The sequence below is a fragment of the Brucella tritici genome (genome assembly GCF_008932285.1).
Taxonomy (GTDB): domain Bacteria; phylum Pseudomonadota; class Alphaproteobacteria; order Rhizobiales; family Rhizobiaceae; genus Brucella; species Brucella tritici.
Genome location: NZ_WBVY01000001.1, coordinates 455,954 through 512,214, shown reverse-complemented (window position 1 = coordinate 512,214; position 56,261 = coordinate 455,954). Strand labels below are relative to the sequence as shown.

The window sequence follows — 56,261 nt, the reverse complement described above, 5'->3', positions numbered from 1 at the left end:
GTGACAAAGATTGCGCCAACGCTGTTCACGCCCTCGTTCAACGAGGCGGTAGTCGTTGATTTCAAGCAGATGCGTGAAATCGTGGACGAACGACGCTCGCAGATCGCCGATGCACGCGCAGCCGGTCGCTTCACCGGACGTGATGCCGAGCCACGTGCGGGCATGCGCTCCGGCCATATGCCCGGAGCGCGCAACGTTCCCGTCGGCACCTTGTCTGAAAACGGTGAGTTGAAGGATCTGGCGAGCCTGCGCAAGATTTTCGATGAAGCCGGGGTCGATCTTTCCAAGCCGGTAGTTACAAGCTGTGGCTCCGGCGTGACCGCAGCGGTCATCATGCTGGCGCTGGCCTCGGTCGGTCACACGGATAATCGTCTTTACGACGGCTCCTGGAGTGAATGGGGCAGCAGGCAGGATACGCCCGTTGTCACCGGTGAAGCCGAATAAGCATGACCGAAAAACTGACTGCCCGCATCACTCATCTGGAAATGTCTGCTCGTCAGGCCACTCAGGTGCCAGTGCCGTCTGGCATCCGACTCGCGATCATGCGTGCGGGTGCCATGCCGGTTCATTACTATCGCTATCTCTATGAACAGATCGGTCGCAAGCATCACTGGATGATGCGGCGTGTTCAGACTGACGCGGAAGTTGCAGCCGTAATTCATGCCGATACGACTGAAATCCACGTTCTCTACGCGGATGGCTGTCCGGCAGGTTTTGTCGAACTAGATCTGTCGGCTTTGCCGGAAGCTGCCGAAATTGTCTATTTCGGTCTCATCGATGATTTTCAGGGACGGGGCCTCGGCAAGTTCTTCCTGAATGAAGGGATTTCAGCCGCCTGGGCGCACGGGCCTGAAAAGGTGACGATCCATACCAACACGCTCGATAGCCCGCGCGCATTGCAGCTCTACCAGAAAATGGGCTTCGTGCCGGTTGGGTGGTCCGAAGAAGTCGTCGAACCCTGGAAATGAAGCTGGCGCTATCCGCGCGCCACTTCCCGGGCACTGGCGATAGAGACGACCGACGCGCTGGCCAGGCGCCCACTTTCCTCATCGAAGACCACAAAGTTGCGCCCGCGCTGCTTGGCCATATAGAGGCAACGGTCTGCGCGGCTGAGCACTTGCGAGTTCGTTTCGTTCTTGGGTGCAGAAGCAACACCGATACTGATCGTCAACGGATAAACCTGATATTCAGTCGTATGAAAAGGCGTGTTTTCTACTTCCGCGCGTATGCGCTGTGCAACGCGCATACCTGTTTCGCCACTGGCGCCCGGCAGAAAAACGCAGAATTCCTCTCCACCGATACGTCCGACAAGGTCGCCTTTTCGCGTCACATTCTGAAGCGCGAAGGCGATCAGTTTCAACGCACGGTCGCCAACGCCATGGCCGAACGTGTCGTTGATCGCCTTGAAGTGGTCGGCATCGATAACAAGCAAGGTGCCGGTTTCGATACGTGACCGGCTGATCTTCATGGCTTCAAACAGTGCCTCACGATTAAGAAGGCCGGTCATATGGTCAATCCGTGACCGTGCCTGCAGTTCAACATGGGCTTTTTCAAGCTGGAGATATGCATCTCTCAGCTTGCTATGCTGATGAAAAATATAGGCAAGGGAAGGGAAGGCCGTCGCTGCGGGAATGCCCGCGCTGAGGCTGAGTGCAATGATGCCTGGCGTAACGCCAGCTGAATAAGCCACTATCGCCGTTGCTCCCAGAGAGAACACAACGACGGACAGCGTTATCAGTGCTGCTTTCACAAGAGCAGTCTTCTTCATTCCCTCGCACTCCCAACCCTGAGTGAGGATGATCAACGACCCCGCCTGAACCCTGAATGAACGGGTTATATTTTGCGGGCCTTATAAAAGGAACGCCTGAGAGGGGAAAGACACTACCACGCACTTCCTACAATTTTTTGTTTATGAGTGCCATTAATGACACAATCATAGGTAGCATGATGGTTATATATTACGAGGAAATGTAATTAAGCACAACTATGTTTAAAAGAACCGCCTCGATAAGACATAAATCGTAACTAGCTAATATAAATCAGGAAATAGCTATCAGAGGATAGTGTACAAAATCCCGAAGCGTCGAAGGGCATGACGCTCCGGGATTTTGGCTATTGATAGCTTGAATCAGAAGACCGCCAAGTATTTCAGAAGCGAAATGATGCCGATGATGATCACGATAACTTGAGCGATCTGTTTGACCTTGGCATCCAGAGGCAGCATATTGATGAGATAAAGTACGAGGAAGATAACAAGAATTGTTATCAGAAGGCTGATGAGGATGGACATAGGCGGTCTGATCCTTCCCGGAACTTGGGGTTGCGTTGCTTAACCGACGACCGTTCCTCCGCGCCGTCCGATTGAGCCCGTTCAAACCGGGAGAAAGAGCAGGGGCTCTTGCAACCGGCACATCGTCTCCAATCCAAAAACAATGTGCCGGTTAACGTCCCAAAGAACAGAAGGTTCCGCTTTATAAGCAAGAACTTAAACCAAACTGGCGCCGAATAGCGCCAGACTTTCCTGATAATCAGCCGCGCATACTACCCGTCTCGCGGCGGCGCTGATGCCAGCCAAAAGCCTCTTCGATCAGGTGAGGCGTGTGCCCGCCGCGCGCACATGCACGGTCGAAATAATCGTTGAGTTGCGGGCGATAATCCGGGTGTGCGCAATTGTCGATGATGACACGTGCGCGTTCACGCGGGGCGAGGCCGCGTAGATCGGCAAGGCCCTGTTCCGTCACGAGAATATCCACGTCATGTTCCGTATGGTCGACATGCGTGACCATGGGAACGACCGAGGATATGGCACCGTTCTTGGCTTCAGATTTGGTGACGAAGATTGAGATGAAGGCGTTACGGGCAAAGTCGCCTGAACCGCCGATCCCGTTCATCATATGTGTGCCGTCGACATGCGTGGAATTCACATTGCCGTAAATGTCGAATTCCAGCGCGGTATTGATGCCGATAATGCCGAGACGGCGGATAACTTCCGGGTGGTTGCTGATTTCCTGCGGGCGCAGAATAAGCTTGTCCCGGTAACGGTCGATATTGTTGAAGACACGCTCTCCGCAGGCGGGGCTGAGCGTGATCGACGATCCGGAGGCAAAATCGAGCTTTCCGGCATCGAAGAGATCGAATGTGCTGTCCTGCAGCACTTCGCTATACATGCGTAGATTATGGAACGGGCTGTCGGCAAAACCGTTCAATACGGCATTTGCAATGGTGCCAATACCAGCCTGAAGCGGGTTGAGCGTCAGGTCGAGGCGTCCGGCGGCCACTTCCTGCATCAGAAATTCGATCAGATGGCCCGCAATGGCTATTGTTTCGCCGTCGGCCGGTTCCACGGTCGATGCGCTGTCATTTTCCTGCGTGATGACAATGCCCGCGATCTTTTCCGGCGGAATGGGAATATAGGGCAGGCCGACGCGGCTGTCGCATGCCGTGACCGGTATCGGGTCGCGGGAAGGGCGCTTCGTTGGAATATAGATGTCGTGCAGACCTTCAAGCGCCATCGGCTGATTGAGGTTCAGTTCTACGATCACCTTGTCGGCAAGAATAGCAAAGCTTGCGGAATTACCGATCGACGTCGTGGGAATGATCCCTCCGCTTTCGGTAATGGCAAGAGCCTCGACCACAGCGTAGTCGATAGGACCGATCTGGTTCGAGCGCAATTGCTCGACGGTTTCGGAAAGATGCTGGTCGATGAACATTACTTCGCCGCGATTGATGGCGGCGCGCAGGGTTCTGTCGACCTGAAATGGCATGCGTCGTGAGAGCACATGGGCTTCGGTGAGAAGCTTGTCGACGTCGTGACCGAGCGACGCGCCGGTAATCAGCGTGATCTTGAAGGGATCAGTTGCGGCACGAGCGGCCATGGCAACCGGCACAGCCTTGGCGTCGCCAGCACGGGTAAATCCACTCATGCCGACGATCATGCCATCCTGGATAAGGCTCGCGGCTTGTTCTGCGGTAATGATCTTGTCTCGAAGCGAAGTGTTTCGAATACGTGCTTCCAACATCTTTAAATCTACCTTCCTTCCCATCGGGCCGTCCCATCCGGGTTGTCCCATTCGGGCTTGAGCCGGAAATGGCGCTCGCCGTCTCGAAAGCAAGATACTGCTACCGATCATTTGCGAACTACGATGCCGCCCGGGTAATAACCTATATGGACCGACAGTACACGCATGCTTTGGTCTTAGATGCCAAGACAGATCGCCGTGATACAGGGTGTGTTTCCCACGTCATGCGATTCTTCGAAATGATTGAAATCAACGATGCAAAGCAGGCAGCTTGCTCGTCCCATCGATATTAGGGCAGGATACAAACGGCCGATTTTCAACGATACACGTCGATCACATAAGATAGATTATGGAACTATCCGATATTGATCCGGTCTGGAATTTGGGGAGCCGCGAGACTGGCTAGGATCCTTCAAGGCTCGATGTGAGCCCTGAATGTCAGTCCAGAATGTCAGTCCAGAATATTAGAGCATTTCCTGCTTTCGGGAGACATGCTCTAACGACGCCGAGCGATATAGAGATGGCCTGGAACTGGCGCTCCTTGCTCGCTGCGTACGACAATATCGTCGCAACGCACACAATCCATTCCGTGATTGTCGAGCATGGCACGCACATAGGATTGTGCATGCGCAAAGCGCTGATAATCTCCGACCATGAATGCGCGCCCGGCCAGTCGCGTATCGTCGAGTGTCTCGCTGGAGAAGCCGAAATGTCCGCCGGATGACAGATGCGCGGCTACACCTGCGAAGAATTTGTCGAGTTCACCCATGTAAGGCAAAACGTCGGTGGCAACGATCAGGCCCCATTGCGGTTCGCCGGTCGTTTCGAGAAAACGAACAGCTTCGCCAACGAACAGCGCCTGATAGTCGCCTTTTTCGTAAGCGACTTCGATCATGTTCTCAGAAATATCGACGCCGGTCTTATGTCCGGCCATGTCGTCGAGCGCATCAGCGGATAAGCCAGTGCCACAGCCCAGATCGAGCATGCGTTCTGCGAAAAGTTCGTCGTCCATGTCGAGAAGCATTTCCCGCAGTTGAAGCGGAACGTCGTAACCGAGCTGGTCAACAAGGATCGTATCGAACATTTCGGCATGCTGATCGAAAAGCGTCGAAACATAGGCATCCGGCGCCTTCAGCGGCACCGCACCGCGCCCCATGCTCGCAAGCCGTACGGCAGCGCCGCCATGGTCCTCGGGGTCGATGCGCAGCACATCTTCATAAGCCTTGGCAGCAGCATCGAAATCGCCGGCTTTTTCCAGCGCGAGCGCCCGGTTATAGGCTTCTGCAAGCGCTTCCTGATCGAAAGCCGATTTGTCGTCTTCAGCCATTGATATCTGCCTTTCCGGTCTTGCACAGGCACATGTGCAAAGACAGCGCAACAACCGCGCAAATCTCGTTAGAACATATTCGATATGAGGGCCAGAAACCCGCAATACGAGAGTAGTCCCCTGCTCGCTCTCCTACGCCGATCCCGTTGTTCCCGCAAGCGCCGCGTGGGATGGTTATTTCTTTTATATCTTAAGTAGATATCTCTAATATTATTATTAGAACTGTGAATATATCAAGTATTTAAAGGAAAAATCTATCCTGGCGATTGATTAATATTATTCTTATGGCGAATTTTATTCGGGTGTTGTTTTTCACAATGAGGCTCAGATGTGCAGTTCAAATTTGAAACCATTTGTCTTTTTAGGTGCTATGGCGGCTGGCATTACCCACGCATATGCCGATGCAGACCAGGAACTGGCCAGGAAGCTGGCCAATCCCATTTCCAGCCTTATAAGCGTACCATTCCAGAGTAATTACGATTGCTGTTTTGGCCCTAAGGACTCTTACCGATACACACTCAACATTCAGCCGGTTGTTCCATTTTCACTGAATGAGGACTGGAACCTCATTGTCCGCACGATAGTTCCGATCGTTTACCAGCAGGCTCCAGCGGCCGGTTTCGACAATCGTTTCGGACTGAGCGATACAGAACAGAGCTTCTTCTTTTCGCCTGCCCAGTCTGTAGACGGCATAACCTGGGGTGTCGGTCCGGTATTCTTGTGGCCAACCGCTACCAATAGCGAGCTTGGAACTGGAAAATGGGGCGCAGGCCCTACCGGCGTCATTCTTAAACAACAAGGCGGCTGGACCTATGGCGCGTTGGCCAACCATATATGGTCATATGCCGGGCACAGCGACCGCGATGCCGTCAGCCAGAGCTTTATCCAGCCATTTCTTACCTATACATTTCCCGATACGACAGCACTGAACTTATCATCGGAAACATCCTATGACTGGACTTCAGAACAGTGGACCGTGCCAATAAACGCTGGCATATCGAAGGTCTTCAAGTTTGGAGAACAACGGGTCAGCATTGGCGTGTCCGCGCGATATTATGCCGAAGCACCATCGGACGGTCCCAAATGGGGAGCCCGCTTTGTAACTACCTTCCTGTTCCCCGAAAAATAGCCGGGACAGACTTGCAGAGACCCCTACTCCGCAGCGGCAGTAACGCGCTCGTCGTGTTCTCTATGATCGCCAAGCTTTCTCGCGATCACGGCGCAGGCCATAAGCTGAATCTGGTGAAAGAGCATCAAGGGTAGAACAATGCTGCCGACATTCGCACCGGCAAAAATCGCGCTTGCCATCGGTGCACCGCTGGCAAGGCTCTTTTTCGATCCGCAGAACATGATCGTGATGCGGTCTGGACGGTTGAAACCGAGCAACTTGCTGCCGTACCAGGTGGCGAGCAGCACGGCGACCAGCAGGACGATGTTGACGCCCACCATCATGCCGAGATCGTCCCACGACACGGTGCGCCAAAGGCCTTCGACTACAGCTTCGCTGAAGGCCAGATAGACCACCATCAGGATGGAGCCGCGATCAACAAAGCCGAGTCCCTTGTTGTGGCGGCGCATGAAATTGCCGATCCATGGCTGTAGAATCTGTCCGAGCACGAATGGTGCGAGCAGTTGCAGCAGAATGGATTCCAGTGCGTCGATCGATATTCCGCCGCCGCCTTTGACAGCGAATAACAGGCCAACCAGAAGCGGCGTGAGAAACATGCCAAAAATGTTCGATGCTGACGCCGACACGATTGCGGCTGAGACATTGCCGCCCGCAATCGAGGTGAAGGCGATGGACGACTGGACCGTCGAAGGCAACACACAGAGAAAGAGGATGCCTGTATAGAAAGCCGACTGTGACAAGCCGGGAATGGTCCAACCTGCTACCAGACCGAGGATCGGAAACAGGATGAACGTCGACGAAAGGACTGCCAGATGCAGTCTCCAGTGCGTTATGCCTGCGACCACAGCCTCGCGCGAGAGCCGGGCGCCATGCAGGAAGAACAAAAGCCCAACCGCAAATTTCGTGGCTATCGCAAACCAGTCTGCAAATTCACCGCGGACGGGAAGCACAGATGCAATCAGGATGGTCACGATCAGCATGCTGGTGAATTTGTCAGGCAGAAAGCGCATTATATCGTCCAATCTTGCAGGCATGGCGGAACGCAACGCCTGCTTGAGTGATAGGGCTACCGAGCTTATGCCCGTTCATAAACCTCTCGGAAGGAGTTGCAATCCCTCGGATGTCGGGAAATGACTCACACTTTCGAGATAATATCTCGAACAGCAAGCCATTTCAGCCCGGTTCGGTTTACTCGTAGCCGTTGGGATTTTTCGATTGCCAATGCCACATATCCTGGCACATTTCGCGCAGGTTCTTCTCAGCAGACCAGCCAAGGAAGTCGCGGGCAAAACTCGGATCGGCATAGCATTCCGCTACATCGCCCAGGCGGCGCGGTGCAATCTCGTATTTGATCTCGCGGTTCGAAACATGCTCGAATGCCTTTACCACGTCGAGAACGCTATAGCCCTGCCCCGTGCCCAGATTGACCGAAAAGCACTGCGGCTCATCGAGCTTCTTGAGTGCTTTCAGGTGACCGGCAGCCAGATCCACTACATGGATATAGTCGCGAACACCGGTGCCGTCAGGCGTCGGATAATCATTGCCCCAGACATTTAGTTTCTCACGACGACCGGTGGCGACCTGCGCGATAATTGGCATCAGATTGTTCGGAATGCCCTTTGGATCTTCGCCGATCAGGCCACTCTCATGCGCACCGACCGGGTTGAAATAACGCAGGATGGCAATCTTCCAGCTCTTGTCGCCGTTATAAATATCGCGAAGCATGTCCTCAATGACAAGCTTGGTACGGCCGTAGGGATTTGTTGCCGTTAGCGGCTGGTCTTCGGTGATAGGCAATTTCTGCGGATCGCCATAAACCGTGGCGGATGAGCTGAAAACCAAAGTCTTGACGCCGGTTGCTTCCATCGCCTGCAGCAGGCGGAGCGTACCGACCACATTGCAATCATAATAGAGCATCGGCTTTTCGCTCGATTCTCCAACGGCTTTCAGACCTGCAAAGTGAATGACAGCGGTGCATTTGTGATGCCGGATCACCTGTTCCAGAAAAGCGCGATCTCTTATATCACCTGCTTCCCGGCGCGGTGCGCGCCCGGTAATCTTTTCGATGCGATGCAGGGCTTCCGGATGGCTGTTGTCAAAATTGTCGACCACAACGACGTCGTGGCCTGCCTCGATGAGCTGAACACAGGTGTGCGAACCGATATAGCCAGCGCCGCCAGTCACAAGAATTGTCATCGTTTATGTATCCGCTTGTTGAACATACCGCCCCGATGTGCGATCCCCGGCTGACTATGCAAAATCAGTAAGAGACTTCAAGCCATCAGGTGCGATTCTCTTGAATGGTTGCAGTAGATCAGCGAAGTTTGACGGAGCGATGATGAAACCATCCCGCAATATTGATCGCCTTCTGGAAATCATGGCAGCGCTCCGCGATCCTGAAACCGGCTGTCCGTGGGATGTGGAGCAGAGTTTCGAAACCATCATGCCTTATACGCTTGAGGAAACTTACGAAGTCCTCGATGCTATAGAGCGCAACGATATGGACGATCTGCGCGAAGAGCTTGGCGATCTGCTGTTGCAAGTGGTGTTCCATTCACGCATGGCCGAAGAACAGGGCAGCTTTGCATTCGGTGATGTCGTGGAAGCCATCACGCATAAGATGATCAGGCGGCATCCGCATGTCTTTGGCGACGCTGAAGCCAGAAGTGCCGGCATGGCCAAGGGCTCGTGGAATCGCATCAAGGCGGAAGAGAAGGCTGAGCGGGCTGAACGGCGCTCAAAACTCGGGCTGGAAACGACCGAGAAGAATGGCTTTCTGGACGATATTCCACAAGCGTTCCCTGCCCTGCTGCGTGCGCTGAAGCTTCAGCAGAAAGCCGCGAAAGTCGGCTTCGACTGGTCTGAGGCAGCGCCGATCCTCGACAAGATCGCCGAGGAAACCGCAGAGCTGAAGGAAGCTATGGCGGCGAAGGAGCGCGCGGATATCGAAGAGGAATATGGCGACTTGCTGTTTGCCATGGTCAATCTTGGCCGCCATCTCGAAATTGATGCGGAAACTGCACTCGTCGCCGCCAATGAGAAATTCAAGCGGCGGTTCCATTTCATCGAAAGAACACTTGGTGAAACCGGAAGCGACCTTGATGCCGCTACCCTCGATGAAATGGAAGCGATCTGGGGCGAAGCCAAGAAAAAGGGCCTCTAACTATTTGTTTTTACGCATTTTCGGACGCAAAACCGTTTCACACTTTTGCTGGAGTGCTCAATCGGCCTATTTCTCATCTTCCCATTTTGGGCGGAACATCTGATAGACGTTTTCCGTTGTTGCGAAATCCATATAACCGAGTCTGCTGACAGGTCTGGCCTTCGCGATATCGATGAGACCGTCGGTCAGAACCTGTTCATCGATATGCACGCCGACGACTTCGCCAATCACCATGTAATTATCGGTCGGCCTGCCCTCCTTGTCCTGCAATCGCTTGATTTCCACAGCAACGCATTCAAGAGCGGCATAAGCTTCCTTGACGCGTGGGGCCGCGATAAGCCTGCTTGGCGCTCTGGTTAATCCGGCATATTCAAACTCGCTGATCCCGCGAGGCGCATTGACGGATGAGGCATTCATCTGTGTTCTCAGATGATCGCTCACCAGATTTACGGTGAACTCGCCGGTTTCTTCAATGAACGAAACGCTGTCCTTTGCGCCGCTCGATGAAAACATAACCATCGGCGGCGTGTCGCAGATCGCGTTGAAGAAAGAGTAGGGCGCGAGATTGACGGCGCCCTCTTTCGACTGCGTCCCGATCCAACCAATGGGGCGCGGGGCGACGATTGCCTTGAACGGATTATGGGGCAGCGGGTGCCCTTCCCTTGGTTCATAAAACATATGTTTATCCGTTGATTAGCAAGTCTTGTTGGAGTCGACTCTAAGCTTGCGTCCATGGACCGGAATATTCAGTCACAATCTTGTCCATATCGGCTCTCGGGCGTTCTGGCATCTTGTTTGCTGCCGTTCCGATATGGACGAATCCGGCAACACGTTCATTGGGTGCCAGTCCCAGAAAAGCGCGGGCGGGTGCGTCATCTGAATACCAGTTTGTAATCCAGTTGCTGGCATATCCAAGCGCGCTGGCAGCCGTGCATAGGTTCATCGCGACAGCGCCCGCCGAAAGGAACTGTTCCCATTCCGGAATGCGTTCATGTGCGACGGGCGATGACACCACGCCGACAACGAGCGGCGCGCGCGAAAAACGTGTCAGCTCTTTTTCCTTCCGCCCTTCTGGCATCGGACCTTCGATCTCTTCAGCACGCTGAGCAAGATACTCGCCGACTTTCAGCCGTGCATCACCGCGATACAGGATGAAACGCCAGGGCGTCAGGCGTCCGTGATCAGGCACACGTGCTGCAACTTTCAGCAAGGCTGCAAGTTCCTCGCCCTCGGGTGCTGGCTCGGAAATCGCCGAAATCGGGGTGGAACTGCGCTGCGCCAGAAAATCAAACACCGGATGGGCCACGGTAACCTCGTTATTAAAATGCTGCTTATCTTGCTCCACTTATTCGGGAGCTGCTTCTTCTCGCCCGTTGCATCCGAACTGTAAAGTTAAAATTCGGGGATGGATTAATTGCAGGAAGTTAGAAAAATGCGTGTGCCGGAAGCAATTTGGCCTTGAATTCGCCACCCGCATAGGCTCAAAAATACTGCATGTCGGATCGCTTGAACCTGTTTTATCCAAAGAGAAAAAATGCCCTGCGCGGCGGATCGTTTGTAACAGCGATTTTGCTTGCCGTCAGTGCAGTGCCATCCACGGCTCAGGGCCTTGATCCGCAGACAAATATCCCACAGTTGCAGACCACAACGACCGGCCTGCCGGACCTACCGCCGCCGCCGCTCAATCTCCCGACGTTGAACACTTACGCCTCTCCGTCCAGCCCCGAGAACAATCCGCTTATCCAGACGCGTGAACTCGATCTCAAGGCGCGGCTGAGTGAAAGTGGCGGTGATATTCCGACAGGTCTCGTATGGCGCGTATTTTCGCCTGACGTCGGAGCTGATGGTCAATTGCCGCTCATCGCAAGCGCACAGGGCGGTAGCGCCGTGTTCAATCTGCCGGAAGGCAGCTATCTGGTGCATGTGGCCTATGGGCGTGCCGGAGCCACCAAGCGGATTACCGTCGGCAATGCGACCCGTCATGAAATAATGATGCTCGATGCAGGTGGAATGAAGCTCAGTGCGATTCTGCCCGATGGTGGCAAGATCAATGACGATCTCCTGCGGTTTTCTATCTATGCCGACGAAGACAACAATGATCGTTCGCTGATCGTGCCTGACGTCAAGCCGAACGCGGTCATTCGCCTCAACAGCGGCACCTATCACGTTGTTTCCAACTATGGCACGGCGAACGCCACCATTCGGGCCGATATCCGTGTGGAAGCGGGAAAGCTGACTGAAGCGACTGTCCAGCATCGCGCCGCGGAAGTGACGTTGAAGCTTGTGCGCGAGCGCGGTGGCGAGGCACTTGCCGATACGTCCTGGTCCATCCTGAATGCTTCCGGCGATGTGGTGCGCGAAAGCGCTGGCGCTTATTCATCGATGGTACTTATCGAAGGCGATTATGTTGCCGTCGCCAAGAACAAGGACCGCATCTACCAGCGGGATTTCAAGGTTTCTTCCGGCAAGAATGAAGAGGTTGAAGTCGTCGCCAATGGCGAATCCGAATCTGTCCAAGACAGCATGGATTGAACTTAAGCTATCTGCAAAAGCAAAAGGCCGCGCAATGCGCGGCCTTTTTATTGTGTTAGCCACCGTTCTTGAGGCGGAGCAGATCGGGCGGGGTCGCCTCTTCCACCAGCCGTGCGATGGCTTCATCAAGCGTCATGGATTCCTGATCTCGCGAACCAAGACGGCGCATATTGACCGTGTTCTCTTCGGCTTCGCGCTTACCGCAGACGAGGATCACCGGAACCTTCTGCAAGGAATGCTCACGAACCTTGTAGTTGATCTTCTCGTTGCGCAGATCGGTCGCAACCTGCAGTCCAGCGGCTTTCAGCTTGGCTGCGGCCTGCGCTGCATATTCGTCGGCATCCGAGGTGATCGTGGCGACGACAACCTGCACTGGAGCAAACCACAAAGGCATGTGACCGGCGAAATTTTCGATCAGGATGCCGAGGAAGCGTTCCATCGAACCGCAGATTGCGCGGTGAATCATCACCGGCTGGCGCTTTTCCGAATCCTTGTCGATATAGAAGGCGCCAAAGCGTTCCGGCAGGTTGAAATCCACCTGCGTGGTGCCGCACTGCCATTCACGGCCGATGGCGTCCTTCAGCGTATACTCAAATTTCGGACCGTAGAAAGCGCCCTCGCCCGGCAGAATGCCGGTCTTGATGTTGTTGGACTGCTGCTGGATCTTTTCCAGCACCGACATCATCACGCTTTCGGCACGATCCCAGAGCTCATCCGAGCCGACGCGCTTTTCAGGACGGGTCGACAGCTTGATGGTGATCTCTTCGAAACCGAAATCCTTGTAGACCGACAGGATCAGGTCATTGATGCGCAGGCATTCCGCAGCCATCTGTTCTTCGGTGCAGAAGATGTGTGCATCGTCTTGCGTAAAGCCGCGCACGCGCATCAGGCCGTGCAATGCGCCTGAAGGCTCATAGCGGTGCACATTGCCGAATTCAGCAAGCTTGATCGGCAGGTCGCGATAGGACTTGAGGCCATGCTTGAAGATCATCACATGGCCGGGGCAGTTCATCGGCTTCAGCGCAAAGACGCGATCGTCGTCGGTTTCTTCACCCGCGACAGTCACCTTGAACATGTTGTCGCGATACCAGCCCCAGTGGCCAGAAGTTTCCCAGAGCGACTTGTCGAGCACCTGCGGCGCGTTCACTTCCTGATAACCGTGGCTGTCGAGGCGGCGACGCATATAGCTCACCAGATTCTGGAACATCTTCCAGCCCTTGGCGTGCCAGAACACGACGCCTGGTCCCTCTTCCTGGAAATGGAACAGGTCCATTTCACGGCCGAGGCGGCGGTGATCGCGCTTCTCAGCTTCTTCAAGCATATGGAGATAGGCCTGAAGATCGTTGTCGTTGGCGAAAGCAGTGCCGTAGATGCGGGTCAGCATCGGATTGTTGGAATCACCGCGCCAGTAAGCACCGGCGACCTTCATGAGCTTGAAGGAATTGCCGATCTGACCGGTTGAGGCCATATGCGGGCCACGGCACAAATCGAACCAGTCGCCCTGATAGTAGATCTTGAGGTCCTGCCCGGACGGAATGGCTTCCACCAGCTCGACCTTGTAGTTCTCGCCCTTGTCGGCAAAAACCTGCTTGGCTTTTTCACGCGACCAGACTTCCTTGGTGAAAGGCTTGTTGCGCTGAATGATCTCGCGCATCTTCTTTTCGATCACGGGAAGATCGTCGGGCGTGAACGGTTCATTGCGCGCAAAGTCGTAGTAGAAGCCGTTCTCGATAACGGGGCCAATGGTAACCTGCGTGCCCGGAAAAAGCTCCTGCACAGCTTCTGCCAGTACGTGCGCCGTATCGTGACGAATGAGTTCGAGCGCGCGCGGGTCTTCGCGCGTCAGAATCTCAATCTTGCCGGAAGCGCCGAGAGGATCGGAAAGATCGCGCACGGTGCCATCGACGGCATAGGCAACAGCTTTTTTTGCGAGAGATTTGGAAATCGATTCAGCGAGGCCCGCGCCGGTCATCGACGCATCGTATTCACGCACAGAGCCATCGGGAAACTGCATGGAAACGGTATTCGACATTCTGATCATCCTTATCCAGTCCCGCCAACGATTGCGGGTGGGTTCATGCGTATGAAAATGAAGGTTGGGTTCTAGTCTTTTTTGCCCAGCCAGTAAAGCGCGACAGACTGACAGCGTCAGGTCGCGCTCATCTGTGCAAACGAAATGAAATCAGTTCCGGATCGGGAGGCAGTCGATCTTCTGCTGCTTCAGCTGCGAGCATGCCTTTTCGGCGGATGCAGAGTCCTTGAAACCGGAAAAACGCGCACGATAGACCTTGCGGCGCTTTTCGGCAGGCGAAATTTCAGCTTTCAGGCCCGGCGCGACCTTGTCGACTGCGGGACGGTATTTGGCCAGCAGCTCCTTGGCACCGGCAAGTGTCGGAGGAGCGCCAAGCTGGATCGTCCAGGCCGATGCACCGGCGGCGGCAGAAGCAATCAGGAAGCCGCCATCGCCCTGCTCAATGCGGGAATCATCGATCAGGTCTGCTACTGCGTCTGCTTTCGGCTGGGTCGGAGCTGCCTGTTTGGCGACAGGCTGCGGCTTCGCCATTGCAACGAGCTGCCCCTTGGCCTCAGTGCCTTGAGTACCGAACCGGGTTAGCAGTTTCGCCATCTGGTCGTCGCGCTGCCGCGCCGATCCAGCCCCCAGTACAACGCCGACAAGATGCTTGTCGTTGATGACGGCAGAGGAAACGAGGTTATAACCCGATACATCCGTGTAGCCGGTCTTGATGCCATCGACGCCCTGATAGCGATACATCAGATTGTTGTGGCCGTTGCGCACACGGTCGCGGAAAGTGAAGGAGCGCTGCGAGAACAGCTCATATTGTTCGGGATAATCGCGGCGAAGCGCCATGCCAAGAACGGCCATATCTCGCGCAGTCGTAAGCTGGGTCGACTTCGCCGTCAGACCCGATGGATTGACGAAGAAAGTGCTCTTCATGCCGATCTGGCGCGCACGCTGCGTCATCAACCGGCCAAAAGCCGCTTCCGATCCAGCGATATATTCGCCCATGACCGTCGCCGCATCATTGGCCGACACGATAATCATCCCATTGATCGCATCGCGGACGGTGATCGTTTCGCCGGGCTTCAGCCAGAGCTTCATGCGAACCTTTGCAGCCGCATTTTTCGATACAGGCATTGCATCGTCCCAATGCAGCGTGCCCGTCTTGAGACCCTCGAAAGCCAGATAAAGCGTCATCATCTTGGCCAGCGAGGCAGGTGCGCGCTGCACATTCGCATCATCCTGCCCAAGGATTCGCCCGCTATCTGCATCGAAAACGATCCAGGACGTATTCGCCATCGCCGCAGACGTACAAAGCACACTCGCACTGAGCGCAAGGGATGCAACGAGACGCGAAAGGCGGGGCGATGATTTCAGCATAACAGCTCACAGGAATAAGGACGCCGGGGGGACATGCAGGCAAATTGCGGCCCGAAAAAGACCACAGCACTGCCTTAAATCCCAATTCTCAATGAAACGTTGATATCCTTAATGAATTATAATCAGCTAACAAAAAACTGTCAGAATTCACAGATGCGGATAATTCGAGGAAGCCGGGAGACGCACGCCCTAAGAAGCCGAGCAGCGCCAATACCGCCAGGGCAGATACCATTTTAGATCGCTGGAGAGTGTTTGCGGCACTGGATCGAAACCATGGGTTCCGAACGGTCCGCAACGCATGACGCGAAAAAGTCCCATCCATCCGCCGCTCCAAAGGCCATAGCGGGCAATGGCTTCATAGGCATATTCGGAACAGGTTGGCAGATGGCGGCAGGAATTGCCGATAAGGGACGACAATGTCACCTGATAGAATCGCACGAATGAAGTGCCGATCACCCTCCCCGGTGTCTTGCGCCAGGGGGCGGTGAAATTCCGGCTATAGCGCTTCCGCGCGCCCTCACCGGCGTGATCCTTGCCGCAAGAACACATCAGGCAGCTTTGGCCTTTTCCTCAATCTGCCGGATGCAATCGACGACCGCATCGAAAGTAAGCAATGTGGAAGCGTGGCGGGCTCTGTATTCGCGGACAGGCTCGAAATATTTCAGGTCGGCAAAACGCCCTTCCGGCGCCGGACCTTCTTCCTTGAGCATTTTGTACATCTCATCGCGAACCGCTTTCAGCTCTTCCGCTGAAGCGCCGATGATATTGCGCGCCATCACGGAGGAAGATGCCTGTCCAAGTGCGCAGGCTTTCACCTCATGCGCGAAATCGGTCACGATACCGTCAGCCATTTTCAGATAGACGGTAACGGTCGATCCGCACAGTTTGGAGTGCACCTTGGCGACCGCATCGGGCTCTGGAATACGCCCCAGACGCTCCATGTTTCCGGCAAATTCCAGGATGCGTTTGTTATAAATATCATCAATCATGGAGGCGAACCTTCCGCTCTGCCGGAGAAAAACAAAATTTTGTCGCCCGACTGCGGTTTGAAGTTGCAATTTAATGTCTATATAATAGGCAGGTAGCGTCTGCGCCATGGGTAACATTAGCACAGACCCGGGGGCAGTCGCACGAAAACCTGTCCGGTGGCCTCAAGCGCCGGATCAATACATCGCCCGCTCGCAAAGCGCATCGTTGTATTGTCCGTTTAACTCGTCTCCTCCTTGAAGGAGACTACTGGAGAATACTGATGGACGCTCGCATCCTCAAAGAAGATGACGAATCCGGCCTGCCGAACAAGCAGGCAGATGTAACTCTTTTGCATGGCAAGCCGACGCAGGCCGATGCAGAAGCAGCCGTACGCACGCTTTTGCTTTGGGCCGGAGACGACCCGGAGCGCGAAGGTCTTCTGGAGACGCCGAAGCGCGTTGCCAAGGCCTATAAGGAACTGTTCGCAGGCTATACGGAAAGCCCGGAAGAAGTCCTCGGCACTGTGTTCGAGGAAGTCGGCGGCTATAATGATCTTGTCCTCGTGAAGGACATTTCGTTCCACTCGCATTGCGAGCATCATATGGTGCCGATTATCGGCAAGGCGCATGTCGCCTATCTGCCCGATCACAAGGTGGTTGGCCTTTCCAAGATTGCGCGCGTCGTGGATATTTTCGCGCGTCGCCTGCAGACGCAGGAAAGCATCACCGCGCAAATCGCCGACAGCATCCAGCGCATTTTGAAGCCACGTGGCGTTGCCGTCATGATCGAGGCCGAGCACATGTGCATGGCCATGCGCGGTATCCGCAAGCAGGGTTCGACGACCATCACCACCACGTTTACCGGCGAAATGCAGGTGAATGCGGAGGAACAGGTGCGTTTCATGACCCTGACCCGCAGATAAGCGGCAGACAATGAGCTTCTTTCCTGCCCAGCCTTCCGACAAGAAGGCCGTTGAAGAAGGCGCGGCATTTATGCCGCGCTTCGATGCATCGGGTCTCATCACCGCCGTCGTTACCGATGCGCGTGACGGCGAATTGCTGATGGTCGCCCATATGAACGAGGAAGCACTGCGCCTTACCCTCGAAACGGGAATTGCGCATTACTGGTCGCGCTCGCGCTCCACACTCTGGAAGAAGGGCGCGACATCGGGCAATCTGCAAAGCGTGGTCGAGTTGCGCACGGATTGCGATCAGGACGCGCTCTGGCTGAAAGTGCGTGTCGCGGGCGACGGACCAACCTGCCATACGGGTCGCCGCTCCTGCTTCTATCGGCAGGTTATTGCCGAGAACGGCGATATATCGCTGGCCATTGAAGGCGCCTGCGATCACGAGCATTAACCTTGGTCAAAAGGATGTGATGGCGCGAATATGAGTCGCGCCATCAATTCGCAGCATTTATTCTTTGGATACTATGTTTCGCTAGTCTGAAGCGGTTCCTGTCAAACGGAACTGTCGGAATCGCTTTAGCTATTTGTTCTACGCATTTCCTGACGCAAGCCGCTTCAGTCTTTTGCCGGAAATGCTCCAAATCGAGACGAAGAGGTGTCCATCGTGATGCTTGCATGGGGGCAGAGGCGGAAGGCTGCGAATAACGACCTTGCACCGCCAGCCGAAGAAATCGTCGAGAAGCCTGAAATCAAGCGTGAACCGCGCCGGATAGCCCTTGCGCTGGGCGGTGGAGCTGCACGCGGTTGGGCGCATATCGGCGTTTTACGCGCGCTGGACGAAGCCAATATCGATATCGAGATGATTGCCGGGACATCTATCGGCGCGCTTGTGGGTGGCTGTTATCTGGCTGGAAAACTCGATGAACTGGAAGATTTCGCCCGTAGCCTCACCCGGCGACGCATGTTCAATCTTCTCGACATCACCTTTCGCGGCAGCGGGCTGTTCGGCGGGATGAAGCTGGATGGCCGTCTGCGCGAGCATCTGGACGGCTTGCGCATCGAGGAACTGGATCGTCCCTTCGTTGCCATCTGCACGGAACTGCGCACCGGTCACGAAATCTGGCTGTCATCAGGTCCGCTTATCGATGCCATGCGCGCCTCCTACGCCCTGCCCGGCGTTTTCGAGCCTGTGCGCTGGCAGGAGCGTGTTCTGGTCGATGGCGCACTCGTCAATCCCGTTCCCGTATCCGTGTGCCGTGCTTATGAGCAGCGCTTGGTTCTGGCCGTGAACCTGCATTACGACCAGTATGGTCGCGCTGCGGTCATCAAACATGCGCAAACGCGCCAGGAAGGGCTTGTGGACGCGATTCATGGCGAGAAAGAAGCACGCCTCGGCATTACCGGCGTGATGATGGAAGCCTTCAACATCATACAGGACCGAATCTCGCGCGCCCGTATGGCTGGCGATCCGCCGGATGTTACGCTTATGCCGATTGTGGGACAGATCGGGCTTGCCGATTTCCATCGCGCATCCGAGGCAATCGATGCCGGCTACGCAGAAACAATGAAGCGCCTTGAGGATATCAAGCGCCTGCAGGGCATCGCCGGCTGATTTTTTGCGTTGGAAGCGAATCCGAATGAATCGGATTCGTCGGATTCGCTCTTTATTACCTCTCGCAGTGCTCTCTTCCCTCGCGACGCTCTCGCCTGATGACGTTTTTCGGAAATTTTTTCGATCTGTGGAAGTCTTTGAAAAAGCCCGGAAAATCGCGGTTTTGGCTATGTCTTCGATGATTGAGTGCCAGCTTTTTCACATTCTTTTTCAAAAAGATTGCCGGAAGATGCAGATGGGGCTTGTGCACCCCAAAGTGATTTGCTAAATGCCCACTCGCCGACGGAGTTCGGCTCCTACCACGGGCGGTCGTGGCGGAATTGGTAGACGCGCAGCGTTGAGGTCGCTGTGGGGCAACCCGTGGAAGTTCGAGTCTTCTCGACCGCACCATCTTCTCTCAAGAACAATTTAAAATGCTTTCCCCGCAAGGGGTTAAACTTGTTTATTGATTAGAGACTTTCACTTTTCATCGCTGCAATACAAACAAAAACGCGCCCTTCGATGAAGAGCGCGTCTGGTTGATGACACTATCCCCGATCAGTTTTTGCCGATTTCCGAAAGAATGATGTTGCTGTGCTCTCCAAGCTTCGGCGAACGCTTGTCGAGCTTCAATTCTGCATCGGAAAAGCGAATAGGCGTCCGCAGGCCTGGAACCCCTTGCGGGTCGATTTTCATCGCCCTCGCCTCGAATTGCGGGTCTGCGAATACATCGGCTACCGTATTGATCGGACCGGCTGGCACGCCGATTCTGGCGAGCTCGGCCAGAAGATCGTCGCGCTTCCAAGCCCGTGTTTTTTCTTCCAGAAGTGCTGTCAGTGCGGATCGATTGGCCACGCGCGCCGAATTGCTAACGAAGCGCTCGTCGGCGGCGAGGTCACCAATGCCGAGCAACGATGTCAGTTTTCCGAACTGTCCGTCATTGCCGCAGGCGATGATGAAATAGCCGTCGGAAACGGGGAGCGTCTGATATGGCGCGATGTTCGGGTGCGCGTTGCCCATGCGTTTTGGCGAAACACCTGACGCCAGAAAATTCATGGCCTGATTGGCAAGGACCGCAGACATGCAGTCGAACAGCGCCATATCGATATGCTGGCCGGTGCCGGTACGCTCGCGCATGATGAGCGCCGACTGGATCGCAATCACGCTGTAAAGCCCGGTGAAAATGTCGGCGAAAGCCACGCCGATCTTCTGCGGCTCACCGTCAGGTTCGCCGGTGAGATCCATGACGCCGCCCATGCCCTGAATCATGAAATCGTAGCCTGCGCGCTCCGCATAAGGGCCGGTATGGCCGAAACCGGTGATCGAGCAATAGATCAGGCGTGGATTGATGGCCTTCAGGCTCTCATAGTCGAGGCCATATTTGTCGAGGCCGCCCAGCTTGAAGTTTTCGATGACCACATCGGCCTCGGCCACGAGCTGGCGTACCAGTTCCCTGCCCTCGTCAGTGCGGAAATCGGCCGTAATCGAGCGCTTGCCGCGATTGCAGGCGTGAAAATAGGCAGCAGACCGTTCGCCTTCCACATCGATGAATGGAGGCCCCCATTTGCGCGTATCGTCGCCCTCTGGGCTTTCCACCTTGATGACATCGGCTCCAAGATCAGAAAGTGTCTGCCCTACCCATGGCCCGGCAAGAATGCGCGCCAGTTCTACCACCTTGAGACCGTCAAGCGGTGTATTCTGCATTTTCAGCAATCCCGTACAAAAATAAAGAGGCCCGCCCGCGAACTGCGAGCGGGCCCGAATGAAAGGCTTGGCAATACAGCGATCAGAAGAAAGCCTGAATGCCGGTCTGAGCACGGCCCAGGATCAACGCATGAACGTCATGCGTGCCTTCATAGGTGTTTACCGTTTCCAGATTCTGCGCGTGGCGCATGACGTGGTATTCGATCTGGATGCCGTTGCCGCCGTGCATATCGCGCGCCTGACGGGCAATATCGAGCGCCTTGCCGCAATTGTTGCGCTTGACGATGGAGATCATTTCCGGAGCCATTCTGCCGTCGTCGAACAGACGACCGACGCGCAAGCTTGCCTGAAGGCCAAGAGCGATTTCGGTCTGCATGTCGGCCAGCTTCTTCTGGTAAAGCTGCGTACCGGCCAGTGGCTTGTCGAACTGCTTGCGATCGAGGCCATACTGACGGGCACGGAACCAGCAATCTTCTGCAGCGCCGAGGACGCCCCAGGAAATGCCGTAACGGGCGCGATTGAGGCAGCCGAACGGACCCTTGAGGCCGGAGACATTCGGTAGGAGTGCATCTTCCGAAACTTCGACACCATCCATGACGATTTCGCCGGTGATCGATGCGCGCAGCGAAAGCTTGCCGCCGATTTTCGGCGCGGAAAGGCCCTTCATACCCTTTTCGAGGATGAAGCCGCGAATGGCGTTGTCATGCGCGGCTGACTTTGCCCAGACGACGAACACATCGGCGATTGGCGAATTCGAAATCCACATCTTCGAGCCGCTGAGACGATAGCCGCCGTCGATCTTCTCGGCGCGGGTCTTCATGCCTGCGGGATCGGAACCTGCATCAGGCTCGGTCAGGCCGAAGCAGCCGATCAGCTCGCCGGAGACGAGGCCCGGAAGATATTTCTTGCGCTGTTCGTCCGAGCCATAGGCATAGATCGGATACATCACCAGCGACGACTGCACGCTCATCATCGAACGATAACCGGAATCGACACGCTCGACCTCGCGCGCCACCAGGCCATAGGCAACATAGCTGGCATTGGCCGCGCCATATTCTTCAGGAAGCGTCACGCCCAGAAGACCAGACTGCCCCATCAGACGGAACAGTTCCGGATCGGTCGTCTCATCCAGGTAGGCCTTTTCAACACGGGGCAGCAGAACATCCGTCGCGAAGGCCTTGGCCGAGTCGCGGATCATGCGCTCGTCTTCGGTCAGCTGGTCATCCAGCAGAAACGGGTCTTCCCAGCTAAAAGCCGCACGTGACATCAGTGTATTCTCCTCAATGAAAATTTGCAGGAAATATGAACCGTGCCGAAGTTCCGTGCAATCGACGTTTACTCATCGGTCTATTCCATTTAGTAATGGATCATGACTTCGATATCGCGACGCCTGCTTCCCTCCACCAGTGCGCTTGCCGCCTTCGATGCGGTTGCGCGGCATGAAAGCTTTTCGGCGGCTGCCGAGGAACTGTCGTTAACTCAAGGCGCAGTGAGCCGACAGATTGCAACGCTGGAAGAACAGCTCGGAACCGCGCTGTTCGACCGCTCAAGCCGTCATGTGGTCCTATCCGATGCGGGACGAGCCTATCTGAAGGTGGTGGGGCCAGCGCTCGCTTCCATCCGTGCCGCTTCGCTGCAAGTCATGTCGCAGATGCGTGGCACTACGCTCAATCTCGCGTTCCTGCCGACATTCGGGACACGCTGGCTGATACCGCGCATACCGCGTTTCGTGGCCAAATATCCGGATATCATCCTGAATTTTGCGACACGTATCGGGCAGTTCGATTTTGATCGCGAAGGGCTGGACGCGGCCATCCATATCGGCCAACCGGATTGGCCCAACGCCGATAGTGTCTTTCTGATGGATGAAACAGTTGCGCCGGTGTGCAGCCCCGCTTTTCTCCAGCGAAACCCGGTTCAGGCCCCAACCGATCTTCTGCCGCTCCCTTTGTTCAACATGGCATCACGCCCCGGCGCATGGGATCACTGGTTTAAAAGTCTCGACATCGCGGCTCCGGTTTCTCCTGGAATGCGTTTCGAGCAGTTTTCAAATGTCTCGCAGGCCTGCATTGCAGGTCTTGGCGTTGCGCTGATGCCGCTGTTCCTCATTCGCGCCGAGATTGAAAGCGGCCAGCTTGTGGTCGCTTGTCCGCACACGGTCAAAAGCCCGAGCAGCTATTATTTTGTGACGCCGAAGGCTCGCTCGAGCACGCCTGCTGTTTCTGCTTTCCGGGATTGGCTGTTGACGGAAATCAAAAGCGAGAGTGTGACTCAACCAGTCACGAAACCCGCATAGCCGTCACTCAGAGTCTTGCACAGGATCGCCGAATAATCGGCAAAGGACTGATCATCCGGCCTTATGCGCCCGAATGACGGACCGGCGAATTGCCTCATGGGTACGAGCGCAAGTGGCGTTGAAACCGGTGTCAGATGTGCGCCCTGCCCGGCGCGCAATGTCGTCAGGATACCAAACATTTCACCTGTAATGCTTGGGCGGGAAAGCACAGCCATACGGTACTGGCCGGATGTATTCGTGACGAGATAGATGTGCCCTGAAAGATGTGGAACGGAGACAGTGCCCTGTTGCGAAAATGAAACGTCGGAACGTTCCCGCTCACGAAAACTGAGATGCCCGGCATCGAAATCCCAACCGATTTCCGTGATGTAAGCGAAGATGGCCTTGTCCTCGCCAAAGGACGGACGCAAGGTCAGATAATCGCCTTCAAGCCATGAAACCGAGGCACGCGAATAGGCGCCCAATTCTTCCGCCGCATGACTGTTGCCATTCCTGGCCAACGAGGCGGGAGTATCACCTGCCTGTTCGCGCAGGGCGACACCCATTGCCTGTTCAAGACGGATGATCGTTGCAAGTGTGAAGGGCCTGTGGCCCGACAGCGCTTTTTCCAAAGTCGAAAGACTGATCCGCGCTTCATCGGCCAGAAGCTGGCGCGAAATTCGCCGCCGGGCAATTTCCTCACGAACCCGTACGGCAACGCGGGCATTGAGCTGGTCGGGAAGGTGAGAGTCCTGATCGGACATGGCTTATCCTGAATTGCGTACTTTTCTTCACAATTCCACACATATGCGTAACCGGCAAGGCGGTTTGCGGAAAGTGACGGCTGAAACTTGGCAAAGCTTACGCTGGAGTGGAAACAGTGGCTCCAGCGACAATGGCTCCAGTTCTTCGAGGTGAACAAGGAGCACGTCATGTCACCCGCGATAAGTCTTACAAATCATAATAATAGCCGCCGGATACTCTCCCGCTTCTGTTCGTTCGTCTGGTTTTGCAACATGGCGTTGCTGCCAGCGCTGGCTGTCATTTTCTGTCTGTTGCAGATTGTTCAGGCTCGTGCTGAAACACCCGCTCTGGTCACGCCGAACGAGGTTCAATCCGGCAGTCTTTTGCTAGAGACAAGCGAAGCCGGGCGTTATGTCGAAGCGCCCCGAATCGCAACGGACGTCAATCTCGATGTGAGTGGGCCGACGGCCCGGACCCGGCTGACGCAGGCATTCGAGAACCCGACCGACGGTTTCGTTGAAGCCCTGTATGTCTTTCCATTGCCGGAAGAAAGTGCGGTCTATTCGCTGAAGATGGTCATCGGTGATCGTGTGATTGTCGCCGAAATCAAGGAGAAGCAGGCCGCGCGCGAAATATATGAACAGGCGAAGAGCGAAGGCAAAAAGGCCACGCTGATCGAACAGCAGCGGCCCAACGTGTTTACCAATGCGGTTGCCAATATCGGCCCGCATGAGAAAGTCGTCATCCAGATCGAGTATCAGCAGGCGGTGCGGCTTTCTGATGATCGTTTCTCGCTGCGTGTGCCATTGGTCGTCGCGCCACGTTACAATCCGGATAATGCCTCACCTGTTGTTCAGGAAGTCGAAATGAAAAACGGCTGGGGCAAGTCGAGCGATACTGGCAAGCCTGATAGCTACAACGCACCGCTTGTGACGCCATTGACTCCACCGGCAGCCCTGCGAACCAATCCTGTGACCGTCAAGGTCAATCTGAAGGCAGGCTTCCCGCTTGGAAAGGTCGAAAGCCTTTACCATAAGGTCAGAATCGATGCGACGAACGACACGACACGAGAAATCACGCTGGACGGAACGGCTGCTGCTGATCGTGATTTCGTTCTGGAATGGAGCGCTGTCGCAAGCGATGCACCGCAGGTCGGGCTGTTCCGCGAACATATCGGCAAGGACGATTATGTGCTTGCCTATATTACGCCTCCGGCTGTTGCTAGCGCAAAAAAAGCCCAGCGTGAGGTCATCTTCGTGATCGATAATTCCGGATCGATGGGCGGTACTTCCATTGAACAGGCAAAGGCCAGTCTGGATTATGCACTGTCGCATCTTCAGCCCGGAGACCGGTTCAATGTGATCCGCTTTGACGACACATTGACCAAATTCTTCGACGATTCTGTCGATGCCAATCAGCAGAATATCGCCTCCGCCCGCCGTTTCGTAAGGAACCTTGAAGCGCAAGGCGGTACGGAAATGCTGCCTGCCCTTCATGCAGCTCTTGATGACAGCCATCAGGGCAATGGATTGCGCCAGATCGTGTTTCTGACCGACGGCGAGATCAGCAATGAGCAGCAGTTGCTGGATGCCGTTGCGGCACGTCGGGGGCGCTCGCGTATTTTCATGGTCGGCATTGGCTCTGCCCCGAATTCCTATCTGATGAATCGTGCGGCAGAACTTGGACGCGGAACCTTCACCCATATCGGGTCGGCGGCTGAAGTGGACGAACGCATGCGGGCTCTGTTCGACAAGCTTGAAAACCCGGCTGTTACCGATCTGAAGGCCAATTTTTCGGAAAAGAATGTGAGCATGACACCCTCCCTTCTGCCCGATCTCTATCGTGGTGAACCGCTTGTCATCGCCGCGCGAATGGGCAAGGCAACCGGAAGCCTTGTTATCGAAGGCCAGATTGATGGCCGTCCATGGACAGTCAATCTGCCGCTCGACCAGGCAATGAATGCTGAAGGCATCTCAAAATTGTGGGCACGTCGCAAGATTGACGATGCGGAAGTAGACCTGACCCTTGGCAAAATTACTCAGGACGCAGCCGATGCGCGCATTCTTCGCCTGGCACTGGAGCATCATCTGGTCAGCCGGCTGACGAGCCTCGTGGCCGTCGACAAGACACCCTCGCGACCGGCCAATGCACCGCTGACCCGCGCCGATATTCCACTGCAACTGCCTGCCGGGTGGGATTATGACACGCTGTTCGGCATCCGCGCGGACCGCAATGTCGGGGATCACGCAAGCATGGACATGAATGGGGTGAGCGACGCTGTTCGTAGCCATGAAAGCCCTGCCTCACCATCATCGCCATCGCAGTCGATCCCGCTGCCGCAGACGGCAACGCCAGCGACACTGCTGCTTTTGCAAGGCTTGGGTTTGATGCTGGTTGGACTGTTCGTCTTCTGGTTCTTCCGCCGCAAGGAGAATGTGTGATGCCTATCGATCAGCTTGTTACGGGGAGCGCGCTGAAGCGCTCCCTTCTCCCCGCGCTTGGCATGGTGCTGATTGCGATGGGGGTGGCAATTGCCGGTCAGGGAATCTGGATCCATGCGAAAGCGTTTGCGGCTCAGATCCTGCTGGAAAAGGCCTTTTCCGAAAGCATTGAAACGGGCGCTCCGGTCAAACCCTGGAACTGGGCCGATACATGGCCGGTTGCCCGCATCGAAGCCCCAAGACTCAATGAATCAGCCATTGCCCTGAAAGGTGCCAGCGGACAGGCATTGGCTTTCGGTCCCGGTCATCTGGACAATACGCCGATGGCCGGCGAACGGGGAACGGCTGTCTATGCCGCGCATCGCGACACGCATTTCGCATTTCTGAAGAATATCGAGAAAAACGACCAGATACTCGTCACCCGCAGCGACGGAAAGACGGTTTCCTATCGCGTTAGCCATATGACCGTGGCGCGGTGGGATGAGGCGAAAATCGTTCCGGATAGCGAAGGCCGCCACCTTGTGCTGGCGACCTGCTACCCATTCGATGCGATTACACCTGGTCCGCTTCGCTATCTGGTCTTTGCGGATATGGAGACCGGCCGGTCAGGCGATTGATCGACTTGCGATCTCGTATGAATGCAGGCGTTTCTTGTGATCGTGGATCATGCCGGTCAACATCAGTTCATCGGCGCCGGTGCTCTGTGCAAAGGCCTTGATACCTTTCGCCACAGTCTCCGGTCCACCGACCACGCGGCATGACAGCATCTGGCGGACGAGCGCCTGCGCTGCCGGATCAAGCCGCTCCATATAGCCTTCGACTGGCGCGGGCAGCTTGCCGGGGCGACCGCTGCGCAGATTGACGAAAGCCTGTAGCTGCGAGGTGAAAAGGTAGTTCGCCTCTTCGTCCGTATCCGCTGCAATCACATTGAGGCCCAGCATTACATAAGGCTTCTGCATATATTCCGATGGCTCGAACCGCTCGCGATAAAGAGCGATGGCGCGTTCCATCTCCGCAGGCGCAAAGTGCGAGGCGAATGCGTAAGGCAGCCCCAGCATCGCGGCAAGCTGCGCGCCGAACAGGCTGGAACCGAGAATCCAGACAGGCACATTCAACCCCTCGCCCGGCACTGCGCGCACGCGCTGGCCCGGTTCGGCGGGTTTGAAATAGTTCAGTAACTCGACCACATCCTGTGGAAACGCATTGGCATCGCTGTCGAGATTGCGACGAAGCGCATGAGCAGTAATCTGGTCCGTGCCCGGAGCGCGTCCAAGACCGAGATCGATACGCCCCGGAAACAGGGAAGCCAGCGTGCCGAACTGTTCTGCAATCACCAGAGGTGCGTGGTTGGGCAGCATGACGCCGCCCGCGCCGACACGGATCGTTGAGGTTCCATTGGCGACGTAACCGATGACCACGGACGTCGCAGCGCTGGCTATGCCCGGCATATTGTGGTGTTCGGCAAGCCAGTAACGATGAAAGCCGAGCCGTTCGGCATGTTGCGCAAGTTCCAGCGTGTTGTGCAGCGATTGCGCTGCATCGCTACCTTCGGGAACGGGCGAAAGATCGAGAACGGATAAGGGTATCATACTGGCTCATATGGGTTGGAACGCAGCGTTTGCAACGTTAGCAAAAATCAAAAGGGCGACCTATTTCTAGGCCGCCCTTTATCATTGGTTCAACGCAAGTTTCAGTGATGTTGCGCTGGAGCCGGTTCGCCGCCTTCATCCGATGACGCAACATATTCGCCTTCCACTTCCTTCTTGGCGATGAAGGTGTAGAACATCGGGACCACGAACAGCGTGAAGATCGTGCCGATCACGATACCGGTGAAGATCACCAGCCCCATCGAGTAACGAGCGGCTGCACCGGCGCCGGTCGCGATGATGAGCGGCACAACACCAAGCGCCATGGCGGCGGTGGTCATCAGGATCGGACGCAGGCGGGTTTCAGCCGCGACGATGATCGCGTCCCGACGCGAAAGACCATGCAGGCGGCGTTGCTGGTTGGCGAATTCCACCATCAGAATACCGTGCTTGGTAATCAGCCCGACAAGGGTGATTAGACCGACCTGTGTATAGATGTTGAGCGTACCGAGACCGATATTCAGCGGCACAATGGCACCGAAGATCGACAGCGGAACCGACATCATGATGATGAACGGATCGCGGAAGCTTTCAAACTGCGCCGCAAGCACGAGATAGATCACGATGACGGCGAGGCCGAAGGCGATCAGGATCGTGTTGCCCTGCTCCACTTCCAGACGCGACTGGCCGGAATAATCCAGGAAGAAGCCTTCCGGCATCTTGGATTTGGCCAGATCAACCAGAGTTTGCAGGCCCTGCCCGGTTGTGACGCCCGGCAGCGGCAAGGCTGAAATCGTTGCCGAGTTCAACTGATTGAACTGCTCGATCGCCGCAGGTGATGCGTTCTGGCTGATCGTGATGACCGACGAGAGCGGGATCATCGAACCGGAAACGCTGCGCACATAGAAATCGCCGAGCTTTTCCGGGTTCGAACGATATGCATCAGGCACCTGCGTGATGATGTCATAACTGTTCGAATCGCGGTCGAACTTCGCGACCGACGCGCCGCCGGTCAGAAGACCAAGTGTCGAACCGATATCGCTGATCTGCACGCCCAGCGTCGCCGCGCGGTCACGGTCGATTGTGATCGTGATCTGCGGTGCGTTGAAGGAGAGCGAGTTCTGCACGATGATGTACTGGCCCGAAGCCTGTGCTTCGTTCTTGATTTCTTCAGCCAGTGCGAAGACCTGATCAGCCGGGCCGGTCGATTGCAAGGCAATCGAGATCGGCAGGCCGCCGCCCGTTCCTGGCAGGGATGGAGGCGCGAAGATGAAAGCTTCGACACCTGCAACCTTGGAGATGCGTGCGGTCAGGTCTTCCTGAATCTGCTTCTGCGAACGGGTACGCTCGTTCCAGTCCTTCAGAACCCACAGCGCGATACCCGATGTCGTGCCGCCGTCCATACCGACGATCTGGAAGCGGGTCTTCAGTTCGGGAAGATCCTTGGTCAGTTCGTCGATCTGTTCGGCGTAGAGATTGGTATAGGCCGAGGTAGCATATTGCGGAGCCTGGAACATCGAGAACAGTGCGCCGGAATCTTCTTCCGGTGCCAGTTCGCTCGACGTGTTCATGAACAGGAATCCCGTCAGCCCCATCAACGCTACAACGATCATCAGCGTGATGCCGCGATAGTTGAGCGAATTGGAAACGCGACGGTGATACCACTTCTCGAAGCGCGAGAAGGTCCGGTCGATGAACTTCTGGAACCGCGTCTGGTCGCCATGCTTGAGCATGCGCGCGCACATCATCGGCGAAACCGTCAAGGCGGCAATACCAGAAATGATGACGGCACCGGCAAGCGTGAAGGCGAATTCGCGGAACAGGGCACCCGTCAGGCCGCCCGTAAAGCCGAGCGGCGCGAACACCGCCGCCAGCGTGATCGTCATGGCGATGATCGAGCCGGTGATTTCCTTCATGCCCTTGAACGCGGCATCCATGGGGCGCAAGCCCTCTTCGATATGCCGGTGGATATTCTCCAGAACCACGATAGCGTCATCGACCACAAGGCCGATGGCAAGAACCATGGCGAGCAGCGACAACAGATTGATCGAGAATCCAAGCACATAAAGGAAGAAACACACGCCGATCAGCGAGATCGGGATCGTGACAATCGGAATCAACACCGAGCGGAACGACCCAAGGAATACAATGATGACCAGAATGACGATAGCCACGGCTTCGCCGATGGTCGTGAAGACTTCCTTGATCGAAGAACTGATCTGCTCTGTCGCGTCATAGACGAGAACAAGTGACATGCCTTCCGGCAGCGATGCCTGGATAGACGGCAGTTCCTTGCGGACGGCAGCCGCCATGTCGATGGGGTTTGCCGCCGGTGTCGGGAAGACGCCGAGGAAGGTACCCGCTGAACCGTTGAACGAAACGATGGTGTCCGTGCTTTTTGCCGCGAGTTCGACGCGGGCCACATCACGCAGACGAACGACGTCGTCTCCCGAAGCCTTGATCGGCATGGCGCCGAAGGCTTCCGGGGTCTGCAAGGTCGACTTCAGCGTGATCGAGGACGCCACATATTCGTTCTTCGTCGTGCCCGGAGCCGACAGGAAGTTGGAGGCCTTGATTGCCGCCAGAACTTCCGGCGCCGTGATCTGGCGGGCCGCAAGCTGGATCGGGTCTAGCCAGACGCGCATCGAATAGACCTGACCGCCCAGAATTTCAGCCTTTGCAACGCCCTGAATGGTGGACATGCGCGGCTGGATAACGCGCTCCAGATATTCGGTGATCTGTTCGCTCGTCATGTTCGGGTTCTGCGCAGCCAGATACATGGTAGCGAAGTTCTGGCCCGTTCCCTTGACGATGACCGGATCGTCGGATTCGTCCGGCAGGTCGCCGCGAACCTGATTGACCTTGGCGATAACTTCCGTCAGTGCCGCGTCCGGGTTTGCGCCGAGCTTCATCTGCACGGTCACAGTGCTCGAAGACGGACGGCTAGAAGACGTCACATAGTCGATGTTTTCGGTAGTTGCGACCGCTTCGGCGATCGGTGCGGTGATGAAGCCCTGAATGAGATCGGCACTCGCACCGGCATAGTTCGTCGTGACCGTAATGACGGTTTCGTCGACCTTCGGATATTCGCGCACCGTCAGCTGTGCGATACCCTGAAGGCCCAACAGAATGATCATGAGGGCGACCACCGTGGCAAGCACGGGGCGCCGGATGAAAATATCGGAAAAGCTCATCGGGATCGCCTATTGCTTGTCAGCCGGTTGGCCGGCAGGAATCGGATTGACGGTGTTGTCGATTTTCACCGGAACACCGGGCGAAAGCCGGTTCTGGCCTGCCGTGATGATGATGTCGCCAGCCTTGAGGCCGCTCGTCACTTCGACAAGACCGGAATAACGGCGTCCAAGCTTGATGAAGACCTGCTGCGCGACCTGCTTTTCGCCCTCTTCCGGCTTGGCATCGGCTGCAGGAGCCTTGGCGGCATTGTCGCCTTCGGCAGCCTTCGCGCCTTCCTGCTTCTGTTCCGGACGAACTGCATAGACATAGTCGCCGTAAAGACTGGAGATAATCGTGGTTTGCGGAAGAGCGATAACATTCTCTTCTTCCGGCAGTTCGACGCGAACCTGCACGAACTGGCCGGGGGTCAGCTTGTGGTCCGGGTTCTGCACCTCAGCGCGCACCGAGACGAGACGTGTCGTCGGGTCGATCTTCGGGTCTATACCGACAATAGTGCCGGTGAAGTCGAGTGCTTCCGCAGTCGATCCGACCTTGACGTTCTGTCCGAGCTTCATCGACGACAGAGACTGTTCGGGGACGGTGAAGTCGATACGCATCACGTCGGTGTTCTGCAGCGTGGCGATGACCGTGCCGGGTGTCAGATACTGACCGAGATCGACCTTGGAAATGCCGATAACACCAGAGAACGGAGCCTTAACGGACTTCTGCGCCAGCGTAGCGCGCATCTTCTCCACATTTGCAGCAGCAGCATTGGCAACCGAAGCAGTCGTGTCCACGTTCGAAACCGCACCGACGCCGCGCGTGCGCAGCGTATCGGCACGCTTCAGGTTCTGCTGGGCAAGAACGGCTTCAGCTTCGGCGGCTGCGAGGTCGGCCTTCTGAATGCTGTCTTCGAGCTGAAGCAGCAGGTCGCCTTCCTTGACTTCCTGATTGGCCTTGAAGTTGATCTTCTGCACGAGGCCGTCAAGCTGCACGGTCAAATCGACGCCGTTGAGCGCGTTGGCTGTACCGATGGCTTCCACACCCGGCTTCCACACGCCCGGCTCCACCGTAACGGTGGAAACCGTCTGGGCGGGCTGCTGCATGTTGGCGAAGAAGTCTTTGATCGCCTGTGATCGGAACAGGTTAAAGCCAACGAGGCCTCCAACGACGATCACGAGAAATATTATTGCCAGAATAAGGCGCTTGATCATTGCGGATGCACTCCAGATGGCTCCCTGATTGATCAGGGTTGGGGGATTGGCCGCGGCGCCTTCTTTCGCATTCACGCAAAGGTCGCGCGTATTTTACTTGTATGAAAGTGGCGAATAACTGTACCGTCTGGACGGTATTGTCAACACACGAACTGTCAGGAGACACCAGTAAGTTGCTAACAAAAAAGAAAGTCTCGTCGCGCGAACGTATTCTGCGCGCTGCTACCGAGCTTGCCCGTGAGATCGGACCCGCCCACCTCTCTCTCGATGCCGTAGCAGCCCGAGCCGGGCTTTCAAAAGGCGGACTGCTTTATTCTTTTCCGACAAAGGCCAAGCTGCTCGAAGCGGTGGTCGAAGAATATATGAAAGAGCACGAACACGCCATGGAGGTTCAGGAAACACTCCAGAAAGGCGATGAGAACCGCGTCGCGCGGGCTTTTCTCGATGTTTACCGGGTTCAGGCCGATGATGAGCCGCCAGCTTGTGGTGTCCTTGCAGCGCTTGCCGAAGATCCGGGTTTCATGGTGCCGGTTCGGCAGTATCACAGGGCTCTTCTTGATCGCATGATCAAGGACACAACCGATCCCGATACGGCGCTTATTGTCTATCTGGCCGTCGCAGGTCTCGAATGCTCCAAATTGATGGAATGTGAAATTTTGAACGATGAGGAACAGCGCGCTGTTCTCGTCCGTCTGGAAAACATGCTGACAGAAAACTGACAGCCATAAGCAGAAAAAGGGCGCCGAGCGCCCCTTCGTTCTGGTGGTTCGCGAATCAGAGCGGGGCTATATCGCCCCTCGCCCAGCCTTCCGAGGTTTCGGCGGAAAATTCGCCAAAGCGCCCATCGGCAATCGATGCGCGGATGCCCTTCATCAGATACTGATAATAGGCCAGGTTGTTCCAGGTCAGGAGCATGGCGCCGAGCGCTTCACCGGATTTTACCAGATGATGCAGATAGGCGCGGCTATAGTCGCGCGATGCCGGGCAATCCGATTCCGGATCGAGCGGACGATGATCGTCTGCATGGCGCGCATTGCGCAGGTTCACCTTGCCAAAGCGCGTGAAAGCGAGGCCATGACGGCCTGCACGTGTTGGCATCACGCAATCGAACATGTCGATCCCGCGCGCTACGGACTTCAGAATATCGTCCGGTGTGCCGACGCCCATCAGGTAACGCGGCTTTTCCGATGGCAGGATCGGGCAGACCACCTCCAGCATGTCGAGCATGACTTGCTGCGGCTCGCCGACCGCAAGCCCACCGACCGAATAGCCCTTGAGGTCCATTGCCTTTAGCGCTTCCGCCGATTTCTCGCGCAGGCGTGCAACGTCGCCGCCCTGCACGATGCCGAACATCGCCTTGCCCGGCTGATTGCCGAAAGCGACCTTGCAGCGCTCGGCCCAGCGCAGCGACAATTCCATTGCGCGCTCTGTGTTCTTTTCCGGTGAAGGCAGGGCCACGCATTCATCGAGCTGCATCTGGATATCGCTATCGAGCAGCCCCTGAATCTCGATGGATCGCTCCGGCGTCATTTCATAAGGCTTGCCATCAATATGCGAGCGGAATGTCACGCCGTTCTCGTCGAGTTTGCGCAATTGCGCGAGCGACATGACCTGGAAACCGCCGGAATCGGTGAGGATCGGACCTTTCCAGCCGCCGAACTCATGCAGGCCGCCCAGTCGCGCCACACGCTCGGCACCGGGACGCAGCATCAGGTGATAGGTATTGCCAAGGATGATGTCGGCTCCAAGCTCTTTCACCTGGTCCATATACATGGCCTTGACCGTGCCGGCCGTACCGACCGGCATGAAGGCAGGCGTGCGCACCACGCCGCGCGGCATGGAAATCTCGCCCTGACGAGCAGCGCCGTCGGTTGCCAGCACTTTGAATTCGAAATTTTCGCTTGTCTTTAGATTTTCCAGAGTCATGCGGTGTCTTTAGCTTTGTCGGCCCGCTCAAGCAAGCTGCCGTCACCATAGGAATAAAAGCGATAGCCGTTGCTGATGGCGTGGTCATAGGCGGCGCGCATCGTGTCGAGACCGCTGAAGGCCGACACAAGCATGAATAGCGTCGAGCGCGGCAAATGGAAGTTGGTCATCAGCAGATCGACCGCACGGAACTTGTAGCCCGGCGTGATGAAGATATCGGTCGCACCGGCCCACGGACGGATGATGCCATCTTCGCCCGCAGCACTTTCGATCAGGCGCAGCGACGTCGTACCAACGCAGATGATCTTGCCGCCCCGCTCGTGCACGGCATTGAGCGCATCGGCAGTCCGCTGTGACACATATCCGATTTCCGAATGCATCTTGTGGTCGGTGGTGTCATCGGCCTTGACCGGCAGGAATGTCCCTGCCCCCACATGCAGCGTTACGAAATGTTCTTCAACGCCTTTGGCCTTGATCTTTTCCAGAAGGTCGGGCGTGAAATGCAATCCGGCAGTGGGAGCTGCGACAGCGCCTTCCTCGCGGGCATAGACCGTTTGGTAATCCTTGCGGTCGCGCTCGTCTTCGACGCGCTTCGACGCGATATAGGGTGGCAGGGGAATGTGCCCAACCGACGCGATGGCCTCGTCCAGCATGGCGCCAGATAGATCGAACACGAGAAGCGCTTCGCCCGCATCGCCCTTTTCTGCCACGGTGGCATCAAGTGTACCAAGGAAGCAGCTTGAACCGGAATGGCCGAAACGAATGCGGTCGCCTTCCTTTACGCGCTTGCCCGGACGCAGAAATGCTTTCCACCGATCCGGCCCGGCGCGCATATGCAGCGTGGCGCTGACCTGCGAAATATTGCCGTCGCGCTCACGCATGCCTTCAAGCTGCGCGGGTATTACCTTGGTATCATTGAAGACAAGCGCATCGCCCGGCTGCAACAGATCGGGCAATTCGAATACCTGTCGATCTTCGAATGGCTGGCCGGGACGGACACGCAACAGTCTGGCGTGGTCACGCGGTTCGGCCGGTCGCAGAGCAATGCTCTCTTCCGGCAAATCGAAATCGAAAAGATCAACACGCATTATGAACCTCTAAAGCATTTCCAGCAAAAGTGCGAAGCGGTTTTGCATTCGGAAATGCGGTAAACAAATTACGGCCCCGGCATGAACCGGAGCCGTAATTTCTCGATGGAATCGGCAGGATTAGACGTCGGCAGCGATGCGGGCCGTTACGATCGTGTCCGGATCGGATACAGGCTCACCGCGCTTGATCTTGTCGACATTGTCCATGCCTTCGATGACCTGGCCCCAGACGCTGTACTGGCGGTCGAGCCACGGAGCGTCGGCAAAGCAGATGAAGAACTGCGAATTGGCCGAATTCGGGTTGGCCGAACGTGCCATCGAAGCAGTGCCGCGCTTGTGCGGCGTGTTGGAGAACTCAGCCTTCAGGTCCGGCTTGTCCGAACCGCCCATGCCAGCGCGCGAGCCATTGAAATGAGCACCGCCGGTCTTGCCGAACTTCACGTCACCGGTCTGGGCCATGAAGCCGTCGATCACGCGGTGGAATACGACGCCGTCATAAGCGCCTTCGCGAGCCAGTTCCTTGACGCGCGCAACATGATCCGGCGCGAGGTCCGGGTAGAGTTCGAGAACGACATTGCCCTTGGTGGTTTCAAGAACGAGTGTGTTTTCAGGGTCTTTGTAAGCCATTGGGCCTCTCCTTGTATTTACTTTTTATTGGCCTGAAGCGTGGCCTTGATGATCTTGTCGGGGGTTTCCACGGCGCCATTATCGGCTTCGCTACCCTTCTTTATCTTGTCGACGACGTCCATGCCGCTGACAACCTTGCCGACCACAGTATATTGGCCGTTGAGGAAAGCGCCGTCCGCAAACATGATGAAGAATTGCGAATTGGCCGAATTCGGGTTCTGGCTGCGGGCCATGCCCACCGTTCCGCGCACGAAGGGTTCCTTCGAAAATTCTGCCGGAATATCCGGATAGTCGGAACCGCCAGTGCCGACGCGCGAAGCATCGAAGCCCTTGTCCACGTTACCGAACTTCACATCGCCGGTCTGGGCCATGAAGCCCGGAATGACGCGGTGGAAGGCAACGCCGTTATAAGCGCCCTCACCAACCAGCTTTTCAATCTGGGCGACATGCTTCGGCGCGAGATCGGGGCGAAGCTGGATGGCAACGTCGCCGTCCTTCAGCTTGAGAACCACGGTGTTTTCGGCCTTGGCGGCGGAAGCCGTCTGGACCGCCCCTTGCGACAGCGCGATAAAGGCAACAGCGGCAAGCGCCGAACGAATAAAGGACATAATCGAAAAACTCCCTGTGGTCAGGATTTGAATTTGGCGTTCAAGGCGGCAGCAACAGCCGCAGGAACGAAAGGCTTTATATCGCCGCCCATGGAGGCAATCTGGCGAACCAATGTGGCGGTAATCGTGCGCACTGCCGGGTCAGCCGGGAGGAACACGGTCTGCAATTCCGGCGCCATCGTGCCATTCATGCCCGCCATCTGCATTTCATAGTCGAGATCAGTGCCATCACGCAAACCGCGTACCATCAATTGTGCGGCATGCTTGCGCGCTGCATCGATAACCAGCCCGTCGAAGGAAATGACCGATACCCGGCCTGCATCCTTGCCCAATACAGCCTTGGAGCTTTCACCGATGAGTGCCACGCGCTCCTCGAAGGTGAAGAGAGGTTTTTTGCCGGGATGAACGCCGATTGCGACAATAACCTCGTCGGCAAGGCGCAAGGCACCTTTGAGGACATCCATATGGCCGTTTGTCACCGGGTCGAAGGAGCCCGCATAAATCGCGATCGTCATTTCTTCCAGCTAGCCTTTTCTGACGGGATTTTCAACAAGAACCACTGCGATAAGAAAACAGAAACCAAGAAACCAGATGAACGCGATATGAACAGCGATTTCACGACAAGTTCACAACCGATTTACCAAGATAGGTGCAAGTTTGGTGCAACCTTTTCGCTTCTGAAGCGTATGTATGTCGAAAGGATAACACGATGATGATCTTTCTTCTGGCATTATCCATGATGGTCGCGATGGCTGCATCGGCAATCATTTTGCTTCTTGAAGAGAATGAAACCAAGCGTCAGCGCGTGCGTCAGGTGGCATTCGACATCAACAGTTTGCGCAACATGCGTTCGCGCTGAGTATTAACAGCTGAGTTCACGCAATAGCGTTGGAGCTTGCTGACAAAAAGTTTGTGTGATCGCCAATTCCTCCAGTCTTGGCATCTGAAAAAGGCCGATGGTTCCCGCCATCGGCCTTTTTCATTGATCTATATAAAAAGCCCAGATTCGTTGTTTTATCGCATTATCAGACGCAAAACCGTTTCACGCTTTTGGCTCGGAAATGCTCCAACCTGGGCTTTTGATTATTCCTCGGTGTCTGTGGCTGGTGCTTCGCCTTCAGAAGCTGCCTCGCTCTCATTGCCGTTTTCTTCGTCGCTATCCGCTTCGGATATGCGTTCGACCGAGACGACCTTTTCGCCGTCCGCCGTGTTGAAGATCGTGACGCCCTTGGTGGAACGTCCGGCAATACGGATACCGTCAACCGGCACACGGATGAGCTGTCCGCCATCGGAAACAAGCAGAATCTGGTCGCTTGCCTCGACCGGGAACAGGGCGACGAGCTTGCCGATTTCGTCGGTCTTCGACGTGTCGGTAGCACGAATACCCTTGCCGCCACGGCCCGAAACGCGGAACTCGTAGGACGACGACCGCTTGCCGTAACCGTATTCGCTGACAGTCAGCACGGTTTCTTCGCGAGCCTTCAATTCCTGATAGAGCTCTTCGGTCAGTTCCGCATCGGTTCCAACGTCTTCACCGACCACCACGATGTCGTCCGCGTCGTCCGCACCCTGCGCCCTGCGCTCGGCAATCGAACGCTTGAGATAGGCGGAGCGGGTCGATGCATCGGCATCGACGTGATGCAGGATCGCCATGGAGATGACCTTGTCGCCATCAGCCAGATTGATGCCACGCACGCCGATGGAATTACGGCCTGCAAAGACGCGCACATCGGTAACCGGGAAGCGGATGCACTGGCCACCGGCACAGGTCAGAAGCACGTCGTCGAATTCCGTACAGGTATCGACCGAGAGGATTTCATCGCCCTCGTCGTCGAGCTTCATCGCGATCTTGCCGTTACGGTTGACCTGAACGAAGTCCGACAGCTTGTTACGGCGAACCGTACCGCGCGTGGTCGAGAACATGACGTCGAGGTTTGCCCAGGATTCTTCATCCTCCGGCAGCGGCATGATTGTGGTGATGCGCTCGCCCTGCTGCAATGGCAGCATGTTGATGAGCGCCTTGCCGCGCGACTGCGGTGTACCGACAGGCAGACGCCAGACCTTCTCCTTGTAGACAATGCCACGCGAGGAGAAGAACAGAACCGGCGTATGCGTATTGGCGACGAACAGGCGGGTTACGAAATCCTCATCCTTAGTCGCCATGCCGGAGCGGCCCTTGCCGCCACGGCGCTGCGCACGATAGGTCGTTAGCGGAACGCGCTTGATATAGCCTGCATGGCTGACGGTGACGACCATATCCTCACGGGCAATCAGGTCTTCGTCGTCCATTTCAGCGCCGCCGAAACCGATTTCGGTGCGGCGTGGCGTTGCGAATTCGTCGCGAACCGCAATCATCTCGTCCTTGACGATCGTCATCACGCGCAGGCGCGACGAGAGGATGTCCAGATAATCGCGGATTTCCTCACCGATCTTGTTCAGTTCGTCGGCCACTTCGTCGCGACCGAGCGCGGTCAGGCGCTGCAGACGCAGATCGAGAATGGCACGAGCCTGTTCCTCGGAGAGATTGTAGGTGTTGTCTTCATTGATGGTGTGGCGCGGATCGTCGATCAGACGGATCAGCGGAGCCACATCGACTGCCGGCCAGCGACGTTCCATCAATTGCTCGCGCGCCGTCGTCGGATCGGGCGCACGGCGAATGAGTGCGATCACTTCATCGATATTGGCAACGGCGATTGCAAGACCAACCAACACATGCGCGCGGTCGCGCGCCTTGTTGAGCAGGAACTTGGTACGACGCGTCACCACTTCCTCGCGGAAGACGACGAATGCGCGCAGCATGTCGAGCAGATTGAGCTGTTCCGGCTTGCCGCCGTTCAGCGCCACCATGTTGCAGCCGAACGAGGTCTGCAGCGGCGTGTAGCGATAGAGCTGGTTCAGAACGACATCGGCAACAGCATCGCGCTTGAGTTCCACCACGACGCGATAGCCTTCGCGGTCAGATTCGTCACGCAGATCGGAAATGCCTTCGATGCGCTTGTCGCGCACCAGTTCGGCCATTTTCTCGATCATCGAAGCCTTGTTCACCTGATACGGAATCTCGGTGATGATGATGGCTTCGCGGTCACCGCGCATCGGCTCAATGGTGGCGCGTCCGCGCATGACCACCGAACCGCGTCCGGTCGTGTAGGCGGAATTGATGCCTGCGCGCCCGAGAATGATGCCGCCGGTTGGGAAATCCGGACCAGGGATGATCTCGATCATTTCTTCCAGCTCGATGGCCGGATTGTCGATCAGCGCAATGCAACCGTCGATGATTTCGCCGAGATTGTGCGGCGGAATATTGGTCGCCATGCCGACAGCGATACCGCCCGAACCATTGACGAGCAGGTTCGGGAAGCGTGCAGGCATAACCACAGGTTCCTGCTCGCGGCCGTCATAATTGTCCTGGAAGTCGACCGTATCCTTGTCGATATCCGACAGGATGGATTCGGTAAGCTTTTCCAGACGGCATTCGGTGTAACGCATCGCCGCCGGCGGATCACCGTCGATGGAGCCGAAATTGCCCTGCCCGTCGACCAGCGGATCGCGCATGGAAAAATCCTGCGCCATACGCACGAGAGCGTCATAAATGGAAGCGTCGCCATGCGGGTGATACTTACCCATGACCTCACCGACCACACCCGCCGACTTACGGTACGGGCGGTTATAGGCGAGGTTCATCTCGTTCATGGCGTGGAGAATGCGGCGATGCACGGGCTTCAGGCCGTCGCGCACATCGGGCAGCGCACGGCTCACGATAACGCTCATCGCGTAATCGAGATAGGAGCGCTGCATCTCCTCGATAATGGAAATCGGTTCGATACCGCTAGGGCCGCCGTTTGGGCCACCATTCATATCGTCGGAACCGGGTGGAGGCGTTTGATCTGACACTATTCAGATTTCTTTCTCAACAGAATCGATAAAGTCACTTTATAACGGAAACCAGCAAAAAACGCCAATTTCACGACCGTTTCGGCGGGCTATTTCCGTCTGTCAATTCAATGACTTAAAAGATATTCACATAAAGATTGAGCAATGATGTTGCCCGGACTGGCGCTTTGCATCGACCATGTGCCGTCGATCGTCTACAATCCATGTATCCGATTGAGCATAACATGCCAACAAGAAGGGCGCTTGCAGTATGGGGTTCTACGATACGGTTTTCAGCGCGTTCGTCACCCTGCTTGTTACAATCGACCCGCCCGGACTGGCGCCGTTGTTTCTGGCACTGACGCCGGGCATGGAGCGGCACCACCGCGGACAGGTGGCGCTACGCGCTTCCATCATCGGTTTTATCGTGATGGCGCTCTTCGCCATTGCTGGCGCGCAGATTCTCGGCATGTTCGGCATTACCATTGGCGCGTTCCGCGTTGCCGGTGGCCTGCTGCTGTTCTGGATCGCATTTGAGATGATTTTCGAGAAGCGGACAGAGCGTAAGGAAAAGAGCGCCGAGGTGGCGATCACCAAGGACCATATCCGCAATATTGCTGCCTTCCCGCTCGCCATTCCGCTGATTGCCGGTCCGGGCGCAATTTCGGCTATCGTGCTGACATCGGACTCATTCCACGGCATCGGGCCGCGTCTGGCCCTTCTTGGCGTTATCTTCGTCTGCCTGCTGATTACCTATCTCGTGCTGCTGCTGGCAGAGCGCGTCGACCGGTTTCTCGGCGAAACCGGTCGTTCCATCCTGACCCGCCTTCTCGGCGTCATTCTGGCGGCGCTTGCCGTCCAGTTCGTTGCGGACGGCATCAAGACACTTATCAGTGGTTAAGCAGACTTCTGCGCCTTCTTGCCGATCATCGCGTGACGAAGCTTGGACGAGAACCAGTCGATCACGGCAACAGCGATCAGGATCATGATGATCAGGAAGGAAACGTCCTGAAGGTTCAGAACCTTGATCTGTTCCGCCAGATGCGCGCCGATGCCGCCTGCCCCGACAATACCGATGATCGTTGCCGAACGGGTATTCGATTCGAAGAAGTAAAGAACCTGACTGCCGATCAGCGGCAGAACCTGTGGCAGCACGCCAAAGCGATAACCGTGCAGTCTGCCCCCACCCGATGACACCACGCCTTCGACCGGCTTCTTGTCGGCGCCTTCAATGGCTTCGGAGAAAAGCTTGCCGAAAGCCCCGAAATCCGAGCAGGCAATGGCGAGAATACCGGCAAATGGTCCAAGTCCTACAACCGACACCCAGATCAGCGCCCAGATCAGCGTATCGACGCCGCGAATGGTATCGAGAAAGCGGCGAATGCCGAAATGCAGGAAGACATTCGGGATAATGTTCTTGGCGGCCAGAAAACCGAATGGAAAGGCCAGGATCGCCGCCAGCAAGGTGCCGAGATAGGCAATCGCCAGCGTTTCCATCATTGACCACAGATAGAGGCTGAAACGACCGCCGGACGATGGCGGCATCATCATCAGCGCGAAATCGCCAAGGCGACCGAGACCGTTCAGAATGCGCAGCAGCGAAAAATCGAGCCAGTAGAAGGCGAACCAGACCGAAGCGATGAGAGCTACGGTTAAAATCGCCAGATTGCGCCACGCACGCGCATTTCCGAACAATTCGGCATGTTCCGCCCTCAGTTCCTTTTCGTGCGTGTGCGCCTCACGGGAGAGACTTTGTGCAATATCGGTCATAATTCTCTCTTCTGTTTGAGCATGATCTTTTCCCGAAAACCGGTTCCCACTTTTCGGGATCATGCTCCTCAACCAATGCGGCCAAGCAGTGCGTGACGAACGCGCTGCGTAATGAGGTCGATGACAACAATGGTCACGATGATCAGAAGCAGGATGGCGCTGACATCGCTGTAATAGAACTGTCGGATCGAAGTGAGCAGTTCCTGCCCGATGCCGCCTGCCCCCACAAACCCCATGACGGAAGCGCCGCGCACATTGATTTCAAAGCGCAGCAGGCCATAGGAAGCAAAATTCGCGGCCACTTGTGGCAGCACGGCAAAGCGAATGACCTGCAGGCCGGAGCCGCCCGATGCGCGGATACCTTCCACCGGGCGCATGTCGATATTCTCGACGACTTCGGAAAACAGCTTGCCCAGCGCTCCTGTCGTATGAAGCATGAGCGCCAGCACACCTGCCATCGGCCCAAGACCGAAGGCAATGACGAAGAGCAGCGCGAAGACGATTTCTGGAACCGTACGCAACAATTCCAGCCCGCGACGGACGATGAAGCGAACCGTCGAATTGGGAGCCATGTTGGATGAAGCCGCGAAGGAAGCGGCGAAAGCGACGACTGCACCGATCAATGTCGCCAGATAGGCGATCAGCAGCGTCTCAAACAGCATTTTGAGCCAGCCGCCGAGGTTCCAGTACCAGGCAGCGAGGTCGCCCCAGAAATTGGCAATCGTCAGATCCGGCAGAATGCGACCGAGATAGCTTGTGAAGCGAAAGAGATTTTCAACCAGAGTGCCCGGCCGAACATCGGCAACGACGGAGGCAGCAATAGCGACAACGACAAGCGCGAGGAGCAGCGCGATACCGTAGAGACGCCGTTTGCCGACTTCTCTCCGATAATCGGCAAGCAGGCCTTTTGCACCGTTGCCGTCGAGTGAGGATACCGTCATGCGATCTTTCCTATAAAAATGCCCGGAACGGGTTACGTTCCGGGCACTTCAATTGTTCTACGGATTAAGACTTGCGAGCCTTGTCGTTGAACTTGAGCATCTCGATGATTGGCTCATATTCCTTGGCTTCGGTCGCTACGAATTCCTTGTCCTTGCCGTCGGAAAGAGCGTCGAAACCAGCCTTGTCCTTGGTTGGCATATCGAGGAAAGCCTGCTTGATGTCTGCCTTCAACTGGTCTGGCAGCGTGCTGAGAACGGCGAACGGGCCTTCAGGAAGGAAGTCCGACTTGAAGATGACACGGAAATCGTCCTTCGTCATTGCCTTGCCGTTGGCGTCTTTCAGAACGCCGCGGCTGACCATACGGGTCAGGTTGGAATCGTCTTCCGAGTTCCAGGAGTTGGCAGCGGCGTCAGCGGTGCCCTGCGCAAGTGCGAGGACTGCGTTTTCATGGCTGCCAGCGAAGAAGTTCTTACCGAAGAACGTATCGACGCTATAGCCTTCGCGGTTGAGGAAGAAGCGCGGCGCATTGTTGCCCGAGGTCGAGTTCGGATCGACGAGAGCAATAGTCTTGCCCTTCAGGTCGTCCATCTTCTGGTACGGACTGTCGGCGCGAACATAAACGACCGAGTAATAGCCGTTGACGCCGGTGTCATGGCGCTGGTTGACGAGCGGAGTGGTTTCAACGCCGGTCATGACGGCGCGCGCATAGGAAGCCGGGCCATAGAATGCGATCTGGATGTTGCCGGCGCGCTGGCCTTCAATGACGGCAGCATAGTCGTTGGCGACGCGCAGCGTGACCTTCGTGCCGAGTTCCTTGCCGAGATAGGCAGCCAGAGGCGCGTAACGGTCGGAAGTGGTCGAAGCGTTTTCAGCCGGGATCACGCCCAGAACGATTTCCGGATAATCCTTGCTCCAGTCAGCAGCCTGAGCAGTGGAAGCCATCATTGGCATGGTCAGCGTTGCGGTAAGCGCAGCAGCCGCCAGAAAGTTTCTACGGTTAAGCATAGGTATCTCCTGTTAATCCTGAGTTTGGAGCGTGTTTCTTTTCCGGAGCTTTGTGCGCTCAGGCGGAAAGCTGGCGCAGAACGGCTTCAGCCGACTGCGGAACTGGCATCGGCATTGGCTCATCCTGCTGCTCATCGGCGTCGATGACGTCAGCGGCTTCCATGCCGTAAAGGTCGCGTGATGCCATATCTGTCAGCATCGACGGTGTGCCGCGGAATACGATCTTGCCGGCAGACATGCCGACGAGGCGGTCGCAATAGCTGCGCGCAATATCGAGCGAGTGCAGATTGCAGAGAACCGTGATGCCATATTCGCGATTGATGCGACGCAGGGCGTCCATGACGCTGCGGGTGTTGCGCGGATCGAGCGACGCAATCGGCTCGTCGGCGAGAATGATGCGCGGCTGCTGGACGAGCGCACGGGCAATCGCCACGCGCTGCTGCTGGCCGCCCGAAAGTTCATCAGCGCGATGCGCCGCAAGATGCGCAATATCGAACTGCTGCAAGGCGGAAAGAGCGATCAGGCGTTCTTCATCGCTCCAGATACGCAGGAGCGATTTCGGCGTCGAAACATAGTTGAGACGCCCCATCAGAACATTGGTCAGAACATCCAGACGGTCAACCAGATTGAAATGCTGGAAAATCATCGCGCATTGAGCGCGCCAGTCACGCAGCCCCGAACCCTTGAGCCCGGTAACATCGCGACCGTCCCAGTGAATTGTTCCCTCGGATGGCTCGACGAGGCGATTGATCATACGCAGCAGCGTCGACTTGCCCGCGCCAGAGCGCCCGATAATCCCCACAAACGTGCCCGGCTCGATTTCGAGGTCCACACCCGAAACCGCCACCTTGTCATTATAGCGGCGCGTTATGTTTTTCAGTTGAAGCATGAATTCGTCTCCATTCATGCTTACTCTGAATTGCTTCCATGACACTGCAATGAAAGCATAATGACGTTTGTGTAAATTTACACGCCGCTATAGGTGTTTTCCCTAAGCTATTGTTTTAGCGGTTATTTCCTTCAGGTGATGAAGGAAGGTCTCTGTGGATGCGTTGACATCGCCGGAATTGTCTATTGTGACAACATCCCTGGCACCGTCATCGAAGCTCACTTCACGCGCAAGCCGCGCGGTGATTTCGTCCCGGCTTTCGCGACCACGCGATGCAAGCCGTTCTGCCAGAACGTCCGGCCGGGCCGTTATCACAACCACAGAGCGCGACGTGTAGAGCCTGCGGATATCGCCCAGAACCCGGCGCGAAACGTTGGCTATCACCACCGTGCCCTCGGCGATTTCATCCTCAAGCGATTTCGGCAAGCCATAGCTCAGCCCATGTGCCTGCCAGTGCAGGGCGAAAGCTCCCTCGCCTGCCGATTTTGCAAATGCTGTCTCATCCAGACTGTCATGATCTTCGGTTCCCGGCATTTGCGGGCGTGTGATGATGCGACGTACAAAATGAAAACGCGTGTCGCCCGCAAGGGCCACACGCGCTGCATCCATGATCGTATCCTTGCCGGCCCCGCTGGGGCCGACGACGGCGACGAAACAGCCTTTCGGCATATCGGATTGCATTTGCATCAGAGCACCCGTTCGCCTTCGCGCCAGACAGTGCGGACAACCGGGATCGCACCTTTCGGGCGCACGCGAACCAGATCGGCACGTTTTCCGATAGCGATTTCGCCGCGATCATCCATGGCCATGGCATCAGCCGGGTTCTTGGTTACAAGGCGGACGGCCTGTGGCAGCGCAATCGGACGCTCGCCCGAAGCAAGGCCGAAAGCCGACTGAATAAGGCTGAACGGAATATAATCCGAAGACAGGATGTCGAGGCTGCCATTGTCGACGAGATCGCGTGCAGCGATGTTGCCCGAATGGGAGCCACCGCGAACGATGTTCGGCGCGCCCATCAGGATTGAGAGGCCTGCGCCTTTGGAAGCATTGGCGGCTTCCATCGTGGTCGGAAACTCGGCAATCCGCACGCCATGGTCGAGCGATTCATCGACATGGGCGCAGGTCGCATCATCGTGGCTGGCCAGAACGATGTCGCGCGTCGCCGCCAGTTCGGCAATGGCGCGACGATGTCTGGCCGAATAGGCGTCCGAATCCGCCATGCGCTTCTCACAATGCACCCGGAACTCCTCATCCGTGAGCTTCATCTTGCGCATGTAATAAGTGCGATAGGTCTCAAGATCAACGAATTGACGCTGTCCCGGCGCATGATCCATCAGCGAAGCGAGTTTTACGCGGTCATCGCCTGCGAAAAGCTCGAATGTTTCGAGGCAATCTGCTGAGGAAACTTCGCAGCGCAGGTGCAGAAAGTGGTCTGCACGCAGGCGGTTTTCGCGAACACCGCTTTCAATGGCGTCCGCAAGCATGCGCATATCCTTGCCCACGAAGTCGCGGTCATAGTCCGTGCCGACACGCATCGCGTCAAAAACTGTCGTGATGCCGGATGCTGCTACCTGCGCATCATGCGCCTGAACCGCTGCATCGACATTCCAGCGCACCTTTGGACGCGGCGCATAATGGCTTTCGAGCTGGTCGGTGTGCAACTCGATGAGACCCGGAATGACATAATCGCCGTCCATGTCATCGCCGCCATTGGCATAGCCTTGATCGATGGCGGCAATTTTACCGTCACGGATCAAAATTGAACCCGAAACAATCTCGTCAGCGAGCACGATCTGCGCATTTTTCAGAACGATTTCATTAGCCATTGGATAGCTCTTTCATGACCGCATTTGCATTGGCGGCAGTTTCATATTTCGAGAGGAAGGCTTCGATATCGAGCGCGCGGAAATCATCGAGCGCATCGCGCAGACGATCATGGCTCCAGTCCCACCAGGCCAGTCGATCCAGACGATTGCCGGTCGCAGCGTCGAAGCGTTCGCGAATGAGACGCGCCGGTACGCCGCCCACAATCGTATAGGGGGCCACGTCCTTGCTCACCACCGCACCAGCACCGACAACGGCACCATTGCCAACCGTCACACTCGGCAAGATGGTGGAGCCATGGCCGAGCCATGTGTCGTGACCGATTTTCACGGCATTGCCGCGACGCCAATCAAAGAACTCCGTCTCATCCTTTTCTTCCGGCCAGTAATCACCGGCGCGGTAGGTGAAATGATGCAGCGTCGGACGCCATGTCGGATGGTTGGTGGCGTTGATACGCACATGACTGGCGATGTTGGAAAACTTGCCGATTTCCGCACACCAGATTTCGCAATCGACGCCGAGATAGGAATAGTCGTCGAGTACAGTCTCCGAAACGCGACTGCGCTCGCCGATCTCCGTATAACGACCGAGTGTGCAACCGCTGACGATGGCGGTTTCATACACCAGCGGTTCTACCGATAGCTTGGTCATGCCGCTGCCCTCGGCGAGAAAGCTGTCACGTCGATAATCCGGTCGGCAACTTCCGTGCGCACGTCCTCATCGTGGAAAATGCCGAGCATGGCGACGCCCTGCTCCTTCTTGGTCTTGATGAGATCAACTACGACCGCACGGTTCTTCGCATCAAGCGAGGCGGTCGGCTCATCGAGCAGCAATACCGGATGATCCGTGATGAAACCGCGTGCGATATTCACGCGCTGCTGTTCACCGCCGGAGAAAGTCGCAGGCGGCAAGGCCCACAGACGTTCCGGCAGGTTGAGTTGTGACAGAAGCTCGCGAGCGCGTTTCAGCGCCATTTCGCGATCAACACCGCGAGCCACCAATGGCTCCGCAACGACATCGATTGCCGCCACGCGCGGCAATGTGCGCAGGAATTGGCTGACATAGCCAATCGTATCGCGCCGAACGGCCAGCACTTCGCGCGGATCGGCAGTGGCAAGATCGACAACCGCGTCGGCATGACGGATCAGGATTGAACCACCATTGACCGCATAATTACCGTAGACCATTTTCAGGATCGAGCTTTTGCCAGCCCCCGAAGGACCGCCAAGCACGGCGCATTCACCGGCATGGAGTTCAAAATTCACGCCGCGAACGACCGGAAGTTCAATGCCGCCTTGAAGATGCATGACGAAGGTTTTCGTGACATCGGTGACGGCAAGCGGGGCTGATGTTTGCAACATAGACATTTTTCACCTCACGCAAGAAGTTCGGCTAATTTAGGAACAACGTGCGATAAATATCTGTTTTAATTTACTAAACCTGCAAGATAGACGACACAAGAAGCTGCGTGTAAGGCGCCTGCGGGTCATCCAGAACTCGGTCGGTCAGGCCCTGCTCGACAATATGGCCGTCTTTCATGACCATGATGCGATGGGACAGAAGCCGGGCCACGGCGAGATCGTGAGTAACGATAATCACCGAGAGGCCAAGATCACTCACCAGACCGCGCAGCAGGTCGAGAAGACGTGCCTGCACGGACACGTCGAGACCGCCGGTCGGTTCATCCATGAAAACAAGACGCGGCGCAGTCACCAGATTGCGGGCAATCTGCAAGCGCTGGCGCATGCCGCCAGAGAAGGCGCGTGGCTGATCGTCGATACGGTCGGAAGCTATTTCGACACGACCAAGCCATTCCGTGGCCGTCGAGCGGATATTGCCATAATGGCGTTCACCGACTGCCATCAGACGTTCGCCGACATTGGCGCCAGCCGAAACCGTCATGCGCAATCCGTCTGCCGGGTTCTGATGCACAAAACCCCAGTCCGTCCGCATCAGGAAACGGCGTTCCGCCTCGCCGATCTTGTAGAGATCGCGGAATTCACCGTCGCGCATCCGGTATTCAACCGTGCCAGACGTCGGTTCCAGACGGGTTGCCAGACTATTCAGGAGCGTCGTTTTGCCAGAACCGGATTCGCCGACGATGGCCAGCACTTCGCCCGGCCACAGATTGAAGGAAATGTCCGCACAGCCCCGGCGATTGCCGTAAAATTTCGACAGGCTGTTTACTCTCAGCAGGGGTTCGCTGTTCATTTTACTGTCTCCTTGGCCGCGGCCTCATTGTTCGCTGCCAGATGACCGAAATGGCCGTTGGCCTGACGGTCTTCGCAAAAATCAGTGTCGGAGCAGACAAACATCGAGCCGCCGCGATCATCGAGCACGACTTCATCCAGATAGACGCCCTTCGCGCCGCACAGCGCACAGGGTTCCTTGAACTTCTGCACTTCGAACGGATGATCCTCGAAATCGAGGCTCACCACCTGCGTATAAGGCGGGACGGCATAGATGCGCTTTTCGCGACCGGCGCCGAACAATTGCAATGCCGGAGACATATGCATTTTCGGATTGTCGAATTTCGGCGTCGGCGAAGGCGCCATCACATAGCGCCCTTCGATCATCACCGGATAATCGTAGGTCTTGGCGATATGGCCGTGACGCGCGATGTCTTCGTAGAGCTTCACATGCATGAGGCCATATTCGGCCAGCGCGTGCATCTTGCGGGTTTCGGTTTCACGGGGCTCCAGAAAACGCAACGGCTCGGGGATCGGCACCTGATAGACGATCACCTGCCCTTCGGTCAGCGGATATTCCGGAATGCGGTGACGGGTCTGGATGATGGTCGCCTCGCCCGTATGGGTCGTCACGGCAACATCGGCTGTCTTCTGGAAGAAAGCGCGGATGGAGACGGCATTGGTCGTATCGTCGGCACCCTGATCGATGACCTTCAGCACATCGTCCGGCCCGATGATCGAGGCGGTTACCTGCACGCCGCCAGTTCCCCAGCCATAGGGCATCGGCATTTCACGGCTGGCGAAAGGCACCTGATAGCCGGGAACGGCAATGGCCTTCAGGATGGCGCGGCGGATCATTCGCTTGGTCTGCTCGTCCAGATAGGCGAAGTTGTAGTTGGCCAGATCGCTCATTCTGCGGCCTCTTTCATCTGGTTGTGCGCTTGGTCATATTCCGCACGCATACGGCGGATGAGATCGAGTTCTGCCTGGAAATCCACGTAATGCGGCAGTTTCAGATGCTCAACGAAACCGGTGGACTGCACATTGTCGGAATGGGAGATGACGAATTCCTCGTCCTGTGCGGGAGCGGTCACATCCGTATCGAACTCGCGAACACGCAGCGCACGGTCGCAGAGCGACATGGACATGGCCTTGCGCTCACTCTGGCCGAACACCAGCCCATAGCCGCGTGTGAATTGCGGTGGCTGCTTGGCCGAGCCCTTGAACTGGTTGACCATCTGGCATTCGGTCAGTTGTACGCGACCGAGCGAAACGGCAAAGCCAAGTTCCGGCACGTCGAACTCGACATCTACTTCGCCAATGCGGATTTCACCGACGAAGGGATGCGTGTTGCCATAGCCGCGCTGCGTGGAGTAACCGAGCGCCAGCAGGAAGCCTTCGTCGCCACGCGCCAGTGCCTGAAGGCGCAGGTCGCGTTCCATCGGAAATGTCCAGGGTTCGCGGGTCAGGTCGCCCGGTTCGTGACCTTCCGGCAGAGAACCGTCATCCTCGATCATCCCGTTGACACCGAGAATATCGGTTACACGTGGAGTTTCCTGGATTTCAGCTTCACGCATTTCCGGTTCCGGCACGGCCACGTCGCCTGCCAGATCCGGATCAAGAAGCCGATGCGTATAATCGAAAGTCGGCCCCAGAAGCTGGCCACCGGGCAAATCCTTATAGGTCGCCGAAATGCGACGCTCGATCAGCATCTGGGCTGTTTCCATCGGGCGGGAATAGCCAAAGCGCGGCAAGGTGGTACGGTAGGCGCGCACCAGAAAGATTGCTTCGATCAGATCGCCACGGGACTGACGGACGGCAAGTGCGGCCAGTTCGCGATCATAGAGCGAACCTTCGGCCATGACGCGATCGACCGCCAGCGCAAGCTGCTCGACAATCTGATCGAGACGCAATGCCGGGACCGAGCGGTCGCCGCGACGGCGATCATCGAGAAGACGGTGGGCATTGCGGATGGCTGTTTCACCACCCTTTACGGCAACATACATTTTCAGCCCTCCAGATTGCTTACGCGCGTTGTGCGGGGAAGCGCTGCAACAGCACCGTCGCAGACCAGAACAAGATCAACGCCCAGCGGATATTGCGCACCGTTCTCGCGCCATTGATTGATGAAGTCCTGCGGCAGACCTTCAACGTGAAGCGCACGTTCACCATCGATACCGGGGCCTTTGAGCACAAAACCCTGCCCGCTTGTCAGCGACACAACAGCAAGGACAACGGTTGTCGAACGATCAGGAAACTCGGCGTCGCCCTGTGAAAACTCTGCCAGAGACGGCAGCAGGGAAACATTGCTGACCAGAGCGAATTGTGCGGCATCTGTATTATCGACACGCGGCGCACCGGTGTGAAAAGTAAGCCAGGCGGTTGCACTTTCATCGGCAGCTATCGCGGCATCGCACCAGACCGTCGCGTCGTGATCGAGCAGAGTTGCTGCAATCACGCCCAGTTCAGGCGTCAGCGGCTGCGGTGGGGTGGCTGCGCGAGCCAGAGGATAGATGCGGCCGGGATTGGCCATGGCATGCATGACGGCATGGAATGCCGACTGCGCATCCGTCACCGGATCGGCAAAGCCGCCCTCGAACGCGGAGGAAGTGCTGTTTACAGAAGAAGGAAGCATTAATTGTCTCCCCGGACCATTGTGAAGAAATCAACCTTGGTGGCGGCAGCTTCGCTGCGCAGCGTGGCGTCGGCGTCGGCGAGCCGCTTGCGCAAGACATTCAGCACCTGCGTCTCCACCGCATTGCGTTGGCCTTCATCCAGCCACAGCGCATCGAAAAGAGCGGCAAGGCGTGCCTTTTCCTGATCGCGACCAAGTGCATAAGAGTGACCGACCGAGCCGTCGGAGAGCCGCACCGTAGCGCGCGTCACCGTTGCCTCGCCGACATTGAAGGGCGCGCCGCCGCCGCCAATGCGGCCACGCAGCATTACAAGACCGGTTTCCGGTCCGCGCAGAACCTCGAATTCAGGCTTGTCCGACCATGCTTGCCAGAAGGCTTGCAGTTCTTCGCCACTTGCACGCGCAAGAATCGCCATGCTCGCCTGCCTTGCGGCTTGAACTGGATCTGGCGCCTTTCTGCTTTCAGTGGCGGAACCGGCTCCGCCTCCCTTCGCACTCTGCTCCGTACCGTACATGAGCTTCCCTGCCCTTTGAGATCTTGTTGACTTACTCTTCGGATTTGTCTAGTTATATAGACAACTATACAATACCAGAATGAATACACCCTGCCAATGACAGGACGATGACAGTTGATGACAAAGACCAGAAGAATTGAGAGAAACAGCGGTGTGGCGATCTGGCGGCAGATTGCCGACGAGATACGCGGCGATATCATGGCGGGGAAGCTTCAGTCCGGTGCGCGCATGCCTGCCGAGATGGAACTTGCCTACAGGTTTGGAGTCAATCGCCATACGGTGCGCAGTGCCATTGCCGCGCTGACGCAGGAGGGCGTGCTGCGTGCCGAGCAAGGTCGCGGCACCTTTGTTGCCAATGCAAAGCGCCTGACCTACCAGATTGGACGCCGTACCCGTATCTCGCAGTCGCTGGCTTCACAGGTGCGGGACATGCAGGGCGCATTGCTTGCTTCCGGCACTACGCCCGCCTCTCCGGATATCGCCGAGGCTCTTGAGATCGAACCCGGTTCCCCAGTCATGCGGCTGGAAACCTTGCATAGTGCCGACGGACGCCCCCTCTCGCGCGCAACACTCTGGATCAGTGCCGAACAATTTCCGGAAATCGCCGAGGATTATGCGGCAAGCGGTTCAATAACCGTGGCTTTCCGAAAAGCAGGGGTTGCCGACTACTTCCGTAAATCGACAATCATATCCGCCCGCCATGCGGATTCGGATGATCTGAAACATTTGAAGCTTTCGCCCGGCGCCATTGTGCTGACGGCCAAGGCAATCAATGTGAACACTGACGGTGTGCCCATCCAGTATTCGCTGACAAGGTTTTCAGCCGATAATATGGAGTTTTCTATCGACACTTATCCCGGCGACCCGCAGATGAATGATATGAACTGACCCATGCTGGTGCCAACCACGCATGGTGCTTTCAACACAGACAGGAAACTCCTGATGACCGTCACTATTTTTCACAATCCGAAATGCGGCACCTCGCGCAATACGCTGGCAATGATCCGCGCCAGTGGTGAAGAGCCCGTCATAGTCGAATATGTGCAGAATCCGCCCACGCGGGACCGTCTGGTCGGCCTGTTGGCGGCAATGAGCGTGACGCCGCGCGAGCTGCTGCGTGAGAAAGGCACACCCTATGCCGACCTCGGCCTGTCCGATCCCAAATGGACCGATGACGAGCTGATCGACTTCATGATGGCTCATCCGATCCTGATCAACCGGCCCATTGTCGAGACGCCTCGCGGCACGAAGCTTTGCCGCCCATCCGAACTGGTTCTGGATATTCTGGAAAACCCGGTCACATCATTCACCAAAGAAGATGGCGAGCAGATTATATCAGGCGAAAAGTCGCTTTGAGGGGCTTGAGATCGCAACGCGACACTGCAAGCCCATCGATTTTGAAACTATGAAGCCAACAGAAAAGGCGCTGTAAAACAGCGCCTTATCATACTTTACTTATAAACTGGATTATATCCGTTCTCAGAACGGGATTTCGTCGTCCAGATCGCGCGAGAAACCGCCGCCGCTGCCGCCACCCGAAGACGGGCCGGACGAGCCGAAGTCACCGCCGCCACCGGAATAGTCGGACATCTGGTTGCGATTTCCGCCGCCACCGCCGAACGAACGGCCTTCGCCGCCGCCTTCGCCACGGCTATCGAGCATCTGCAGTTCGCCACGGAACTTCTGCAGCACGACTTCCGTCGAGTAACGGTCATTGCCGTTCTGATCCTGCCACTTGCGGGTCTGGAGTGCGCCTTCGATATAAACCTTGGCGCCCTTCTTCAGATATTGCTCGGCGACCTTGGCAAGGTTTTCATTGAAAATGACAACGCTGTGCCATTCGGTGCGGTCCTTGCGTTCGCCGCTCTGGCGGTCGCGCCAGCTTTCCGACGTTGCAATGCGCAGATTGGCAACCACATCGCCCGAATTCAGACGACGAATTTCCGGATCGGCACCAAGATTGCCGACCAGAATGACTTTGTTGACGCTACCAGCCATCGAAAAATTACTCCGGGTCTTGCATGCACACTCTTTCCGCACAGCTTCGCACGGACAAGAGGCACGTTCCAAATGAAAGATCAGGCGCAACGATGCGCCATCACCAGAAACTCATGTGTTCACCTTACAGGACTGGCTCAAAACGTGCTCAATCCGGGTCGGCGAATTTGTTAATGTCCACAGAGTTTATGTTCTTGTTTTGTTCAAAATGCAACCTTCCGACATGAAAAAGCCTTGCGCTCGCCACAAATTCCAGTGGTTTTTTGCACCATTTCCTGTGCTGAAAATGCAGTTTTCCTTATTTCAGGGCCAGATCGGGTCAGAACTGCATCTGCCATAATTTCAAAACAGCTTTGCCGGTCACCTTCATGAAGCAATGGCTGTTTGCGCTTCGCAAACCGGATCAGCTTCCAAGGAAAAGCCCTGCCGCTCACTGTATCTTTGGCGCGCAGGGCTTAGGGGGTTGAGCAATGCTCATGTGTCGACATTAATTCGTCGGCAGGTCTTTTCGGATCACAAAGGCGCACGGCCATTTGCATTCCGCGCAAATTCAAATTGTCGGCAATCACACTTTCGATCAACGAGGCATCATTCCTTGCGAAAAGATGCTGCCGCGACCGAAACGGATTGTGCTTTCATCTCTGTGAAAGCTAGGCAACGTAGTCAGGTGGACTCATGCTCCTTTACCTCCCTACAGGGTCTCCCCGCCTCCTGCGGACCTCTTGCCGATGCCGTGTCATCCCACCGCGGCACCTCTCCGCTATCAGCGAGTAAGGTTAGTCTGCTCCTGTCAGGAGTGACAGTCAACGCTCTTGCGTTCACATTTCGTATCGCCTATCAGAAGGCTGGTTGTTCGATATTTGTTCTAATGATAAGAGTGCACCGATGAATGACCGGAGCCCCCTTCTTATTGGAGGGTTTCACCCCATATTAGACACCGGCGCGACGTGTTTCATCATTCGGCGCCAGTTTATCCATGGCATCATGAGCAGGCAGGACGCGGAATGAGCGATCAGAAATTCATTTCCATACGTGGCGCGCGCGAACACAATCTGAAAAATGTCGATCTCGATCTGCCTCGCGACAAGCTGATCGTAATGACGGGGCTTTCCGGCTCGGGCAAATCCTCGCTTGCCTTCGACACGATCTATGCGGAAGGTCAGCGCCGCTATGTCGAAAGCCTTTCGGCCTATGCGCGCCAGTTCCTCGAAATGATGCAGAAGCCGGATGTCGATCAGATCGACGGCCTGTCGCCCGCAATCTCTATCGAACAAAAGACGACGAGCCGCAATCCGCGCTCGACGGTCGGCACCGTCACCGAAATTTACGACTATATGCGCCTACTCTTTGCGCGCGTGGGCGTGCCTTATTCGCCGGCGACCGGCCTTCCCATCGAAAGCCAGACGGTCAGCCAGATGGTTGATCGCGTCATGGCGCTGGAAGAAGGCACGCGCCTTTATATCCTCGCGCCCATCGTTCGCGGCCGCAAGGGCGAGTACAAGAAGGAACTGGCGGAACTTCAGAAGAAGGGCTTTCAGCGCGTCAAGGTAGACGGCACCTTCTATGAAATCGCCGACGTTCCGGCGCTCGACAAGAAGTACAAGCACGACATCGATGTCGTGGTGGACCGTGTCGTGGTGCGTCCTGATCTGTCGACCCGCCTCGCCGACAGTCTTGAAACCTGCCTCAAGCTTGCCGAAGGTCTGGCCGTTGCCGAGTTTGCCGACAAGCCTCTGCCGCCGGAAGAGACGGCTGAAGGCGGTGCTGCCAACAAGTCCGCCAACGAAACGCACGAGCGCATTCTGTTTTCGGAAAAGTTTGCCTGCCCGGTTTCCGGTTTCACAATTCCTGAAATCGAACCGCGCCTGTTCTCGTTCAACAACCCATTCGGCGCCTGCCCGACCTGCGATGGTCTCGGCACGCAACAGGCCATCGATCCGAACCTGATCGTTCCCGACGAAACGGCGGTGTTGAAGGATGGCGCGATTGCTCCATGGGCGCGGTCCTCGTCGCCCTACTACAATCAGACGCTGGAAGCGCTTGGCAAAGCCTATGGCTTCAAGATCGGCGCACGCTGGGCCGATCTTTCGGAAGAAGCACAGCAGGCTATTCTTTATGGCACCAAGGGCAAGGAAATCACCTTCCAGTATGATGACGGCCTGCGCTCCTACCAGACGACGAAGCCTTTTGAAGGCGTGAT

General features: G+C 56.4%; 55 protein-coding genes and 1 tRNA gene (2 of these 56 running past the window's edge). 18 read left to right on the top strand and 38 right to left on the bottom strand.

Features of this window, described 5'->3' with window-relative positions; genetic code table 11:
* Together sseA and F9K94_RS02570 are read left to right on the top strand one after the other, a co-directional pair.
* Positions 1-444, top strand: the 3' portion of a protein-coding gene (gene sseA, locus F9K94_RS02575) for a 3-mercaptopyruvate sulfurtransferase (RefSeq protein WP_151643478.1). Its footprint begins 411 nt before the window's first position; the window shows 444 of its 855 coding nt (coding positions 412-855); its start codon lies beyond the left edge, outside the window; it ends in the stop codon at positions 442-444.
* 2 nt (positions 445-446) lie between these two features.
* Positions 447-968 carry a GNAT family N-acetyltransferase gene (locus F9K94_RS02570; RefSeq protein ID WP_151643476.1) on the top strand — a complete coding sequence of 174 codons (522 nt, stop codon included), beginning with the start codon at positions 447-449 and terminating at the stop codon, positions 966-968.
* A gap of 8 nt (positions 969-976) precedes the next feature.
* On the opposite strand, the gene F9K94_RS02565 is transcribed toward F9K94_RS02570, so the two are convergent.
* From F9K94_RS02565 to F9K94_RS02550, 4 genes are all read right to left on the bottom strand, one after another.
* Positions 977-1,768, bottom strand: coding sequence for a GGDEF domain-containing protein (locus F9K94_RS02565; RefSeq protein ID WP_151643474.1), 792 nt, complete (start codon positions 1,766-1,768; stop codon positions 977-979).
* A gap of 360 nt (positions 1,769-2,128) precedes the next feature.
* The gene (locus F9K94_RS02560) at positions 2,129-2,290 is read right to left on the bottom strand and encodes a Thivi_2564 family membrane protein (RefSeq protein WP_010660091.1); all 162 of its coding nucleotides are present in this window, start codon (positions 2,288-2,290) and stop codon (positions 2,129-2,131) included.
* Between the two features lie 238 nt (positions 2,291-2,528).
* Positions 2,529-4,019: an acetyl-CoA hydrolase/transferase family protein gene (locus F9K94_RS02555; RefSeq protein ID WP_151643472.1), complete on the bottom strand. Its 1,491-nt coding sequence runs from the start codon at positions 4,017-4,019 to the stop codon at positions 2,529-2,531.
* A 496-nt stretch (positions 4,020-4,515) separates the two neighbouring features.
* Positions 4,516-5,346 carry a methyltransferase gene (locus F9K94_RS02550; RefSeq protein WP_151643470.1) on the bottom strand — a complete coding sequence of 277 codons (831 nt, stop codon included), beginning with the start codon at positions 5,344-5,346 and terminating at the stop codon, positions 4,516-4,518.
* Between the two features lie 328 nt (positions 5,347-5,674).
* Between F9K94_RS02550 and F9K94_RS02545 the strand changes: the two genes are divergently transcribed.
* Positions 5,675-6,475 carry a hypothetical protein gene (locus F9K94_RS02545; protein WP_151643468.1) on the top strand — a complete coding sequence of 267 codons (801 nt, stop codon included), beginning with the start codon at positions 5,675-5,677 and terminating at the stop codon, positions 6,473-6,475.
* Between the two features lie 23 nt (positions 6,476-6,498).
* Here the strand turns inward: F9K94_RS02545 and F9K94_RS02540 are convergent, their stop codons facing one another.
* Positions 6,499-7,485 carry a bile acid:sodium symporter family protein gene (locus tag F9K94_RS02540; protein ID WP_151643466.1) on the bottom strand — a complete coding sequence of 329 codons (987 nt, stop codon included), beginning with the start codon at positions 7,483-7,485 and terminating at the stop codon, positions 6,499-6,501.
* Positions 7,486-7,663: 178 nt separating this feature from the next.
* Positions 7,664-8,671 (bottom strand): UDP-glucose 4-epimerase GalE, encoded by a 1,008-nt coding sequence (gene galE, locus F9K94_RS02535; RefSeq protein ID WP_151643464.1) that lies wholly within the window; start codon positions 8,669-8,671, stop codon positions 7,664-7,666.
* Between the two features lie 142 nt (positions 8,672-8,813).
* Between galE and mazG the strand changes: the two genes are divergently transcribed.
* Positions 8,814-9,638, top strand: a complete 825-nt coding sequence (gene mazG / locus F9K94_RS02530) for a nucleoside triphosphate pyrophosphohydrolase (protein ID WP_151644114.1) — start codon at positions 8,814-8,816, stop codon at positions 9,636-9,638.
* Positions 9,639-9,704: 66 nt separating this feature from the next.
* On the opposite strand, the gene F9K94_RS02525 is transcribed toward mazG, so the two are convergent.
* Complete coding sequence (locus F9K94_RS02525; RefSeq protein ID WP_061346304.1) at positions 9,705-10,316, bottom strand: flavin reductase family protein; 612 nt, start codon at positions 10,314-10,316, stop codon at positions 9,705-9,707.
* Positions 10,317-10,356: 40 nt separating this feature from the next.
* Positions 10,357-10,944 carry a nitroreductase family protein gene (locus F9K94_RS02520; RefSeq protein ID WP_061346305.1) on the bottom strand — a complete coding sequence of 196 codons (588 nt, stop codon included), beginning with the start codon at positions 10,942-10,944 and terminating at the stop codon, positions 10,357-10,359.
* 188 nt (positions 10,945-11,132) lie between these two features.
* On the opposite strand from F9K94_RS02520, the gene F9K94_RS02515 reads away from it, so the two are divergent.
* On the top strand, positions 11,133-12,170 hold the full coding sequence (locus F9K94_RS02515) for a hypothetical protein (RefSeq protein ID WP_061346306.1): 1,038 nt from the start codon (positions 11,133-11,135) through the stop codon (positions 12,168-12,170).
* Between the two features lie 55 nt (positions 12,171-12,225).
* Here the strand turns inward: F9K94_RS02515 and thrS are convergent, their stop codons facing one another.
* From thrS to F9K94_RS02495, 4 genes are all read right to left on the bottom strand, one after another.
* A complete protein-coding gene (gene thrS / locus F9K94_RS02510; protein WP_151643461.1) occupies positions 12,226-14,202 on the bottom strand; it encodes a threonine--tRNA ligase in 1,977 nt (658 codons plus the stop codon).
* Positions 14,203-14,352: 150 nt separating this feature from the next.
* Positions 14,353-15,570: a D-alanyl-D-alanine carboxypeptidase gene (locus F9K94_RS02505; RefSeq protein ID WP_151643459.1), complete on the bottom strand. Its 1,218-nt coding sequence runs from the start codon at positions 15,568-15,570 to the stop codon at positions 14,353-14,355.
* Positions 15,571-15,759: 189 nt separating this feature from the next.
* Positions 15,760-16,119 carry a membrane protein insertion efficiency factor YidD gene (gene yidD, locus F9K94_RS02500; RefSeq protein WP_151643457.1) on the bottom strand — a complete coding sequence of 120 codons (360 nt, stop codon included), beginning with the start codon at positions 16,117-16,119 and terminating at the stop codon, positions 15,760-15,762.
* Positions 16,119-16,559, bottom strand: a complete 441-nt coding sequence (locus tag F9K94_RS02495; RefSeq protein ID WP_151643455.1) for an iron-sulfur cluster assembly scaffold protein — start codon at positions 16,557-16,559, stop codon at positions 16,119-16,121. Before F9K94_RS02495 ends, yidD begins: the two co-directional genes overlap by 1 nt.
* 260 nt (positions 16,560-16,819) lie before the next feature.
* On the opposite strand from F9K94_RS02495, the gene folE reads away from it, so the two are divergent.
* The 4 genes from folE (at position 16,820) to F9K94_RS02470 (ending at position 19,448) form a co-directional block, all read left to right on the top strand.
* On the top strand, positions 16,820-17,461 hold the full coding sequence (gene folE, locus F9K94_RS02490) for a GTP cyclohydrolase I FolE (protein WP_006466810.1): 642 nt from the start codon (positions 16,820-16,822) through the stop codon (positions 17,459-17,461).
* Between the two features lie 10 nt (positions 17,462-17,471).
* Positions 17,472-17,897 (top strand): phosphoribosyl-AMP cyclohydrolase, encoded by a 426-nt coding sequence (hisI, locus tag F9K94_RS02485; protein ID WP_151643453.1) that lies wholly within the window; start codon positions 17,472-17,474, stop codon positions 17,895-17,897.
* A 213-nt stretch (positions 17,898-18,110) separates the two neighbouring features.
* The gene (locus F9K94_RS02480) at positions 18,111-19,058 is read left to right on the top strand and encodes a patatin-like phospholipase family protein (RefSeq protein ID WP_061346497.1); all 948 of its coding nucleotides are present in this window, start codon (positions 18,111-18,113) and stop codon (positions 19,056-19,058) included.
* Positions 19,059-19,363: 305 nt separating this feature from the next.
* Positions 19,364-19,448: transfer RNA gene (locus F9K94_RS02470), tRNA-Leu, on the top strand.
* A gap of 147 nt (positions 19,449-19,595) precedes the next feature.
* On the opposite strand, the gene F9K94_RS02465 is transcribed toward F9K94_RS02470, so the two are convergent.
* Both F9K94_RS02465 and F9K94_RS02460 read right to left on the bottom strand, forming a co-directional pair.
* Positions 19,596-20,741 (bottom strand): CaiB/BaiF CoA transferase family protein, encoded by a 1,146-nt coding sequence (locus F9K94_RS02465; protein WP_151643451.1) that lies wholly within the window; start codon positions 20,739-20,741, stop codon positions 19,596-19,598.
* 82 nt (positions 20,742-20,823) lie between these two features.
* The gene (locus F9K94_RS02460; RefSeq protein WP_061346312.1) at positions 20,824-22,008 is read right to left on the bottom strand and encodes an acyl-CoA dehydrogenase; all 1,185 of its coding nucleotides are present in this window, start codon (positions 22,006-22,008) and stop codon (positions 20,824-20,826) included.
* A gap of 102 nt (positions 22,009-22,110) precedes the next feature.
* Here F9K94_RS02460 and F9K94_RS02455 point away from each other — a divergent pair, with 102 nt between their 5' ends.
* Positions 22,111-23,037 (top strand): LysR family transcriptional regulator, encoded by a 927-nt coding sequence (locus tag F9K94_RS02455; protein ID WP_151643447.1) that lies wholly within the window; start codon positions 22,111-22,113, stop codon positions 23,035-23,037.
* Here F9K94_RS02455 and F9K94_RS02450 read toward each other — a convergent pair.
* Entirely contained in the window at positions 23,013-23,780 is a 768-nt protein-coding gene (locus F9K94_RS02450; RefSeq protein ID WP_151554947.1) for a helix-turn-helix domain-containing protein, read from the bottom strand. The two genes, F9K94_RS02455 and F9K94_RS02450, sit on opposite strands and share 25 nt — an antisense overlap.
* Before the next feature lie 168 nt (positions 23,781-23,948).
* Between F9K94_RS02450 and F9K94_RS02445 the strand changes: the two genes are divergently transcribed.
* Together F9K94_RS02445 and F9K94_RS02440 are read left to right on the top strand one after the other, a co-directional pair.
* Positions 23,949-26,201, top strand: a complete 2,253-nt coding sequence (locus F9K94_RS02445; protein ID WP_407922020.1) for a marine proteobacterial sortase target protein — start codon at positions 23,949-23,951, stop codon at positions 26,199-26,201.
* Positions 26,201-26,818: a class GN sortase gene (locus tag F9K94_RS02440; protein WP_151643445.1), complete on the top strand. Its 618-nt coding sequence runs from the start codon at positions 26,201-26,203 to the stop codon at positions 26,816-26,818. The genes F9K94_RS02445 and F9K94_RS02440 overlap by 1 nt, the downstream gene beginning before the upstream one ends.
* Here the strand turns inward: F9K94_RS02440 and F9K94_RS02435 are convergent.
* The 3 genes from F9K94_RS02435 to F9K94_RS02425 all read right to left on the bottom strand — a co-directional run bounded on the left by F9K94_RS02435 (position 26,807) and on the right by F9K94_RS02425 (position 32,175).
* Complete coding sequence (locus F9K94_RS02435) at positions 26,807-27,790, bottom strand: LLM class flavin-dependent oxidoreductase (RefSeq protein WP_151643444.1); 984 nt, start codon at positions 27,788-27,790, stop codon at positions 26,807-26,809. The two genes, F9K94_RS02440 and F9K94_RS02435, sit on opposite strands and share 12 nt — an antisense overlap.
* Before the next feature lie 101 nt (positions 27,791-27,891).
* Positions 27,892-30,981, bottom strand: a complete 3,090-nt coding sequence (locus F9K94_RS02430; RefSeq protein ID WP_151643441.1) for an efflux RND transporter permease subunit — start codon at positions 30,979-30,981, stop codon at positions 27,892-27,894.
* A gap of 9 nt (positions 30,982-30,990) precedes the next feature.
* The gene (locus tag F9K94_RS02425) at positions 30,991-32,175 is read right to left on the bottom strand and encodes an efflux RND transporter periplasmic adaptor subunit (RefSeq protein ID WP_061346318.1); all 1,185 of its coding nucleotides are present in this window, start codon (positions 32,173-32,175) and stop codon (positions 30,991-30,993) included.
* Between the two features lie 101 nt (positions 32,176-32,276).
* Here F9K94_RS02425 and F9K94_RS02420 point away from each other — a divergent pair, with 101 nt between their 5' ends.
* Positions 32,277-32,894, top strand: a complete 618-nt coding sequence (locus F9K94_RS02420; RefSeq protein WP_369798318.1) for a TetR/AcrR family transcriptional regulator — start codon at positions 32,277-32,279, stop codon at positions 32,892-32,894.
* Positions 32,895-32,949: 55 nt separating this feature from the next.
* Here the strand turns inward: F9K94_RS02420 and tgt are convergent, their stop codons facing one another.
* The 5 genes from tgt to coaD form a co-directional block, all read right to left on the bottom strand.
* On the bottom strand, positions 32,950-34,101 hold the full coding sequence (gene tgt / locus F9K94_RS02415; protein WP_061346320.1) for a tRNA guanosine(34) transglycosylase Tgt: 1,152 nt from the start codon (positions 34,099-34,101) through the stop codon (positions 32,950-32,952).
* Entirely contained in the window at positions 34,098-35,189 is a 1,092-nt protein-coding gene (queA, locus tag F9K94_RS02410; protein WP_151643439.1) for a tRNA preQ1(34) S-adenosylmethionine ribosyltransferase-isomerase QueA, read from the bottom strand. Before queA ends, tgt begins: the two co-directional genes overlap by 4 nt.
* A 120-nt stretch (positions 35,190-35,309) precedes the next feature.
* Positions 35,310-35,816: a peptidylprolyl isomerase gene (locus tag F9K94_RS02405; protein ID WP_061346322.1), complete on the bottom strand. Its 507-nt coding sequence runs from the start codon at positions 35,814-35,816 to the stop codon at positions 35,310-35,312.
* Between the two features lie 17 nt (positions 35,817-35,833).
* On the bottom strand, positions 35,834-36,424 hold the full coding sequence (locus tag F9K94_RS02400; RefSeq protein ID WP_151643437.1) for a peptidylprolyl isomerase: 591 nt from the start codon (positions 36,422-36,424) through the stop codon (positions 35,834-35,836).
* Positions 36,425-36,444: 20 nt separating this feature from the next.
* Positions 36,445-36,939, bottom strand: coding sequence for a pantetheine-phosphate adenylyltransferase (gene coaD, locus F9K94_RS02395; protein WP_109987838.1), 495 nt, complete (start codon positions 36,937-36,939; stop codon positions 36,445-36,447).
* 194 nt (positions 36,940-37,133) lie between these two features.
* On the opposite strand from coaD, the gene F9K94_RS24360 reads away from it, so the two are divergent.
* Complete coding sequence (locus tag F9K94_RS24360; RefSeq protein ID WP_167522188.1) at positions 37,134-37,283, top strand: hypothetical protein; 150 nt, start codon at positions 37,134-37,136, stop codon at positions 37,281-37,283.
* Positions 37,284-37,507: 224 nt separating this feature from the next.
* On the opposite strand, the gene gyrA is transcribed toward F9K94_RS24360, so the two are convergent.
* Positions 37,508-40,279, bottom strand: coding sequence for a DNA gyrase subunit A (gyrA, locus tag F9K94_RS02385; RefSeq protein ID WP_151644108.1), 2,772 nt, complete (start codon positions 40,277-40,279; stop codon positions 37,508-37,510).
* A gap of 286 nt (positions 40,280-40,565) precedes the next feature.
* Between gyrA and F9K94_RS02380 the strand changes: the two genes are divergently transcribed.
* Positions 40,566-41,195, top strand: coding sequence for a MarC family protein (locus tag F9K94_RS02380; protein ID WP_029924858.1), 630 nt, complete (start codon positions 40,566-40,568; stop codon positions 41,193-41,195).
* Here F9K94_RS02380 and phnE (F9K94_RS02375) read toward each other — a convergent pair.
* The 13 genes from phnE (F9K94_RS02375) to phnG form a co-directional block, all read right to left on the bottom strand.
* Positions 41,192-42,064, bottom strand: coding sequence for a phosphonate ABC transporter, permease protein PhnE (gene phnE / locus F9K94_RS02375; RefSeq protein WP_151643435.1), 873 nt, complete (start codon positions 42,062-42,064; stop codon positions 41,192-41,194). The genes F9K94_RS02380 and phnE (F9K94_RS02375) overlap by 4 nt on opposite strands.
* Positions 42,065-42,132: 68 nt before the next feature.
* Complete coding sequence (gene phnE / locus F9K94_RS02370) at positions 42,133-43,005, bottom strand: phosphonate ABC transporter, permease protein PhnE (RefSeq protein ID WP_151643433.1); 873 nt, start codon at positions 43,003-43,005, stop codon at positions 42,133-42,135.
* A 64-nt stretch (positions 43,006-43,069) separates the two neighbouring features.
* Entirely contained in the window at positions 43,070-44,011 is a 942-nt protein-coding gene (gene phnD, locus F9K94_RS02365) for a phosphonate ABC transporter substrate-binding protein (protein WP_151554958.1), read from the bottom strand.
* A 58-nt stretch (positions 44,012-44,069) separates the two neighbouring features.
* Positions 44,070-44,900: a phosphonate ABC transporter ATP-binding protein gene (phnC, locus tag F9K94_RS02360; protein WP_151643431.1), complete on the bottom strand. Its 831-nt coding sequence runs from the start codon at positions 44,898-44,900 to the stop codon at positions 44,070-44,072.
* A 102-nt stretch (positions 44,901-45,002) separates the two neighbouring features.
* A complete protein-coding gene (gene phnN, locus F9K94_RS02355) occupies positions 45,003-45,581 on the bottom strand; it encodes a phosphonate metabolism protein/1,5-bisphosphokinase (PRPP-forming) PhnN (RefSeq protein WP_151644106.1) in 579 nt (192 codons plus the stop codon).
* Positions 45,582-45,586: 5 nt separating this feature from the next.
* Positions 45,587-46,726: an alpha-D-ribose 1-methylphosphonate 5-triphosphate diphosphatase gene (locus F9K94_RS02350; protein ID WP_151643429.1), complete on the bottom strand. Its 1,140-nt coding sequence runs from the start codon at positions 46,724-46,726 to the stop codon at positions 45,587-45,589.
* Positions 46,719-47,375 (bottom strand): DapH/DapD/GlmU-related protein, encoded by a 657-nt coding sequence (locus F9K94_RS02345; RefSeq protein ID WP_151643427.1) that lies wholly within the window; start codon positions 47,373-47,375, stop codon positions 46,719-46,721. The genes F9K94_RS02350 and F9K94_RS02345 overlap by 8 nt, the downstream gene beginning before the upstream one ends.
* Positions 47,372-48,091: a phosphonate C-P lyase system protein PhnL gene (phnL, locus tag F9K94_RS02340; RefSeq protein ID WP_151643425.1), complete on the bottom strand. Its 720-nt coding sequence runs from the start codon at positions 48,089-48,091 to the stop codon at positions 47,372-47,374. The genes F9K94_RS02345 and phnL overlap by 4 nt, the downstream gene beginning before the upstream one ends.
* A gap of 67 nt (positions 48,092-48,158) precedes the next feature.
* Complete coding sequence (gene phnK / locus F9K94_RS02335) at positions 48,159-48,935, bottom strand: phosphonate C-P lyase system protein PhnK (RefSeq protein WP_010660129.1); 777 nt, start codon at positions 48,933-48,935, stop codon at positions 48,159-48,161.
* Positions 48,932-49,825 carry an alpha-D-ribose 1-methylphosphonate 5-phosphate C-P-lyase PhnJ gene (locus F9K94_RS02330; RefSeq protein ID WP_151554962.1) on the bottom strand — a complete coding sequence of 298 codons (894 nt, stop codon included), beginning with the start codon at positions 49,823-49,825 and terminating at the stop codon, positions 48,932-48,934. Before F9K94_RS02330 ends, phnK begins: the two co-directional genes overlap by 4 nt.
* On the bottom strand, positions 49,822-50,919 hold the full coding sequence (locus F9K94_RS02325; RefSeq protein WP_151643423.1) for a carbon-phosphorus lyase complex subunit PhnI: 1,098 nt from the start codon (positions 50,917-50,919) through the stop codon (positions 49,822-49,824). Before F9K94_RS02325 ends, F9K94_RS02330 begins: the two co-directional genes overlap by 4 nt.
* A gap of 2 nt (positions 50,920-50,921) precedes the next feature.
* Complete coding sequence (gene phnH, locus F9K94_RS02320; RefSeq protein ID WP_151643421.1) at positions 50,922-51,548, bottom strand: phosphonate C-P lyase system protein PhnH; 627 nt, start codon at positions 51,546-51,548, stop codon at positions 50,922-50,924.
* Positions 51,548-52,063: a phosphonate C-P lyase system protein PhnG gene (gene phnG, locus F9K94_RS02315; protein ID WP_151643419.1), complete on the bottom strand. Its 516-nt coding sequence runs from the start codon at positions 52,061-52,063 to the stop codon at positions 51,548-51,550. The genes phnH and phnG overlap by 1 nt, the downstream gene beginning before the upstream one ends.
* A gap of 114 nt (positions 52,064-52,177) precedes the next feature.
* On the opposite strand from phnG, the gene phnF reads away from it, so the two are divergent.
* Positions 52,178-52,951 carry a phosphonate metabolism transcriptional regulator PhnF gene (phnF, locus tag F9K94_RS02310; protein ID WP_192799429.1) on the top strand — a complete coding sequence of 258 codons (774 nt, stop codon included), beginning with the start codon at positions 52,178-52,180 and terminating at the stop codon, positions 52,949-52,951.
* 54 nt (positions 52,952-53,005) lie between these two features.
* On the top strand, positions 53,006-53,419 hold the full coding sequence (gene arsC / locus F9K94_RS02305) for an arsenate reductase (glutaredoxin) (protein ID WP_151643415.1): 414 nt from the start codon (positions 53,006-53,008) through the stop codon (positions 53,417-53,419).
* A gap of 123 nt (positions 53,420-53,542) precedes the next feature.
* Here the strand turns inward: arsC and ssb are convergent, their stop codons facing one another.
* Positions 53,543-54,061 carry a single-stranded DNA-binding protein gene (gene ssb, locus F9K94_RS02300; protein WP_061346337.1) on the bottom strand — a complete coding sequence of 173 codons (519 nt, stop codon included), beginning with the start codon at positions 54,059-54,061 and terminating at the stop codon, positions 53,543-53,545.
* 1,004 nt (positions 54,062-55,065) lie between these two features.
* On the opposite strand from ssb, the gene uvrA reads away from it, so the two are divergent.
* Positions 55,066-56,261, top strand: partial view of an excinuclease ABC subunit UvrA gene (gene uvrA / locus F9K94_RS02290; RefSeq protein ID WP_151643412.1) — the beginning only. The gene runs 1,729 nt beyond the window's last position; only the first 1,196 of its 2,925 coding nucleotides appear in the window; it begins with the start codon at positions 55,066-55,068; its stop codon lies beyond the right edge, outside the window.

What these genes read in the sequence shown, in the direction of transcription:
- F9K94_RS02570 (WP_151643476.1), top strand. Translation starts at nt 447, where the DNA reads ATGACCGAAAAACTGACTGCCCGCATCACTCATCTGGAAATGTCTGCT.
- F9K94_RS02565 (WP_151643474.1), bottom strand. Translation starts at nt 1,768, where the DNA reads ATGAAGAAGACTGCTCTTGTGAAAGCAGCACTGATAACGCTGTCCGTC.
- F9K94_RS02560 (WP_010660091.1), bottom strand. Translation starts at nt 2,290, where the DNA reads ATGTCCATCCTCATCAGCCTTCTGATAACAATTCTTGTTATCTTCCTC.
- F9K94_RS02555 (WP_151643472.1), bottom strand. Translation starts at nt 4,019, where the DNA reads ATGTTGGAAGCACGTATTCGAAACACTTCGCTTCGAGACAAGATCATT.
- F9K94_RS02550 (WP_151643470.1), bottom strand. Translation starts at nt 5,346, where the DNA reads ATGGCTGAAGACGACAAATCGGCTTTCGATCAGGAAGCGCTTGCAGAA.
- F9K94_RS02545 (WP_151643468.1), top strand. Translation starts at nt 5,675, where the DNA reads ATGTGCAGTTCAAATTTGAAACCATTTGTCTTTTTAGGTGCTATGGCG.
- F9K94_RS02540 (WP_151643466.1), bottom strand. Translation starts at nt 7,485, where the DNA reads ATGCGCTTTCTGCCTGACAAATTCACCAGCATGCTGATCGTGACCATC.
- galE (WP_151643464.1), bottom strand. Translation starts at nt 8,671, where the DNA reads ATGACAATTCTTGTGACTGGCGGCGCTGGCTATATCGGTTCGCACACC.
- mazG (WP_151644114.1), top strand. Translation starts at nt 8,814, where the DNA reads ATGAAACCATCCCGCAATATTGATCGCCTTCTGGAAATCATGGCAGCG.
- F9K94_RS02525 (WP_061346304.1), bottom strand. Translation starts at nt 10,316, where the DNA reads ATGTTTTATGAACCAAGGGAAGGGCACCCGCTGCCCCATAATCCGTTC.
- F9K94_RS02515 (WP_061346306.1), top strand. Translation starts at nt 11,133, where the DNA reads ATGTCGGATCGCTTGAACCTGTTTTATCCAAAGAGAAAAAATGCCCTG.
- thrS (WP_151643461.1), bottom strand. Translation starts at nt 14,202, where the DNA reads ATGTCGAATACCGTTTCCATGCAGTTTCCCGATGGCTCTGTGCGTGAA.
- F9K94_RS02505 (WP_151643459.1), bottom strand. Translation starts at nt 15,570, where the DNA reads ATGCTGAAATCATCGCCCCGCCTTTCGCGTCTCGTTGCATCCCTTGCG.
- yidD (WP_151643457.1), bottom strand. Translation starts at nt 16,119, where the DNA reads ATGTGTTCTTGCGGCAAGGATCACGCCGGTGAGGGCGCGCGGAAGCGC.
- F9K94_RS02495 (WP_151643455.1), bottom strand. Translation starts at nt 16,559, where the DNA reads ATGATTGATGATATTTATAACAAACGCATCCTGGAATTTGCCGGAAAC.
- folE (WP_006466810.1), top strand. Translation starts at nt 16,820, where the DNA reads ATGGACGCTCGCATCCTCAAAGAAGATGACGAATCCGGCCTGCCGAAC.
- hisI (WP_151643453.1), top strand. Translation starts at nt 17,472, where the DNA reads ATGAGCTTCTTTCCTGCCCAGCCTTCCGACAAGAAGGCCGTTGAAGAA.
- F9K94_RS02465 (WP_151643451.1), bottom strand. Translation starts at nt 20,741, where the DNA reads ATGCAGAATACACCGCTTGACGGTCTCAAGGTGGTAGAACTGGCGCGC.
- F9K94_RS02460 (WP_061346312.1), bottom strand. Translation starts at nt 22,008, where the DNA reads ATGTCACGTGCGGCTTTTAGCTGGGAAGACCCGTTTCTGCTGGATGAC.
- F9K94_RS02455 (WP_151643447.1), top strand. Translation starts at nt 22,111, where the DNA reads ATGACTTCGATATCGCGACGCCTGCTTCCCTCCACCAGTGCGCTTGCC.
- F9K94_RS02450 (WP_151554947.1), bottom strand. Translation starts at nt 23,780, where the DNA reads ATGTCCGATCAGGACTCTCACCTTCCCGACCAGCTCAATGCCCGCGTT.
- F9K94_RS02445 (WP_407922020.1), top strand. Translation starts at nt 23,949, where the DNA reads ATGTCACCCGCGATAAGTCTTACAAATCATAATAATAGCCGCCGGATA.
- F9K94_RS02440 (WP_151643445.1), top strand. Translation starts at nt 26,201, where the DNA reads ATGCCTATCGATCAGCTTGTTACGGGGAGCGCGCTGAAGCGCTCCCTT.
- F9K94_RS02435 (WP_151643444.1), bottom strand. Translation starts at nt 27,790, where the DNA reads ATGATACCCTTATCCGTTCTCGATCTTTCGCCCGTTCCCGAAGGTAGC.
- F9K94_RS02430 (WP_151643441.1), bottom strand. Translation starts at nt 30,981, where the DNA reads ATGAGCTTTTCCGATATTTTCATCCGGCGCCCCGTGCTTGCCACGGTG.
- F9K94_RS02425 (WP_061346318.1), bottom strand. Translation starts at nt 32,175, where the DNA reads ATGATCAAGCGCCTTATTCTGGCAATAATATTTCTCGTGATCGTCGTT.
- F9K94_RS02420 (WP_369798318.1), top strand. Translation starts at nt 32,277, where the DNA reads ATGAAAGTGGCGAATAACTGTACCGTCTGGACGGTATTGTCAACACAC.
- tgt (WP_061346320.1), bottom strand. Translation starts at nt 34,101, where the DNA reads ATGACTCTGGAAAATCTAAAGACAAGCGAAAATTTCGAATTCAAAGTG.
- queA (WP_151643439.1), bottom strand. Translation starts at nt 35,189, where the DNA reads ATGCGTGTTGATCTTTTCGATTTCGATTTGCCGGAAGAGAGCATTGCT.
- F9K94_RS02405 (WP_061346322.1), bottom strand. Translation starts at nt 35,816, where the DNA reads ATGGCTTACAAAGACCCTGAAAACACACTCGTTCTTGAAACCACCAAG.
- F9K94_RS02400 (WP_151643437.1), bottom strand. Translation starts at nt 36,424, where the DNA reads ATGTCCTTTATTCGTTCGGCGCTTGCCGCTGTTGCCTTTATCGCGCTG.
- coaD (WP_109987838.1), bottom strand. Translation starts at nt 36,939, where the DNA reads ATGACGATCGCGATTTATGCGGGCTCCTTCGACCCGGTGACAAACGGC.
- F9K94_RS24360 (WP_167522188.1), top strand. Translation starts at nt 37,134, where the DNA reads ATGATGATCTTTCTTCTGGCATTATCCATGATGGTCGCGATGGCTGCA.
- gyrA (WP_151644108.1), bottom strand. Translation starts at nt 40,279, where the DNA reads ATGAATGGTGGCCCAAACGGCGGCCCTAGCGGTATCGAACCGATTTCC.
- F9K94_RS02380 (WP_029924858.1), top strand. Translation starts at nt 40,566, where the DNA reads ATGGGGTTCTACGATACGGTTTTCAGCGCGTTCGTCACCCTGCTTGTT.
- phnE (WP_151643435.1), bottom strand. Translation starts at nt 42,064, where the DNA reads ATGACCGATATTGCACAAAGTCTCTCCCGTGAGGCGCACACGCACGAA.
- phnE (WP_151643433.1), bottom strand. Translation starts at nt 43,005, where the DNA reads ATGACGGTATCCTCACTCGACGGCAACGGTGCAAAAGGCCTGCTTGCC.
- phnD (WP_151554958.1), bottom strand. Translation starts at nt 44,011, where the DNA reads ATGCTTAACCGTAGAAACTTTCTGGCGGCTGCTGCGCTTACCGCAACG.
- phnC (WP_151643431.1), bottom strand. Translation starts at nt 44,900, where the DNA reads ATGCTTCAACTGAAAAACATAACGCGCCGCTATAATGACAAGGTGGCG.
- phnN (WP_151644106.1), bottom strand. Translation starts at nt 45,581, where the DNA reads ATGCAATCCGATATGCCGAAAGGCTGTTTCGTCGCCGTCGTCGGCCCC.
- F9K94_RS02350 (WP_151643429.1), bottom strand. Translation starts at nt 46,726, where the DNA reads ATGGCTAATGAAATCGTTCTGAAAAATGCGCAGATCGTGCTCGCTGAC.
- F9K94_RS02345 (WP_151643427.1), bottom strand. Translation starts at nt 47,375, where the DNA reads ATGACCAAGCTATCGGTAGAACCGCTGGTGTATGAAACCGCCATCGTC.
- phnL (WP_151643425.1), bottom strand. Translation starts at nt 48,091, where the DNA reads ATGTCTATGTTGCAAACATCAGCCCCGCTTGCCGTCACCGATGTCACG.
- phnK (WP_010660129.1), bottom strand. Translation starts at nt 48,935, where the DNA reads ATGAACAGCGAACCCCTGCTGAGAGTAAACAGCCTGTCGAAATTTTAC.
- F9K94_RS02330 (WP_151554962.1), bottom strand. Translation starts at nt 49,825, where the DNA reads ATGAGCGATCTGGCCAACTACAACTTCGCCTATCTGGACGAGCAGACC.
- F9K94_RS02325 (WP_151643423.1), bottom strand. Translation starts at nt 50,919, where the DNA reads ATGTATGTTGCCGTAAAGGGTGGTGAAACAGCCATCCGCAATGCCCAC.
- phnH (WP_151643421.1), bottom strand. Translation starts at nt 51,548, where the DNA reads ATGCTTCCTTCTTCTGTAAACAGCACTTCCTCCGCGTTCGAGGGCGGC.
- phnG (WP_151643419.1), bottom strand. Translation starts at nt 52,063, where the DNA reads ATGTACGGTACGGAGCAGAGTGCGAAGGGAGGCGGAGCCGGTTCCGCC.
- arsC (WP_151643415.1), top strand. Translation starts at nt 53,006, where the DNA reads ATGACCGTCACTATTTTTCACAATCCGAAATGCGGCACCTCGCGCAAT.
- ssb (WP_061346337.1), bottom strand. Translation starts at nt 54,061, where the DNA reads ATGGCTGGTAGCGTCAACAAAGTCATTCTGGTCGGCAATCTTGGTGCC.